The sequence below is a fragment of the Pseudomonas sp. NPDC098747 genome (genome assembly GCF_044760045.1).
GTDB lineage: Bacteria > Pseudomonadota > Gammaproteobacteria > Pseudomonadales > Pseudomonadaceae > Aquipseudomonas.
On sequence record NZ_JBIWAL010000015.1, the window covers coordinates 57,672 to 114,106 of the forward strand.

Annotated in this window: 56 protein-coding genes and 1 tRNA gene (2 of these 57 cut by a window edge); 37 read left to right on the forward strand and 20 right to left on the reverse strand. The window is 57.6% G+C overall.

The annotated features are described in order from the left end of the window. Together ACIQVE_RS12180 and ACIQVE_RS12185 are read right to left on the reverse strand one after the other, a co-directional pair. Positions 1–65, reverse strand: the 5' portion of a protein-coding gene (locus ACIQVE_RS12180) for a hypothetical protein (protein ID WP_042558444.1). Its footprint begins 256 nt before the window's first position; only the first 65 of its 321 coding nucleotides appear in the window; its start codon is at positions 63–65; its stop codon lies beyond the left edge, outside the window. A 130-nt stretch (positions 66–195) separates the two neighbouring features. Further along, positions 196–786, reverse strand: a complete 591-nt coding sequence (locus ACIQVE_RS12185) for a cysteine hydrolase family protein (RefSeq protein WP_008080919.1) — start codon at positions 784–786, stop codon at positions 196–198. A 239-nt stretch (positions 787–1,025) separates the two neighbouring features. Here ACIQVE_RS12185 and prmB point away from each other — a divergent pair, with 239 nt between their 5' ends. Further along, positions 1,026–1,934: a 50S ribosomal protein L3 N(5)-glutamine methyltransferase gene (prmB, locus tag ACIQVE_RS12190; protein WP_402808315.1), complete on the forward strand. Its 909-nt coding sequence runs from the start codon at positions 1,026–1,028 to the stop codon at positions 1,932–1,934. Positions 1,935–2,044: 110 nt separating this feature from the next. On the opposite strand, the gene ACIQVE_RS12195 is transcribed toward prmB, so the two are convergent. Together ACIQVE_RS12195 and ACIQVE_RS12200 are read right to left on the reverse strand one after the other, a co-directional pair. Continuing rightward, positions 2,045–2,836, reverse strand: a complete 792-nt coding sequence (locus ACIQVE_RS12195) for a hypothetical protein (protein WP_402808317.1) — start codon at positions 2,834–2,836, stop codon at positions 2,045–2,047. A 99-nt stretch (positions 2,837–2,935) separates the two neighbouring features. Next, positions 2,936–3,889: an alpha/beta hydrolase gene (locus ACIQVE_RS12200; protein WP_402808320.1), complete on the reverse strand. Its 954-nt coding sequence runs from the start codon at positions 3,887–3,889 to the stop codon at positions 2,936–2,938. Positions 3,890–4,019: 130 nt separating this feature from the next. On the opposite strand from ACIQVE_RS12200, the gene aroC reads away from it, so the two are divergent. The 5 genes from aroC to mtnC all read left to right on the forward strand — a co-directional run bounded on the left by aroC (position 4,020) and on the right by mtnC (position 8,242). Next, the gene (gene aroC / locus ACIQVE_RS12205; protein ID WP_402808323.1) at positions 4,020–5,111 is read left to right on the forward strand and encodes a chorismate synthase; all 1,092 of its coding nucleotides are present in this window, start codon (positions 4,020–4,022) and stop codon (positions 5,109–5,111) included. Between the two features lie 34 nt (positions 5,112–5,145). Then, positions 5,146–6,291, forward strand: coding sequence for an MFS transporter (locus ACIQVE_RS12210; RefSeq protein WP_402808326.1), 1,146 nt, complete (start codon positions 5,146–5,148; stop codon positions 6,289–6,291). Further along, positions 6,288–6,914, forward strand: coding sequence for a methylthioribulose 1-phosphate dehydratase (locus ACIQVE_RS12215; protein WP_402808328.1), 627 nt, complete (start codon positions 6,288–6,290; stop codon positions 6,912–6,914). Before ACIQVE_RS12210 ends, ACIQVE_RS12215 begins: the two co-directional genes overlap by 4 nt. Positions 6,915–7,008: 94 nt before the next feature. Further along, positions 7,009–7,554, forward strand: coding sequence for a 1,2-dihydroxy-3-keto-5-methylthiopentene dioxygenase (locus ACIQVE_RS12220; RefSeq protein ID WP_402808330.1), 546 nt, complete (start codon positions 7,009–7,011; stop codon positions 7,552–7,554). Positions 7,555–7,558: 4 nt separating this feature from the next. Next, the gene (mtnC, locus tag ACIQVE_RS12225; protein WP_402808333.1) at positions 7,559–8,242 is read left to right on the forward strand and encodes an acireductone synthase; all 684 of its coding nucleotides are present in this window, start codon (positions 7,559–7,561) and stop codon (positions 8,240–8,242) included. Between the two features lie 184 nt (positions 8,243–8,426). On the opposite strand, the gene ACIQVE_RS12230 is transcribed toward mtnC, so the two are convergent. After that, entirely contained in the window at positions 8,427–8,705 is a 279-nt protein-coding gene (locus tag ACIQVE_RS12230; RefSeq protein WP_402808336.1) for a DUF3509 domain-containing protein, read from the reverse strand. A gap of 384 nt (positions 8,706–9,089) precedes the next feature. Here ACIQVE_RS12230 and ACIQVE_RS12235 point away from each other — a divergent pair, with 384 nt between their 5' ends. From ACIQVE_RS12235 to ACIQVE_RS12280, 10 genes are all read left to right on the forward strand, one after another. Beyond that, on the forward strand, positions 9,090–10,928 hold the full coding sequence (locus ACIQVE_RS12235) for a long-chain-acyl-CoA synthetase (protein WP_402808339.1): 1,839 nt from the start codon (positions 9,090–9,092) through the stop codon (positions 10,926–10,928). Positions 10,929–11,024: 96 nt separating this feature from the next. Then, on the forward strand, positions 11,025–11,543 hold the full coding sequence (locus ACIQVE_RS12240) for an ankyrin repeat domain-containing protein (protein ID WP_402808341.1): 519 nt from the start codon (positions 11,025–11,027) through the stop codon (positions 11,541–11,543). 152 nt (positions 11,544–11,695) lie between these two features. After that, complete coding sequence (locus ACIQVE_RS12245; protein ID WP_402808344.1) at positions 11,696–12,226, forward strand: hypothetical protein; 531 nt, start codon at positions 11,696–11,698, stop codon at positions 12,224–12,226. A 71-nt stretch (positions 12,227–12,297) separates the two neighbouring features. Continuing rightward, entirely contained in the window at positions 12,298–12,489 is a 192-nt protein-coding gene (locus ACIQVE_RS12250; protein ID WP_150601305.1) for a PLDc N-terminal domain-containing protein, read from the forward strand. A gap of 246 nt (positions 12,490–12,735) precedes the next feature. After that, positions 12,736–13,611 (forward strand): polyamine aminopropyltransferase, encoded by an 876-nt coding sequence (gene speE, locus ACIQVE_RS12255; protein WP_402808347.1) that lies wholly within the window; start codon positions 12,736–12,738, stop codon positions 13,609–13,611. Positions 13,612–13,927: 316 nt separating this feature from the next. Next, a complete protein-coding gene (locus tag ACIQVE_RS12260; protein WP_402808349.1) occupies positions 13,928–14,161 on the forward strand; it encodes a hypothetical protein in 234 nt (77 codons plus the stop codon). A gap of 210 nt (positions 14,162–14,371) precedes the next feature. Then, positions 14,372–14,719, forward strand: coding sequence for a ribonuclease E inhibitor RraB (locus ACIQVE_RS12265; RefSeq protein ID WP_042558460.1), 348 nt, complete (start codon positions 14,372–14,374; stop codon positions 14,717–14,719). Between the two features lie 486 nt (positions 14,720–15,205). After that, the gene (locus tag ACIQVE_RS12270; RefSeq protein WP_150601308.1) at positions 15,206–16,615 is read left to right on the forward strand and encodes a circularly permuted type 2 ATP-grasp protein; all 1,410 of its coding nucleotides are present in this window, start codon (positions 15,206–15,208) and stop codon (positions 16,613–16,615) included. A gap of 12 nt (positions 16,616–16,627) precedes the next feature. Beyond that, entirely contained in the window at positions 16,628–17,578 is a 951-nt protein-coding gene (locus ACIQVE_RS12275; RefSeq protein ID WP_402808353.1) for an alpha-E domain-containing protein, read from the forward strand. Beyond that, positions 17,575–18,378: a transglutaminase N-terminal domain-containing protein gene (locus tag ACIQVE_RS12280; protein WP_402808355.1), complete on the forward strand. Its 804-nt coding sequence runs from the start codon at positions 17,575–17,577 to the stop codon at positions 18,376–18,378. The genes ACIQVE_RS12275 and ACIQVE_RS12280 overlap by 4 nt, the downstream gene beginning before the upstream one ends. Positions 18,379–18,499: 121 nt before the next feature. Here the strand turns inward: ACIQVE_RS12280 and ACIQVE_RS12285 are convergent, their stop codons facing one another. Continuing rightward, positions 18,500–19,321 (reverse strand): c-type cytochrome, encoded by an 822-nt coding sequence (locus ACIQVE_RS12285; protein ID WP_402808444.1) that lies wholly within the window; start codon positions 19,319–19,321, stop codon positions 18,500–18,502. Between the two features lie 587 nt (positions 19,322–19,908). On the opposite strand from ACIQVE_RS12285, the gene ACIQVE_RS12290 reads away from it, so the two are divergent. The 3 genes from ACIQVE_RS12290 to ACIQVE_RS12300 all read left to right on the forward strand — a co-directional run bounded on the left by ACIQVE_RS12290 (position 19,909) and on the right by ACIQVE_RS12300 (position 24,098). Beyond that, positions 19,909–21,114: an acetyl-CoA C-acetyltransferase gene (locus ACIQVE_RS12290; protein WP_402808358.1), complete on the forward strand. Its 1,206-nt coding sequence runs from the start codon at positions 19,909–19,911 to the stop codon at positions 21,112–21,114. Between the two features lie 24 nt (positions 21,115–21,138). Next, a complete protein-coding gene (locus ACIQVE_RS12295) occupies positions 21,139–23,283 on the forward strand; it encodes a 3-hydroxyacyl-CoA dehydrogenase NAD-binding domain-containing protein (protein ID WP_402808361.1) in 2,145 nt (714 codons plus the stop codon). Positions 23,284–23,375: 92 nt separating this feature from the next. Beyond that, on the forward strand, positions 23,376–24,098 hold the full coding sequence (locus ACIQVE_RS12300) for an amidotransferase (protein WP_402808364.1): 723 nt from the start codon (positions 23,376–23,378) through the stop codon (positions 24,096–24,098). A 108-nt stretch (positions 24,099–24,206) separates the two neighbouring features. On the opposite strand, the gene ACIQVE_RS12305 is transcribed toward ACIQVE_RS12300, so the two are convergent. The 3 genes from ACIQVE_RS12305 to ACIQVE_RS12315 all read right to left on the reverse strand — a co-directional run bounded on the left by ACIQVE_RS12305 (position 24,207) and on the right by ACIQVE_RS12315 (position 26,940). After that, positions 24,207–25,178 carry a magnesium and cobalt transport protein CorA gene (locus ACIQVE_RS12305; RefSeq protein WP_402808367.1) on the reverse strand — a complete coding sequence of 324 codons (972 nt, stop codon included), beginning with the start codon at positions 25,176–25,178 and terminating at the stop codon, positions 24,207–24,209. A 134-nt stretch (positions 25,179–25,312) separates the two neighbouring features. After that, complete coding sequence (locus ACIQVE_RS12310) at positions 25,313–26,035, reverse strand: 1-acylglycerol-3-phosphate O-acyltransferase (protein ID WP_402808369.1); 723 nt, start codon at positions 26,033–26,035, stop codon at positions 25,313–25,315. A 215-nt stretch (positions 26,036–26,250) separates the two neighbouring features. After that, positions 26,251–26,940 carry a crotonase/enoyl-CoA hydratase family protein gene (locus ACIQVE_RS12315; RefSeq protein ID WP_402808371.1) on the reverse strand — a complete coding sequence of 230 codons (690 nt, stop codon included), beginning with the start codon at positions 26,938–26,940 and terminating at the stop codon, positions 26,251–26,253. Positions 26,941–27,234: 294 nt separating this feature from the next. Between ACIQVE_RS12315 and ACIQVE_RS12320 the strand changes: the two genes are divergently transcribed. The 4 genes from ACIQVE_RS12320 to ACIQVE_RS12335 all read left to right on the forward strand — a co-directional run bounded on the left by ACIQVE_RS12320 (position 27,235) and on the right by ACIQVE_RS12335 (position 29,354). Then, positions 27,235–27,324 (forward strand) — tRNA-Ser (locus tag ACIQVE_RS12320). Positions 27,325–27,840: 516 nt separating this feature from the next. Then, positions 27,841–28,095, forward strand: a complete 255-nt coding sequence (locus tag ACIQVE_RS12325; protein WP_402808374.1) for a type II toxin-antitoxin system HicA family toxin — start codon at positions 27,841–27,843, stop codon at positions 28,093–28,095. Then, entirely contained in the window at positions 28,092–28,424 is a 333-nt protein-coding gene (locus tag ACIQVE_RS12330) for a type II toxin-antitoxin system HicB family antitoxin (RefSeq protein WP_402808376.1), read from the forward strand. The genes ACIQVE_RS12325 and ACIQVE_RS12330 overlap by 4 nt, the downstream gene beginning before the upstream one ends. A gap of 513 nt (positions 28,425–28,937) precedes the next feature. Next, a complete protein-coding gene (locus ACIQVE_RS12335) occupies positions 28,938–29,354 on the forward strand; it encodes a C40 family peptidase (protein ID WP_402808446.1) in 417 nt (138 codons plus the stop codon). Positions 29,355–29,478: 124 nt separating this feature from the next. Here the strand turns inward: ACIQVE_RS12335 and aqpZ are convergent, their stop codons facing one another. From aqpZ to ACIQVE_RS12355, 4 genes are all read right to left on the reverse strand, one after another. Next, the gene (gene aqpZ / locus ACIQVE_RS12340) at positions 29,479–30,177 is read right to left on the reverse strand and encodes an aquaporin Z (protein ID WP_402808378.1); all 699 of its coding nucleotides are present in this window, start codon (positions 30,175–30,177) and stop codon (positions 29,479–29,481) included. 353 nt (positions 30,178–30,530) lie between these two features. Then, positions 30,531–30,992 carry a histidine kinase gene (locus tag ACIQVE_RS12345; RefSeq protein WP_402808379.1) on the reverse strand — a complete coding sequence of 154 codons (462 nt, stop codon included), beginning with the start codon at positions 30,990–30,992 and terminating at the stop codon, positions 30,531–30,533. A gap of 28 nt (positions 30,993–31,020) precedes the next feature. Then, the gene (locus ACIQVE_RS12350; RefSeq protein WP_402808382.1) at positions 31,021–31,845 is read right to left on the reverse strand and encodes a mechanosensitive ion channel family protein; all 825 of its coding nucleotides are present in this window, start codon (positions 31,843–31,845) and stop codon (positions 31,021–31,023) included. A gap of 58 nt (positions 31,846–31,903) precedes the next feature. Next, positions 31,904–33,445, reverse strand: coding sequence for a catalase (locus tag ACIQVE_RS12355; protein ID WP_402808384.1), 1,542 nt, complete (start codon positions 33,443–33,445; stop codon positions 31,904–31,906). Positions 33,446–33,851: 406 nt separating this feature from the next. On the opposite strand from ACIQVE_RS12355, the gene ACIQVE_RS12360 reads away from it, so the two are divergent. After that, positions 33,852–34,511 (forward strand): LuxR C-terminal-related transcriptional regulator, encoded by a 660-nt coding sequence (locus ACIQVE_RS12360; protein ID WP_402808386.1) that lies wholly within the window; start codon positions 33,852–33,854, stop codon positions 34,509–34,511. A 68-nt stretch (positions 34,512–34,579) separates the two neighbouring features. Beyond that, positions 34,580–34,897, forward strand: a complete 318-nt coding sequence (locus ACIQVE_RS12365; protein WP_402808388.1) for a hypothetical protein — start codon at positions 34,580–34,582, stop codon at positions 34,895–34,897. Between the two features lie 88 nt (positions 34,898–34,985). Here the strand turns inward: ACIQVE_RS12365 and ACIQVE_RS12370 are convergent, their stop codons facing one another. Next, positions 34,986–35,360, reverse strand: a complete 375-nt coding sequence (locus ACIQVE_RS12370) for a cell wall hydrolase (protein ID WP_402808391.1) — start codon at positions 35,358–35,360, stop codon at positions 34,986–34,988. Between the two features lie 556 nt (positions 35,361–35,916). Between ACIQVE_RS12370 and ACIQVE_RS12375 the strand changes: the two genes are divergently transcribed. From ACIQVE_RS12375 to ACIQVE_RS12395, 5 genes are all read left to right on the forward strand, one after another. Continuing rightward, the gene (locus ACIQVE_RS12375) at positions 35,917–40,866 is read left to right on the forward strand and encodes an Ig-like domain-containing protein (protein WP_402808394.1); all 4,950 of its coding nucleotides are present in this window, start codon (positions 35,917–35,919) and stop codon (positions 40,864–40,866) included. A 125-nt stretch (positions 40,867–40,991) separates the two neighbouring features. Next, positions 40,992–41,813, forward strand: a complete 822-nt coding sequence (locus ACIQVE_RS12380) for an OmpA family protein (protein WP_402808397.1) — start codon at positions 40,992–40,994, stop codon at positions 41,811–41,813. Positions 41,814–42,047: 234 nt separating this feature from the next. After that, positions 42,048–42,977 (forward strand): OmpA family protein, encoded by a 930-nt coding sequence (locus tag ACIQVE_RS12385; RefSeq protein ID WP_402808400.1) that lies wholly within the window; start codon positions 42,048–42,050, stop codon positions 42,975–42,977. A gap of 210 nt (positions 42,978–43,187) precedes the next feature. Further along, positions 43,188–45,584, forward strand: a complete 2,397-nt coding sequence (locus ACIQVE_RS12390) for a type I secretion system permease/ATPase (RefSeq protein WP_402808402.1) — start codon at positions 43,188–43,190, stop codon at positions 45,582–45,584. Then, entirely contained in the window at positions 45,581–46,822 is a 1,242-nt protein-coding gene (locus ACIQVE_RS12395; protein ID WP_402808405.1) for an HlyD family type I secretion periplasmic adaptor subunit, read from the forward strand. The genes ACIQVE_RS12390 and ACIQVE_RS12395 overlap by 4 nt, the downstream gene beginning before the upstream one ends. A 70-nt stretch (positions 46,823–46,892) precedes the next feature. On the opposite strand, the gene ACIQVE_RS12400 is transcribed toward ACIQVE_RS12395, so the two are convergent. Both ACIQVE_RS12400 and ACIQVE_RS12405 read right to left on the reverse strand, forming a co-directional pair. Next, the gene (locus ACIQVE_RS12400) at positions 46,893–47,084 is read right to left on the reverse strand and encodes a hypothetical protein (RefSeq protein WP_402808408.1); all 192 of its coding nucleotides are present in this window, start codon (positions 47,082–47,084) and stop codon (positions 46,893–46,895) included. Between the two features lie 87 nt (positions 47,085–47,171). Beyond that, complete coding sequence (locus ACIQVE_RS12405; RefSeq protein WP_402808411.1) at positions 47,172–47,405, reverse strand: hypothetical protein; 234 nt, start codon at positions 47,403–47,405, stop codon at positions 47,172–47,174. A 7-nt stretch (positions 47,406–47,412) separates the two neighbouring features. Here ACIQVE_RS12405 and ACIQVE_RS12410 point away from each other — a divergent pair, with 7 nt between their 5' ends. Continuing rightward, on the forward strand, positions 47,413–48,675 hold the full coding sequence (locus ACIQVE_RS12410) for a TolC family protein (protein WP_402808413.1): 1,263 nt from the start codon (positions 47,413–47,415) through the stop codon (positions 48,673–48,675). Positions 48,676–48,805: 130 nt separating this feature from the next. Here the strand turns inward: ACIQVE_RS12410 and ACIQVE_RS12415 are convergent, their stop codons facing one another. Then, positions 48,806–52,357, reverse strand: coding sequence for a transporter substrate-binding domain-containing protein (locus ACIQVE_RS12415; protein WP_402808416.1), 3,552 nt, complete (start codon positions 52,355–52,357; stop codon positions 48,806–48,808). Between the two features lie 357 nt (positions 52,358–52,714). Between ACIQVE_RS12415 and ACIQVE_RS12420 the strand changes: the two genes are divergently transcribed. The 3 genes from ACIQVE_RS12420 to ACIQVE_RS12430 all read left to right on the forward strand — a co-directional run bounded on the left by ACIQVE_RS12420 (position 52,715) and on the right by ACIQVE_RS12430 (position 54,285). Then, a complete protein-coding gene (locus ACIQVE_RS12420; RefSeq protein WP_402808419.1) occupies positions 52,715–53,410 on the forward strand; it encodes a response regulator in 696 nt (231 codons plus the stop codon). 203 nt (positions 53,411–53,613) lie between these two features. Continuing rightward, the gene (locus tag ACIQVE_RS12425) at positions 53,614–53,934 is read left to right on the forward strand and encodes a YbjQ family protein (protein ID WP_402808421.1); all 321 of its coding nucleotides are present in this window, start codon (positions 53,614–53,616) and stop codon (positions 53,932–53,934) included. Positions 53,935–54,096: 162 nt separating this feature from the next. Continuing rightward, complete coding sequence (locus ACIQVE_RS12430; RefSeq protein WP_402808423.1) at positions 54,097–54,285, forward strand: hypothetical protein; 189 nt, start codon at positions 54,097–54,099, stop codon at positions 54,283–54,285. A 191-nt stretch (positions 54,286–54,476) separates the two neighbouring features. On the opposite strand, the gene ACIQVE_RS12435 is transcribed toward ACIQVE_RS12430, so the two are convergent. Continuing rightward, entirely contained in the window at positions 54,477–54,614 is a 138-nt protein-coding gene (locus ACIQVE_RS12435) for a hypothetical protein (protein ID WP_402808425.1), read from the reverse strand. On the opposite strand from ACIQVE_RS12435, the gene ACIQVE_RS12440 reads away from it, so the two are divergent. The 3 genes from ACIQVE_RS12440 (at position 54,613) to ACIQVE_RS12450 (ending at position 55,834) form a co-directional block, all read left to right on the forward strand. Continuing rightward, the gene (locus ACIQVE_RS12440; protein ID WP_402808428.1) at positions 54,613–54,984 is read left to right on the forward strand and encodes a bacteriocin; all 372 of its coding nucleotides are present in this window, start codon (positions 54,613–54,615) and stop codon (positions 54,982–54,984) included. The two genes, ACIQVE_RS12435 and ACIQVE_RS12440, sit on opposite strands and share 2 nt — an antisense overlap. Positions 54,985–55,112: 128 nt before the next feature. Beyond that, the gene (locus tag ACIQVE_RS12445; protein ID WP_402808431.1) at positions 55,113–55,544 is read left to right on the forward strand and encodes a YMGG-like glycine zipper-containing protein; all 432 of its coding nucleotides are present in this window, start codon (positions 55,113–55,115) and stop codon (positions 55,542–55,544) included. Between the two features lie 119 nt (positions 55,545–55,663). After that, complete coding sequence (locus ACIQVE_RS12450) at positions 55,664–55,834, forward strand: hypothetical protein (RefSeq protein ID WP_402808433.1); 171 nt, start codon at positions 55,664–55,666, stop codon at positions 55,832–55,834. Between the two features lie 67 nt (positions 55,835–55,901). Here ACIQVE_RS12450 and ACIQVE_RS12455 read toward each other — a convergent pair whose 3' ends face one another. Together ACIQVE_RS12455 and ACIQVE_RS12460 are read right to left on the reverse strand one after the other, a co-directional pair. Next, positions 55,902–56,288 (reverse strand): hypothetical protein, encoded by a 387-nt coding sequence (locus tag ACIQVE_RS12455; RefSeq protein ID WP_402808436.1) that lies wholly within the window; start codon positions 56,286–56,288, stop codon positions 55,902–55,904. After that, on the reverse strand, positions 56,285–56,435 hold part of the coding region annotated (locus ACIQVE_RS12460; protein WP_402808439.1) for an RHS repeat-associated core domain-containing protein (this coding region is incomplete at its 5' end). Its footprint extends 569 nt past the window's final position; 151 of 720 annotated nt are visible. The genes ACIQVE_RS12460 and ACIQVE_RS12455, both read right to left, overlap by 4 nt.

The window sequence follows — 56,435 nt, forward strand, 5'->3', positions numbered from 1 at the left end:
AAACGCCAGTTACTTTGGCCTTTGGGCCGCAAGCGGCGTGCGTCAAATCCATCGGATAACTTCATTCCGACCTTCCTCAATGGTATCGGCCCTTCGACCGGGAGTTGACCGGGTTGTTCCTGAGGCTATGGCATTTGCGGCAAATGAGAGGCTTTTGCGGATGAGCGGCGGCATGAACCGCTCATCAAGCGGCGATCAGATCAGATCTTGAGTCAGCGCGAGCGTGGCGAAGTTGTCGGCCATGATCGCCATTTCGGCTTCCTGTACCCGCTCGGCGCTGAGTACGCGGCCCTTGAACGGCAAGTCACGAGTGGCGCAGGCGTCTTCTACCAACGTGCAGCGGAAACCCAGGTTCTTCGCTGCACGCACGGTGGTGCTGACGCTGGAATGGCTCATGAAGCCGCAAACGATCAGGTCCAGCGAGCCAAGGTTTTGCAGGCGATCAAGCAACTCGGTGCCGTGAAACGCGCTCGGCAACAGTTTGCCGATGATGGTTTCGTCACCCTGTGGTTCGAGGCCGGGGATGAATTCGCCGCGTTCGCCTTGCGGGTCGAACAGGCCTCCGACGGTGCCGAGGTGACGCACGTGCACGATCGGCCGACCGGCTGCACGGGCTGCGGCAACCACTTGTTTGATGTTTGCGACGGCCGCGTCCATGCCGCTCAGGGCCAGCGGACCACTGAGATATTCTTTCTGGGCATCGATGATGACCACGGTCGCATGGCTCAGTGTGGCCGCTGCGTAACCGCGACCGCTGAGTTGAAACATCGTTTTTGGAACGGACATTCTGGGGCTCCTCGGGGTGGGGCTTTTGCGGCATTGTCCTCTGGCTGAGCGCTTCTGTGAATCGCTACCATCGTAGGCGCCGTCGTTATTGGCCTGCAGCCTTGTCAAGTTACACGTTCTGTTCAATAGCTGATAAGAAAAAAAGAACAGTCCTACGGTCGGTCCGGTGTTTTTCCTGCGTCGTCGCGAGGCGTTTTGGCTGGTAGAATCGCCAGTCGTTTTTTCTGGAGTTCTGCCCCGTGATCACTTCCCGTCTTCGTACCCTGCGCGACCACATCCGTTGGGCCGTCAGCCGCTTCCATGGGGAGGATCTGTTTTTCGGCCATGGCACCGACAACGCCTGGGACGAAGCCCGCCAACTGGTGCTGGGCGCTTTGCACTTGCCGTGGGAAATCGCCGACAGCTATCTCGATTGCGCGCTGGAAGACGACGAGCTGGTCAATCTGCAACGCCTGCTCAAACGCCGCATCGAAGAGCGTATTCCGACCGCTTACCTGTTGGGTGAAGCGTGGTTCTGCGGCATGTCGTTCATTGTCGATGAGCGTGTGCTGATTCCACGTTCGCCGATTGGCGAGCTGATCGAAAACCGTTTTGCACCGTGGATCGGCAACGAGCCTGCGCGAATTCTCGACCTGTGCACCGGTTCCGGCTGCATCGGCATCGCTTGCGCCTACGAGTTCCAGAACGCTGAAGTGGTGCTGGCAGACCTGTCGTTCGAAGCTCTGGAGGTGGCCAATCAGAACATTGAGCGTCACGGCGTCGATGAGCGCGTGTACACCGTGCAGGGCGATGGCTTTGATGGGTTGCCGGGTCAGCGTTTCGACCTGATCGTGTCGAACCCGCCTTACGTTGACGCCGAAGATTTCGCCGACATGCCGGACGAGTATCAACACGAACCGGAGTTGGGCCTGGCTTGCGGCGATGACGGTTTGAACCTGGTACGACGGATGCTCGCCGAAGCGGCGGATCATCTGACCGAGAAGGGTTTGTTGATTGTTGAAGTCGGCAATAGCCAGGTGCACGTTGACGCGTTGTACCCGGAAGTCGATTTCGCCTGGCTGGAATTCGCGCGCGGCGGGCATGGCGTGTTCATGCTGACCGCGGAGCAGTGCCGCGATCATCAGGCACTGTTCGCTTCGCGCGTCTAATCCGCTAAAAGCTTCGCGAGCAAGCTCGCTCCCACACTGATCTTTGTCGATCACACCACCCGTGTGGGAGCGAGCTTGCTCGCGAATGGCCGCACCGCGGTCTCAAGCCATCAGCGGTGCGTAGCAATCCAGATCAACAACCCCGCCTGAAACACCGCAAACGCCACCAGACAGGTAATGGTGAAACGCAACCCGGCGTCTTCGCGCTTGAACTTGCTGACCTTGTCTTCCTGCTTCTTCAGCTTCACTTCCTGCTCAGCCAGATTTTGCTCGGCCTGCTGAAGCATCTGCGCCGCTTCAAGAATTTCGACGATCTGCAGCTTTTCGCTGTTCCAGTCACCGAGCAAGTCACCGACCAGCACCTCCTTGACGCTGCCCTTCAAATGCTGGGCATCGGCATAGGCCACTTCAAACCCGTGCACCTTCAGAAAATGATCACGACGCAGACGAGTGTCCTCGTTCAGCGCGTCCTTGTTGTTCAAGTCCATACCGTCGACGGTGTAAGTGGGCCAGCGTTTTTTCGCCCAGTTGATGCCTTGCGCAGCGACGAAACGGCCGATGCCACGGTTCAACGGTTCAATTTGCAAGCCGCTGTCCGGGCCGAAATGCACGCGCTTGGTGGTGTGATCGACCCACACGTCGAGGTGATTCTGTTCTTTACGAACACGCTGGCCGGGGAGTTTGATCGCCATGCGCATCAGGCTTTGCTCTTTACCGTTGCGCTCGGCGTAGCCGAACTCGACAAAGCGCAGTGGCCGCCCGCCGGTGTTGCGATCAGTCTGTAGTGGGGCCAGGCGGAGCATCTTGTGGTGCTCGGCGTGGACGTCCGCCCACGGCAGCTCGACCGCTGGCGGTGCGTCTTTTTCAGCGGTGGTGTCGGGTGAAGTCTGCGTATCAGTCATAACGGCGAGATCCTGTCCAAGCCCTGCTTGTCACCAGCGATTGCGCTGGCGACAAAGGCTTATCGGCCGTTTTCTTCAGGACTGGAGGGCAAATGGCGCTTAACGGGGGCGAAGTCCGTCAATAAAGTTGATGATTTGCGAACCCAGTTCTGCCGCCAGTGGCAAATTCGGGTCCTTGTAGGAGGCCAATTGCCGCTTCATGTCGTTGTGCACGATGCGCAACACATGGTTCATGCCTTCGATCACCACCAGCCTGGCGTCCGGTTTGGCAGCCTTGAGCAGTTTCGCGTCTTCGGTACCGACCTGCATGTCATTGCTGCCCTGAACAATCAGCGCCGGCATCTGCAATTGGGCGAACGCTTTAGCGGGTTCCTGACGAAACAGGGAAATCAGGTAGGGCTGCACGCTTGGACGGAAAATCACCTGGAGTTGCGCCGGTACGTTGTCATCGACGTTTCCAGCGTTGAGGCTGTCGAGCAACTCGTTGCTGCGCAGCATCAGCGGCGGTGGCAGGCTGCGGGCCAGTTGTTCACGAATCACTTGATCGACCGGTCGAGCACTGCCCGACAAGGAAATCACTGCTGCAGCGTCCACCTTTGGCGCGGCGAGGGTGGCGATCAGCGCGCCTTCACTGTGGCCGAGCAGAATCAGTTCACCGAAACGCGGATCAGCCTTGAGTTTCTGCCCCCACGCCACCGCATCGGCCGCGTAGCCCTCGACTGACAAATTGCGCTCATCCGGCGTCGCCGCCAGGCTCGCGGCCACGCCACGTTTGTCGTAACGCACGCTGGCGATGTTGTGTTTGGCCAAGACCCACGCTAGCCGTTTGAGGCTGTCGTTGCGCCCGCCGTCGGGGTTATTGCCGTCACGATCCGTAGGACCTGAGCCGGAAATGATCAGGACAACCGGTACAGGCTTGTCGGATTTTGGCAGCAACAGCGAGCCGAAAAGTTCGCCGCTGCCGGTGTCCAGAGACATCGGGCGCTGTAGGACAGTCGCCTGGGCAAAGCCAGTAAAGAGGGTAAGACTCAAGATCAGAACTCGCAGCATCATCACGCCATCATTCGCCAAGGTGCCGGTTGGACTCACCAACACCGCTAAGGTTCGAGGATGAACTACTCGGTTAGCCTGCGTATACTGGCGCGCATCACGAATTCGGGTTTGATTTCACGGAGCGTCCTGCATGTCCGGCAATACCTACGGCAAGTTGTTCACTGTCACCACCGCTGGCGAAAGCCATGGTCCGGCGTTGGTCGCCATTGTCGACGGCTGCCCGCCGGGCCTGGAGATCTCCGTCGAAGACTTGCAGCGCGACCTCGATCGCCGCAAGCCCGGCACCAGCCGCCACACCACCCAGCGCCAGGAAGCCGACGAAGTCGAAATCCTTTCCGGCGTGTTCGAGGGGCGCACCACCGGTTGCTCGATTGGCCTGCTGATCCGCAACACCGACCAGAAGTCCAAGGACTACTCGGCGATCAAGGATCTGTTCCGCCCGGCCCACGCCGACTACACCTATCACCACAAATACGGCGAGCGCGACTACCGTGGCGGTGGCCGCAGCTCGGCGCGCGAGACCGCGATGCGTGTGGCAGCGGGTGCGATTGCGAAGAAATTCCTCGCCACACAGGGCATCGTCATTCGCGGCTACATGAGCCAGCTTGGCCCGATCGAAATCCCGTTCAAGACCTGGGATTCGGTTGAGGAGAACGCTTTCTTCAGCCCCGACCCGGACAAAGTCCCGGAGCTGGAAGCCTACATGGACCGGTTGCGCCGTGATCAGGACTCGGTCGGCGCGAAGATCACCGTGGTCGCCGAAGGCGTTATGCCGGGTCTGGGCGAGCCAATTTTTGATCGTCTCGACGCCGAACTGGCCCATGCGCTGATGAGCATCAACGCGGTCAAAGGCGTGGAAATCGGCGCCGGTTTCGCCTGCGTTGCCCAGCGCGGCACCGAGCATCGCGATGAACTGACCCCGGAAGGTTTCCTCAGCAATAACGCGGGCGGCATTCTCGGCGGCATCTCGTCTGGCCAGCCGATCATTGCGCATCTGGCACTCAAGCCAACATCGAGCATCACCACCCCGGGCCGTTCTATCGACGTCCACGGCAACCCGGTCGACGTGATCACCAAGGGCCGTCACGACCCTTGCGTGGGCATCCGCGCGACGCCGATTGCCGAGGCGATGATGGCCATCGTGCTGATGGATCACCTGTTGCGTCACCGTGGGCAGAACGCCGATGTACGCGTGAGCACCCCGGTGCTGGGTCAGCTTTGATGGCAGATATTAAAGCCGCCGCGGCTTGACTGGCGTGGCGGCGGTTCCTTACTGGCGACTGTCCAGTTTTTATCTATTTTATTTCGCCTTGCTCGGTTCGACGGCGCCGTTTCTGGCGCTGTACTTCGATCACCTCGGATTCAGCGCCGCGCGCATCGGCGAACTGGTGGCGATCCCGATGTTGATGCGCTGTGTGGCGCCGAACATCTGGGGCTGGCTGGGCGACTACACCGGCAAACGTCTGGCCATCGTGCGTTTCGGCGCGGTGTGCACGTTGCTGACCTTCTCGTTGATTTTCGTCAGCAAGAGCTACGCCTGGCTAGCGATGGTCATGGCGCTGCATGCGTTCTTCTGGCACGCGGTGTTACCGCAGTTCGAAGTCATCACGCTGGCGCATTTACACGGCCAGACCTCGCGTTACAGTCAGATCCGCCTGTGGGGCTCGATCGGTTTCATCATCACCGTGGTTGCTTTGGGGCGCCTGTTCGAATGGCTCAGCCTCGATATCTATCCGGCGGCGCTGGTGTTGATCATGGCCGGCATCGTCATCAGCAGTTTGTGGGTACCGAACGCGCAACCGGCGCAGGGCAACCGAACGAGTGGGGAGGGCTTTCTCAAGCAATTGCGCAGCCCCGGCGTGCTGGCGTTTTACGGTTGCGTTGCGCTGATGCAAATGAGCCATGGCCCGTATTACACGTTTTTGACGTTGCACCTGGAAAAACTCGGCTACACACGCGGCGTGATCGGCATGCTCTGGGCCGTGGGTGTGGTCGCCGAAGTGCTGATGTTCATGGCCATGAGCCGGATTCTGGCGCGGTTCTCGGTGCGCCGGGTGCTGCTGGCCAGTTTTCTGCTGGCGGCGCTGCGCTGGTTACTGCTAGGTTCGTTCGCCGAGTTTCTCTGGGTGCTGCTGTTCGCGCAGGTTCTGCACGCGGCGACCTTCGGCAGCTTTCACGCCGCTGCCATTCAGTTCGTGCAACGTAGCTTCGGTGCGCGTCAACAGGGGCAGGGCCAGGCGCTGTATGCGGCACTGGCCGGCACCGGCGGTGCGCTGGGCGCGTTGTATTCCGGCTACAGCTGGAATGCCCTCGGCGCAACATTGACCTTTAGTATTGCCAGTCTCGCGGCGCTCGCTGCTGCCGTTATCATTGCCACACGTATGCAAGAGGACAGGCCATGAGCCTTACGCGTGAACAACTCGCCCAGCAAATCGTCGACGCCGGGCGTTTTCTCTATGGTCGCGGCTGGTCGCCGGCCACTAGCAGCAACTATTCAACGCGCCTGTCGGCGAGCGAAGCGTTACTGACCGTGTCCGGCAAGCATAAGGGCCAGTTGGGTCTGGACGATGTGCTCGCCACCGACCTTGCCGGCAACAGCCTGGAGCCGGGCAAAAAACCGTCCGCCGAAACCCTGCTGCACACCCAGCTCTACAGCTGGCGCGCGGAGATCGGTGCGGTGCTGCACACCCATTCGGTGAATGCCACGGTGCTGTCGCGCCTGACGCCGCAAGATTTCATCGAGTTCGAAGATTACGAACTGCAAAAAGCCTTCAGCGGCATCTCGACCCACGAGTCCCGGGTGCGCGTGCCGATTTTCGACAACGATCAGGACATTGCACGCCTCGCCGCCAAGGTGCAGCCTTGGCTCGACGCTAATCCTGATTGCGTCGGTTATCTGATTCGCGGCCACGGACTCTACACCTGGGGCGCGCAGATGAACGACGCGCTGCGCCAGATCGAAGCCTTTGAATTCCTGTTTGAATGCGAGTTGAAAACCCGCAGCGTCATGAACCGCCAAGGCTGACTTCACCCGAAGTCGCCCATTTGCCTGATGAAATGCTGTGCCCGACCGGTCTGCAAGAACCGGACGGCAAGGCCGATACCGAGGAATTGCCCCAATGAGCAGCCTGTCCGTCTATCACGTTTCCAGCCCTGACATTCCGAACAAGGTGCTGACCCATCTCGAAGACATCGCCTCGACGCTGGCCGAGCAGGGCGTGCGTTTCGACCGCTGGCAAGCCACCGCGAAGATCCAGCCCGGCGCTACCCAGGAAGAGGTGATCAGCGCTTACCAGGAGCAGATCGACAAATTGATGACCGAGCGTGGTTACATCACCGTCGACGTCATCAGCCTCAACAGCGACCACCCGCAAAAAGCCGAGCTGCGTGCCAAGTTCCTCGAAGAACACCGCCACGGTGAAGACGAAGTCAGATTCTTCGTCGCTGGCCGTGGGCTGTTTACCCTGCACATCGACGATTACGTGTACGCCGTACTTTGCGAGAAGAATGACCTGATCTCGGTACCCGCCGGCACCAAGCACTGGTTCGACATGGGCGAACATCCGCACTTTGTCGCGATTCGCCTGTTTAACAACCCGGACGGCTGGGTTGCCAATTTTACCGGCGAAGACATCCCCGGCCGATTCCCGCGTCTGGAGGACTGAGCCCATGTCGATCAAAGTCATCCTCACCGACATCGAAGGCACCACCAGCGCGGTCAGTTTCGTCTTCGACGTGCTGTTTCCGTACGCAGCCAAACACCTGCCGGACTTCGTACGCGAGAGCGCTGAGCGTGCCGATGTCGCTGAGCAGCTCGACGCCGTACGCCGCGACAGCAGCGAACCCCGGGCCGACGTTGAACGGGTTGTGGAAATCCTTTTGAGCTGGATTGCCGAAGACCGCAAAGCCACGCCGCTTAAAGCGTTGCAAGGCATGGTCTGGGAACAGGGTTATCAGGCCGGGCAGTTGAAGGGACACGTTTACCCGGATGCTGTTGAAGCACTTCAACGCTGGCACCAGGCGGGTTATCAACTGTTCGTCTACTCGTCTGGCTCAATCCAGGCGCAGAAGCTGATTTTCAGCTGCTCGGAGGCGGGTGATCTGACGCCGCTGTTCAGCGGCTATTTCGACACCACGTCCGGACCGAAACGCGAGGCGCAGTCTTACACGAACATTCAACAGGCGATTGGCGTTGAACCTGCGCAAATATTATTTTTGTCGGACATCGTTGAAGAGCTAGACGCCGCTCTGGTAGCCGGTATGCAGACCTGCGGTCTGGCTCGCGATGGCGGAGAGTTGGCGGGCCACGTAACCGTCGACAGCTTTACCGGAATCGAACCGGAAGCGTTCTGACTGAACAAAAATCCAATGTGGGAGCGAGCTTGCTCGCGAAGGCGGAGTATCAGATAAAAAATTATTCCCTGACACACTGCCTTCGCGAGCAAGCTCGCTCCCACAAGGTTTTGTATGAAACATAAAAAACAGGCCGTGAAGCGAAAGCTTCACGGCCTGTTTTGTTTAACGAGTTCTTAAGCAGTTACAGCGAGTGATACGTCGGCAGGGCAAAGCGCTGTTGGCTTTGCAGCATGGCGATCTGCGGCAACTCGCTGGCCTGTTCGGCCAAGTCACGACGAATCGCGCTGATTGCCCACGACAGTTGGTCACCGGCATGCATTTGCTGATAAGTCAGTGCGCGTTTGAACACCTTGCCGTCGGCGCTGCGCAGGGTCAGCAGAATCCCGCCATCGGGACGCGGGGAGGTGGTGACGTCGAAGTTGGAGAACAGGGAGGTAAATTTTTCTTGGATCAGGCTCATGTTTTTCAGCTCCGTATGCACTTGAATGGCAAGCATGCAGAGGAGGTTGCAGTGATTGTGCCAGCACTGATAAAAAATAAAATGCTTTTAAATCAATGAGTTGTAATTCATAGAATTTTACAGGGTCGTGCAAACTGCATGAATGGCCATCGTGCATCCTGCATTTTGCGGGATCGTTCAGCAATTAACGGAACCAATCGAGCGTTTCTGAATCATCGGCATCGCCGCCGCCCGTGCGGATACAAAACATTGCAAAAACCGCGTGTACAGCCCGAGAAGCGCTGACGTACTTTCAGTCTCGACCCTCGCTCGAATGCGTCGGTTGCATCAGCCCGACAATAAGAAAACATCGGCCACCACGCCAAGGTCGAACGGGGAGCTTCCATGAGTCAAGCGCCAAGCGACACGATTACCTGGGGCATGATGCTCCGCAAGCTGCCGATGATTGCCAGGGCCATTCCACGCGTGGTCAAGGGTATGAAGGTAGCCAACGTCACGGATCCGACGCAAAGCTGTGGCCTTGGCTGGACGTTCGAACAAGCGACTCTGCGCAACCCCGATGGCCCGGCCTTAATGCAGGGCGAGGTATCGCTGAGCTATTCGCAAGTCAACCAGTGGGCCAACCGCATCGCCCACTATCTGAGCGAGCAGGGCATCGGCAAGGGCGATGTGGTCGCGGTGTTCATCGAAAATCGCCCTGAGTTGCTGGTGACGATTCTGGCACTGGCCAAGCTCGGTGCCGTCAGCGCGCTGCTCAATACTTCGCTGACCCGCGACACGCTGATTCACAGCGTGAATCTGGTAGCGCCGGTGGCGATTGTGGTCGGCGAAGAACTCCTCCCGGCGTTTGCAGCGGTGCGCGATCAGGTATCGATTGCGCCGCAGCGTAGCTGGTTTGTCGCCGATCAGGACACCAGCAGCCACCCGGGCATTGCGCCCGAAGGCTACGTCAACCTGATCAGCACCAGTGTCGATGCCTCCAGTGAAAATCCGCTGAGCAGCCAACAGGTGTTTTTCGACGATCCGTGTTTCTACATCTACACCTCCGGCACTACCGGCCTGCCCAAAGCCGGGGTGTTCAAGCACGGTCGCTGGATGCGCAGCTCGACCAGCTTCGGCATGATCGCGCTGAACATGCGCCCCGACGATGTCGTCTACTGCACCTTGCCGCTGTACCACGCCACCGGCCTCTGTGTGTGCTGGGGCTCAGCGATCAACGGTGCATCGGGTTTTGCGATACGCCGTAAATTCAGCGCCAGTCAGTTTTGGGGCGACGTGCGCCGCTATCGCGCGACCACCATTGGTTACGTCGGCGAGTTGTGCCGCTATCTGGTCGATCAACCGGCCAGCGCCGAGGACAGCCGTCACGAGGTGCGCAAGATGATCGGCAACGGCTTGCGCCCCGGCGCCTGGGCCGAATTCAAGACACGCTTTGCCGTCGAGCATATCTGCGAGCTGTATGCGGCGAGCGACGGCAATATCGGTTTCACCAACATTCTCAACTTCGACAACACCATCGGTTTTTCGCTGATGGCTTGGGAACTAGTCGCCTACGACCATGACAGCGGTGAGCCCATCCGCAGTGCTGACGGTTTTATGCGCAAGGTCGGCAAGGGCCAGCAGGGCTTGCTGCTGGCGCGGATCGACGAAAAGGCGCCGCTGGACGGCTACACTGATCCGCAGAAGACCGCCAAGGTTGTGCTGCACGATGTGTTTAGCAAAGGTGATCGCTTTTTCAACACCGGTGATCTGCTGCGCAACATCGGTTTCGGCCACGCACAGTTTGTTGATCGCCTCGGCGATACTTTCCGCTGGAAGGGCGAAAACGTCTCGACCACTGAAGTCGAAAACCTGCTGCTGCAACATCCGCATATTTCCGAGGCGGTGGCGTACGGCGTGGAAATTCACAACACCAATGGGCGCGCCGGCATGGCGGCGATTACCCCGGCCGAATCCCTGGCGACGCTGGATTTCGCCGAGTTGCTGGCATTCGCCCGACAACGCCTGCCTGCCTATGCGGTGCCGTTGTTCCTGCGGGTGAAGGTGAAAATGGAAACCACCGGCACCTTCAAATATCAGAAAACGCGCCTGAAAAACGAAGGCTTTGATCCCGGCCAGACGGGCGCTGACCCGATATTCGCCTGGCTGCCCGGAACGCAGACGTATGTGCTGGTGACTGATGAAGTGTTGGCTGAAATTCATCAGGGCAAATACCGTTATTGATTCTGGCTATGGGCGATTTTCAGAAAAAGGGGGTGACAGCTATCGTCGCGCTCGGGAAACTGTCGGCTTTCCGATTGACCGAAGTGGAGTTGCCCCATGTCCGACCAAAGCCGCCAGATGACCCCTGAAGAAGCTGCCGAATTCACCGAGCAGGTTTTCAACAAGGCGCGCGACGGTGATGCGCTGATGCTCGATCGACTGGTCAGCGCCGGTTTGCCGGTGAACCTGAAAAACAGCAAGGGCGATACTTTGCTGATGCTGGCCAGCTATTACGGCCATGTCGATGCAGTGCAAGTGCTGCTTAAACACAACGCTGACCCCGAGATGCGCAATGGCAACGGCCAGAGCCCGATTGCCGGTGCCGCGTTCAAAGGCGATCTGGCGGTGGTCAAGGCGCTGGTTGAAGCAGGTGCGGAAATTGAAGGCTCGGCCTTTGATGGTCGGACTGCACTGATGATGGCGGCGATGTTCAACCGTGTTGAAATCGTTGATTACCTGATCAGCAAGGGCGCCGACCCGAAAGCCAAGGATGCCAATGGCGTTACTGCGGTCGACGCGGCGCGGACCATGGGCGCCGTCGATACCACGGCGCAGCTGGAAAAACTGCTGGCCTGACGATTGTTAAAAGATCGCAGCCTTCGGCAGCGCCTACATGATTGCGTGCATCGCCGCTGATCTGTGTAGGCGCTGCTGAAGGCTGCGATCTTTTGCTTTGTGCGCTATCCTCCGCGCCCTCAAAATTCATCTTCGCCACAGGATCCGCCTTCATGAAAGCCGCACTCGTCGAACTCATCAGCAAAATCAGCTCCGGCTGCATGGGCGAGGACGAGATCCTGAAAGTGGCCGACGAAGCCGCACAGGCCTACGCCGACGCCGATGCATTTCTGGCTGCCAACCCGGACATCAACTACGACGACACTTTCCCGATCCCGTTGGGCGAGTGGATTGTGGTCGGCAGCCTGCCGGAAACCGTGTTGTTCCAGGCTGACACCTACGTCGACCTGTTCGCTCAGATCGTCGCCTCGTTCGGCCCGACCGTGGACTTCAACCTCAAGCCCAAGCAACTGGCCAAAACCGAAGCGCTGACCGCACTCAACCGCATCCAGGTGCAGATGAGCAGCCTGAACAAGGAGAACGGCGGATACACGCTGATGAACTTCAGCCAGTTGCTTGATGATGAGCTGCAAGTGGTGCTGGTCTATGGCGACGACGTGCCGCGTGTGCTGGAGTTGTGCGCGCAAATCGGCATCGCCGCCGCGCCTTCGCTGGAAGCCTTGAAGGTCGCCGTTCACGTCTGAGCACAATAAAAGGGAACCCTGCGCGCGACCGTCTATCCTAAAAGTGCATGCCACTATTCTGGAGCGACACCATGGGTTCCACGTTCAACGGTCTGATTGGCCTGATCATTCTTGCCCTCGATATCTGGGCAATCATCAATGTGCTGAAAAGCGGCGTCTCCACCGGGATGAAAATCGTCTGGGTGCTGCTGATTATCCTCCTGCCAGTGCTGGGCCTGATCATCTGGGCAATCGCCGGGCCACGGGGCAGCGTCCGGATCTAATCGCACTTCTCACGGCCACTGGCATTCCCTGTGGGAGCGAGCTTGCTCGCGAAAGCGGATTGCCAGTCGACATCCATACTGAGTGACCGGACGCCTTCGCGAGCAAGCTCGCTCCCACAGGGATTGTTTTGTGTTCAGCCGATGAAGTGAGGTTCGACCTGTCATCTTCGGCAACGTAGAATGCGCGCCTTTCCCGGGCAATCGTCCCCACGATAAACGCCCGCGCATTCATCGGAGCACTTGACCATGACCGTCACCAAAACCAGCGAGTACCTGGAAACCCTCTACGAAGGCTACGGCCAGCGTTTTCGCATGGAAAAACTGCTGCACGAAGTGCGCACCGAACACCAGCACCTGGTGATCTTCCAGAACCCGCGCATGGGCCGTGTCATGGCACTCGACGGTGTGATCCAGACCACCGAAGCCGACGAATTTATCTACCACGAGATGCTCACCCACGTACCGATCCTCGCCCATGGCGCCGCCAAGCGCGTGCTGATCATCGGTGGTGGTGACGGTGGCATGCTGCGCGAAGTGACCAAGCACGCGGGCGTCGAGCACATCACCATGGTCGAGATCGACGGCACCGTGGTCGAGATGTGCAAAGAGTTTCTGCCGGAGCATTCCAAGGGCGCTTACGACGATCCACGGCTGAACCTGGTGATCGATGACGGCATGCGTTTCGTCGCCACCACCACTGAAAAATTCGACGTGATCATTTCCGACTCCACCGACCCGATCGGCCCGGGCGAAGTGCTGTTCTCGGAAAACTTCTACCAGGCCTGCCACCGTTGCCTGAACGAAGGCGGCATCCTAGTGACCCAGAACGGCACGCCGTTCATGCAGATCGAAGAAGTCAAAACCACCGCCGGTCGCCTGCGCAGCCTGTTCCCGGACTGGCACTTCTATCAAGCGGCGGTGCCGACCTACATCGGCGGTTCGATGACCTTCGCCTGGGGCTCGACCAACCCTGCGTACCGCAAGCTGAGCCGCGAAACCCTGCAACAGCGTTTCATCGGCAGCGGCATCGTTACCCGCTACTACAACCCGGAAATCCACATCGGTGCGTTCGCACTGCCGCAGTACGTATTGCAGGCGATCAACAAGCCAAGCAACGACTGAGGAATCGATGGGATCCCCTGTGGCGAGGGGATTTAGCGAAACGTCGCACCGCCCCGATCGACTGCGAGGCAGTCGTGAAATCGGCAAACGCGGTTGACCAATCAGACCGCGTTTGTCGGGTTTGGGTGCGCTGCGCGCCCCATCGGGGCGGTGCGACGTTTCGCTAAATTCCCTCACCACAAAAGCCTGCCCCCCCCCCACGGGCTAGATGTCAGTTTTTTCATCCTCGCCCGCTGCAATCCTTTTTGAACGATCAATCTCGCCAAAAGTCGAGATAGAGGTAAGCCCATTTGCGGGTTTGATCGAGGAGGCTCCGATGCAAAAGTGGAAAGTCACTTTCGTGGATGATCATGGTGAATCAGTTGACGAAGTCTTCGAGTGCGAGGAATGCCCGAATCATGAGCACGCCGCCAAACTCATCAAGGAACGGTTCCTGCCTGTCGCCGCCGAGCTGGATCTCAACGATCTGGAAGGGCGTACCCCCGATGCTGCCGTCAAAAGTCTTAAAGCGCAGAACAGTATAGAAATCCTCAGTATCACTCCCGTCTGAAATAATCCTGTCACTTCAATCACCAGGCCTTGGCAGCTGCTCTATCTTGGGGCTACTCTGCAAGTGAGATCAGCGAATGGATCGCTAAGGTCTGGTCTTGTCAGCTACATGCTTGTTTCCCGCAGCAACCACGTTGCCGTAGTACTTTGGCCTGTCAGGCCCGGGGCGGGAATACGGAAAGTCTATCCATCTATCCGAGGGGGACGATTCATGAGCACAGCCTATCAAGAAGACATCAGCAGCAATGTTCTGCGCCGCATGAAAGAAGGCGGTTTCGATTTTTCCCGGTTCCATCCCATCGAGTTCTACGCGATTTTCCCGGACGAGGAGCGGGCGCGCAGGGCAGCAGGCAAATTTCGCGGTGAATCCATCAATGCCCAGGTCAGCGCGCGCGACGACGGCGCGTGGTCTCTGGAATTAAGCAAGGTGATGTACGCAACCTATGACGATATCGGCGATTTCGAGCAGGGCTTTTCCGCTGTGGTCGAGCCGTTGGGCGGCATCATCGAGGGCTGGGGCGTGAAGCAGGAGGTGCGTAGTCGCTACCGTCTGAACTGATCTCTTGCGTGAACGTAAGCAACGGCTGACCTTTGGGTCGGCCGTTGTTGTTTGCGGCGTCCGCAAATTGCTGTGGCAAAACCCTGAAACAAGAATCCAAAGCAAAAAAAAGCCACCGCAGAGGGTGGCTAAAAGGGAAGACCGATAAGGAGAGGAAACCGGTCAGGGTTAACGCGGGGTGGGCTGCCGGGGCAGTCCAGGTCAGTTGAGCTGGCAGCTTCGTGGTGCTGTGAGCGGCGAAGTTTTGCAGCGAATGCGCGGATTATCCGCAGCTGACACCGAGCAGTGAAATCAACTCTGACTATGCTGGTGATAGGCGACTGCACTGCGTCGCAATGAGGCGGGGGCGATCAGGTTGGGGCATTTGCCGCACAGGAATGGTGCGGCGCCTGCGACGTGAATATCCAACCAATTGAAATCAAAGCGTTTATGCCGATGGCACGGGCCTTGCGAAGGCCTGTAGGTCCGGGTGACAAGGAGTACGGCATGATCCGCACCTATTTTGATGAGATGTACGATGCCGGCGGCCAGGTTCGCCCGCATTACCGGGAATTTGCCCGTTGGCTGGCCGACACGCCTGATGAACTGCTGGCGCAACGGCGACGCGAGGCCGATCTGCTGTTCCATCGCGCCGGGATTACCTTCACGCTCTACGGGGACGAGCAGGGCACAGAGCGCCTGATTCCTTTCGACACCATTCCGCGCAGCATTCCTGCCAGCGAATGGCGGATCGTCGAGCGCGGCTGCATCCAGCGGGTCAAGGCGTTGAACATGTTCCTCGCCGACCTCTATCACGAGCAACGCATCATCAAGGCCGGGATCATTCCCGCCGAACAGGTGCTGGCCAACGAGCAGTATCAGTTGGCGATGCAGGGTCTGGATTTGCACCGCGATATCTATTCGCACATTTCTGGCGTCGATCTGGTGCGTGATGGCGACGGCACCTATTACGTGCTCGAAGATAATTTGCGCACCCCGAGCGGCGTGAGCTACATGCTCGAAGACCGCAAAATGATGATGCGCCTGTTCCCGGAGCTGTTCGCCGCCCAGCGCATTGCGCCGATCGACCATTATCCGAACCTGTTGCTCGATACCCTGAAGAGCTCCAGCCCCATCGATAATCCAAGCGTGGTGGTGCTGACGCCGGGGCGCTTCAACAGTGCGTTTTTCGAGCATGCGTTTCTGGCGCGGGAGATGGGTGTTGAACTGGTCGAAGGCGCGGATCTGTTCGTGCGTGACGACAAAGTCTTCATGCGCACCACCGACGGCCCGAAAGCCGTGGATGTGATCTACCGCCGGCTCGACGATGCGTTTCTCGATCCACTGGCCTTCAACCCGGATTCGATGCTCGGTGTGCCGGGGCTGCTGTCGTCCTATCGCTCCGGCAATGTGGTGCTGGCCAACGCGATCGGCACCGGCGTGGCGGATGACAAATCGGTCTACCCGTTTGTCACCGACATGATCCGTTTTTATCTCGATGAAGAACCGATCCTGAAAAACGTGCCGACGTGGCAGTGCCGTAACCCGTCTGAGCTTTCCCACGTGCTGGCCAATCTTCCGGATCTGGTGGTCAAGGAAACCCAGGGCTCCGGCGGTTACGGGATGTTAGTGGGGCCGGCGTCGACGAAGGCGGAAATTGACGCCTTTCGCGAGCGGATCAAGGCCAAACCCCACGCGTATATCGCGCAACCGACGCTGTCGCTGTCGACCTGCCCGACCTTTGTCGAAAACGGCATTGCGCCGCGCCATATCGACCTGCGCCCGTTCGTATTGTCCGGGCGCGAAACCCGGGTCGTACCCGGTGGTTTGACCCGTGTTGCCCTGCGCGAAGGCTCTCTGGTGGTGAATTCCTCCCAGGGTGGCGGAACGAAGGACACCTGGGTGGTCGAGGATTGAAGGAAGCTTGCCATGTTAAGTAGAACTGCCTCGGATCTGTATTGGATGTCGCGTTACCTGGAGCGGGCGGAAAACCTCGCACGGATGCTCGACATCAGTTATTCGCTGTCGCTGATGCCGCAGGACGGTCGCGGTGACGGTCTGCACGAACTGGCGATGCCGCTGTTGATTACTGGCACGCTTGACGATTATCTGGAGCGCCACGGCGAGCTGCATGCCGAACGCCTGCTGCATTTCTTCGCCCTCGATGCGGCCAACCCGGCGAGCATCTACAGTTGCCTCGGTTCCGCGCGGGCCAGTGCGCACGCGGTGCGCGGGCGCATCACTGCGGACATGTGGGAAAACATCAACGCCACATGGCTGGAGATTCGCGGGATCGCCGAGCAGGGCCTCAGCCGTTATGGCATGAGTCGTTTCTGCGAGTGGATCAAGGAGCGTTCGCACCTGTTTCGCGGTGCGTCTTACGGCACGATCATGCGTAACGATGCGTTTCGCTTTATTCGTCTAGGCACCTTTATCGAGCGCGCAGACAACACGCTGCGCCTGCTCGATGCGCGCTACGAAATGGCCGGTGATCAGGCCGAAGCTGTCAGTGACGGCACCGCCCACGCGTATTACCAGTGGAGTGCGTTGCTGCGAGCGTTGTCGTCATTCGAGGCCTACACCGAAATCTATCGCGACGCTCCCGGTGCCCGGCATGTCGCCGAGCTGCTGCTGTTGCGTGCCGACGTACCGCGTTCGCTGCGCGCCTGCACTGAGGAGATCGACCAGATTCTCGCGCAGTTGCCGGGGGCCAACGGTCGACCGGCACAGCGCTTGGCGGCAGAAATGGACGCGCGCTTGCGCTACACCGGCATCAACGAAATTCTCGAGGAAGGCCTGCACGCCTGGCTGACCGAATTCATCCCGCTGGTGCGCCAGTTGGGTAACGCCATTCACAGTTCCTACCTGGAGGCTGCATGAGACTTTCGATTAGCCACGAGACCACCTATCACTACGAAGATCAGGTGCGGGCGAGCATCCAGTACCTGCGCTTGACCCCACACGACAGCGAACGTCAACACGTGCTGAGTTGGCAGCTCGACCTGCCGCGTCCGGTGCGCGCGCAACTCGATCCGTTCGGCAACATCCTGCATGTGCTGACCATGGACGAGCCGCATGAAGCGATCATCATCGGTGCGCGTGGCCAGGTTGATATCGACGAATTGCGCGAGGCCGAACATGAGAGCCAATCGGCGCTGCCATTTTTGCGTTTTACCCGATTGACCGAGGCTGACGAAGCGCTACGTGGGTTTGCGGAAAAATCCTGCAAGCAACGCCGCGACCGCACGGCTTTTATTGATTTGATGCACGGTCTGAATCAGCACATGACGTATACGCCGGGCTCAACTGAAGTCGACACCAGCGCCATCGAGGCCTTCGCCGGACGTGCCGGTGTTTGTCAGGACCACACTCATGCGTTTCTGGCGTGCGCGCGCAGTCTGGGAATTCCGTCGCGCTATGTCTCGGGGTATCTGTACAGCGAAGATTGCGAACACCTGGCCAGCCATGCCTGGGCGGAAGCCTGGCTTGACGACGCCTGGTACAGCTTCGACGTGACCAACCAACTGGCGCGTCCGGAGCGACACCTGAAGTTGGCGGTGGGTCTGGATTATCTGGATGCCTGCCCGGTTCGCGGCATGCGCCGGGGCGGCGGGTGTGAGCAGATGCATGCGAAGGTGTTCGTGTCGCCGACTCCGGTGATTTCTGTCCAACAACAGTAATAGAGCAACAAACTAATCCTTGTGGGAGCGAGCTTGCTCGCGAAGGCGGCATTACATTCAAGATGTATGTAACTGGACGACCGCTTTCGCGAGCAAGCTCGCTCCCACAGTGGGAATTGCATCAAGGATTAACCTTGCGCCCAGCCATGTGCTGCAAATACCCGATCAACATCTGCAAATCCCCATCGGGCAGCACATCAGCAGAAAACCCCGGCATCTTCGCCTGCGGCCACTGGCGCAAGCTCTGCGGATCACGAATGTATCGCTTCAAGAAATCCGCGCCGAAATACTCGGTCGGGCTATACGGAGTATTCAGATCCGGCCCGAACTGCGCATCTCCTGCACCGTTAAAGCGATGACAGGCCAGACAGTTCTTCTGAAACAGCGCGAAACCCTGATTCACCGGGTCATCTGCTTTCAGTGCTGGGTCCGGCAGCAGGGCAGGGAAGCGCTCAGCCACCGGCGCCATGCGCTTGATGCTGGCCACCTCGAATGGCCACTGCTCCGGGCTGATATTGCCAGCCTGCGGATTGGTCCACACCAGATAGAACGGCCCGGCGCTGTGCTTGCCCGCTGACAACGGGGGCCACGGATGTGCGGGGTCTTCAATCGCCAGCCACGCCCGCGCGCCTTGGGTATTGAGCAGCGGCGCCGCTGCCAACTCGGCGGCAAAACCATCCAGCGCTACCGCTTGCAGATGGTCCTCAGGTTTGATTCCGCTCAGCAACGCCGCCACGGGCACGGCGCGATAGGTCATGTCCTTCTTGTAGGACACATCGTTTTTTACCGTGAGGGTTTGCACTTGAGGATGCTTGAGCAGCTCCTCGGTCTGCCAGATGCGGCTGTTTGCGCCCAGCTGTAAATCCAGCTGTGCGGCAGACAAAGGCATGCTTAGCAGCAAGGCGCCAAACACAATGAGCGCTTTCAAATGATCGCCGTCCATGTCGTGAAAAGTGCGCAGAGATTGGCACAGCCACGCTGGCCCGGGTAGCGGGCCAGTCACATTTTCCAGTGGCGATAACGGGTGTCTACCGCTTGAGTCAGCCGATCACCTTGGTCAAATTCGGCAAAATCAACAACAGCGTCGTGGCGAAAAGAATGAGCCCTGCTTGACGAACTTTCGGTTGTTTGAACATGGCTTGACCGCCTTTTTTGTTATTTCCTGATGCCTGCCTGCATATCCATAACGGCAAGCGATGCACTTCCTGTTGAAGAACGCCTGTCTCGGCAAAACCCGACGACCATGACGTACATGTTCTACCTTAGGGCCCGCGTCACGCATGGCTTAGATCCATTTCATATGGGCTTGCAGCTATCAGCGATTAAAAAGGCATGAGGCGCATTGCCAGTTCCGTTGCCGCCCGCTTGCTAGACAACTCGCTGACCTGAACCGGTTCACCCGATGTCTGATGACCGTCCGTCTGAGCGTGTGCGTCAACACCATTGAGCGCTGTGGTCATTGAATCCTTGAGCGCACGGGCCAAGAGTGGGAGCACAAGAATTCACTCACCGCACAGGTTCGAGGACGTCATGACCCAAGCTTTGATTTTCGATGCGTTACGCACGCCGCGCGGCAAAGGCAAGGCCGATGGTGCCCTGCACAGCGTCAAACCGGTGAACCTGATGGCCGGGTTGCTGACTGCGCTGCAACAGCGCACGTCGCTGGACACCAGCCAGGTCGATGACGTGGTGCTGGGCTGCGTCACGCCGATTGGCGATCAAGGCTCGGACATCGCCAAGACCGCGGTGCAAGTGGCCGATTGGGACGTCAGCGTGGCAGGCGTGCAGATCAACCGCTTCTGCGCCTCGGGGCTGGAAGCGGTGAACCTCGGCGCGATGAAAGTGCGTTCGGGGTTCGAAGATCTGGTGGTGGTCGGCGGCGTCGAGTCGATGTCCCGCGTGCCAATGGGCAGCGATGGCGGCGCCTGGGCGCTGGATCCGCAGACAAACCTGCACGGCCACTTCACCCCTCAAGGGGTCGGCGCCGACCTGATCGCCACCCTCGAAGGCTTCAGTCGTCAGGACGTCGATGCCTACGCGCTGCACTCGCAACAGAAAGCCGCGCGGGCGCGGGCCGATGGCTCGTTCAACAAGTCACTGGTGCCGGTGCAGGATCAGAACGGCATCGTCCTGCTTGATCACGATGAGTTCATTCGGGCCGAGTCGACCCTGGAGGGTTTGGGCAAACTCAAGCCGAGTTTCGAAATGATGGGGCAGATGGGCTTCGATGCGACGGCGCTGCGGGTTTACAGCCATGTCGAACGGATCAATCACGTACACACACCTGGCAACAGTTCCGGGATCGTCGATGGCGCGGCGCTGATGCTGATCGGTTCCGAAGCCAAGGGCCGGGCGCTGGGCTTGCAGCCACGGGCGCGGATTGTCGCCACGGCAGTGACCAGCACCGATCCGACCATCATGCTCACCGGCCCCGCGCCAGCCACCCGCAAGGCGCTGGCGAAGGCCGGCCTGCGCGTGGAAGACATCGACTTGTTCGAGGTCAACGAAGCGTTTGCTTCGGTGGTGTTGAAGTTCATCAAGGACATGGCCGTCGATCCAGACAAGGTAAACGTCAACGGCGGCTCCATCGCCATGGGTCATCCGCTCGGCGCCACCGGTTGCGCGATCCTCGGCACCTTGCTCGATGAACTGGAAGCCCGGCGCCTGCGCTATGGCCTGGCGACGCTGTGCGTCGGCGGCGGCATGGGCATTGCCACCATCATCGAACGCCTCTGAGCCCAGAATTCAAGGAACCTTGTTATGAGCGAAGCCATTCGTTACGAAAAAGTTCAGGACGGCATTGTCGTCCTCACCATCGACATGCCGGGCCAGAGCGCCAACACCATGAACGCCGTGTACCGCGAGGCGATGGCCGCCTGCGTCGCTCGTCTTGTGGCTGAAAAAGACAACATTGCCGGGGTCATCATCACGTCCGCGAAGAAGACCTTCTTTGCCGGCGGCGACCTGAATGAGTTGATAAAGGTTGGCAAGCCTGAAGCCAAAGCTTTTTACGACATGGTGCTGACCCTCAAAGCGCAATTGCGCACCCTGGAAACCCTCGGCAAACCGGTGGTCGCGGCCATCAATGGCGCGGCGCTCGGCGGCGGTTGGGAAATCTGTCTGGCCTGCCATCACCGGGTCGCACTGGACGATGCGTCGGTGCAGCTCGGTCTGCCGGAAGTGACTCTCGGCCTGTTGCCGGGCGGTGGCGGAGTGGTGCGCATGGTGCGCATGCTCGGGATTGAGAAGGCGCTGCCGTATTTGCTCGAAGGCAAAAAGGTCCGTCCGCAACAGGCGTTGCAGGCTGGTTTGATCGATGAGTTGGCGGCCGATCGCGATGAACTGCTGGCCAAGGCGCGTGCCTGGATCGTTGCCAATCCGACGGCGGTGCAACGTTGGGATGTGAAGGGTTATCAGATTCCTGGCGGCACGCCGTCGAATCCGAAAGTTGCGCAGATGTTGGCGATTGCGCCGTCGATCCTGCGCACCAAGACCCAAGGCACGTTGCCGGCGCCAGAGAAAATTCTGTGTGCGGCGGTGGAAGGCGCGCAGGTGGATTTCGACACGGCGCACCTGATTGAAACCCGCTACTTCACGGAATTGACCACCGGCCAGATCTCGAAAAATCTGATTGGCACGTTCTGGTTTCAGCTTAACGAAATCAACGCCGGTGGCTCGCGGCCGCAGGGCTTTGCGCCATTTGTTACGCGCAAGGTCGGCGTGCTCGGCGCCGGGATGATGGGCGCGGGGATTGCTTTTGTCAGCGCATCGGCGGGTATCGATGTCGTACTCAAGGACATCAACCTTGCTGCTGCCGAAAAGGGCAAAGCGCATTCGGCGGCGTTGCTGGACAAGAAAGTCTCCCGTGGCCAAATGGATGCGGCGCAGCGTGAGGCAGTGCTGGCGCGGATTCATCCCAGCGAAAACGATGCTGATTTGTCCGGTTGCGATCTGATCATCGAGGCGGTTTTTGAAGATCGCGACCTCAAGGCGAAGGTCTCTTCGGCGGCACAGAAAGTGGTCGGCGCCGACGTGGTGATTGCTTCCAATACCTCGACTTTACCTATCACCGGGCTGGCGACGGCGGTGCCTGATCAAAGCAAATTCATCGGCCTGCATTTCTTCAGCCCGGTGGAAAAAATGCCGCTGGTGGAAATCATCAAAGGCGCGAAAACCAGCGACGAAACCCTTGCTCGCGGGTTCGACTTCGTCCTGCAAATCAAGAAAACGCCGATCGTGGTCAACGACAGTCGCGGATTCTTCACCTCGCGGGTGTTCGGCACGTTCACCAATGAAGGCATCGCCATGCTCGGTGAGGGCGTAAGTGCGCCGATGATCGAAACCGAAGCGCGCAAAGCCGGGATGCCGGTCGGGCCTCTGGCAATCTCCGACGAAGTTTCCCTCAGCCTGATGAGCCATATCCGCAAGCAAACCGCCAAGGACCTACAAGCAGAAGGGAAACCGCTGATTGAGCACCCGGCATTCGCCGTGATTGACTTGCTGCTCAACGAATACAAGCGTCCGGGCAAAGCGGCAGGTGGCGGTTTCTACGAGTACCCGGCTGGCGGCCAGAAACATTTGTGGTCTGAATTGAAGACACACTTCGAGAAGGCTGACGGGCAGATTTCGCCAAAGGACGTGCGTGACAGGTTGCTGTTCGTGCAAGCCATCGAAACCGTGCGCTGTGTGGAGGAGGGCGTGCTCACCTCGACGGCGGATGCCAACGTCGGCTCGATCTTCGGTATCGGTTTTGCGGCATGGACCGGCGGTGCGTTGCAGTTCATCAACCAGTACGGGGTAAAGGATTTTGTCGCCCGCGCGCAGTATCTGGCCGAACAGTATGGCGAGCGTTTCGCGCCGCCAGCGCTGCTGTTGGATAAAGCGGCAAAAGGTGAAATGTTCTAACGGCGAAGAGCATTCCGGGGCTTGCCTTGCCAGGGTGTTTCAAGGCAGGCTCTGGGGTGTTCATTATTCCCATCATGTGTCAGGTATTTTTTATGTCGCTACGCATCTGCATTCTGGAAACCGACATCCTGCGTCCGGAACTGGTCGATCAATATCAGGGTTACGGGCAGATGTTCCAGCGCCTGTTCTCGCAGCAACCGATTGCCGCCGAGTTCACTGTGTACAACGTGATGCAGGGTGAATACCCGAGCGATGACCTGACGTTCGATGCGTATCTGGTCACTGGCAGCAAGGCCGATTCGTTCGGTACCGACCCGTGGATCCAGACCCTCAAGGAATACCTGCTGACCCGTTACGGGCGTGGCGACAAACTGCTCGGCGTGTGCTTCGGTCATCAACTGCTGGCGCTGTTGCTGGGCGGCAAGAGTGAACGCGCCACGCAAGGCTGGGGCGTCGGCACCCACAACTACAAACTGGCGGCCAAGGCACCGTGGATGAGCCCGGTGCGTGAAGAGCTGACGCTGCTGATCAGCCATCAGGATCAGGTAACCGCACTACCGGAAAACGCTACGGTGATCGCTTCCAGTGATTTCTGCCCGTTCGCGGCTTATCACATCAATGACCAAGTGCTGTGCTTTCAGGGACATCCGGAATTCATTCACGACTATTCGCGCGCATTGCTGGAGTTGCGTCAGGAAGCCTTGGGTACGCAGATTTACAGCAAAGGCGTGGCCAGCCTGGAGCTGGAACACCATGGCGCTACGGTCGCGGAATGGATGATGCGGTTTGTGGCGCACAAGCCAGAAACTGTTTAAAGCTAAAAGCATCGCCAGCAGGCTGGCTCCCACAGTGAATCTGCGTTGTTGCACAGACCTATGTGGGAGCCAGCCTGCTGGCGATTATTCCAGACAACTCGGTTCCTGCTACAACCACCCGGATTTCTTGAAACTCGCCCACAAACTCACACACCCCACCGTGATAAAACTCAAAACGCCAAAATAGCCGTAATGCCAGGTCAGCTCCGGCATGTTCTGGAAATTCATCCCGTAAATCCCCGCCACTGCCGTCGGAAACGCCAGAATCGCCGCCCATGCGGCAAACTTGCGCTGCACCACACTCTGCCGTGACGCTTCCAGCAGCACACCAATCTCGATGGTCTGGCTGGCGATGTCGGCCAGTGTGGAGAGGTCTTCCATTTGCCGCGTTACATGGATCTGCACATCGCGGAAATACGGGCGCATGTTCTTGTCGATGAACGGGAAGCTCAGCTTCTGCAATTCCTCGCTGATCTCCACCATCGGCGCCGCATACCGGCGCAGGCGCACCACATCGCGGCGCAGGCCGTGCAGTTTCTGGATGTCGTGTTCGTTCAACGCACTGCACAGCACGTTGCGTTCCAGCTCATCAATCTCGGCGTGGATCGCTTCGCCCACGGGCTGATAGTTTTCGATGACAAAGTCGAGCAGCGCATAAAGTACGAAATCTTCCCCATGCTCCAGCAACAGCGGACGCGCCTCACAGCGTTGGCGGACATGGGCGTAGGACGCCGAGTGGCCGTTGCGCGCGGTAATGATGTAGCCCTTGCCGGCGAAGATATGGGTTTCGATGAACTGCAGAATGCCGTTTTCGCGGATGGGCGAGTAGGTGACGATAAACAAAGCGTCGCCAAAGGTTTCCAGCTTCGGTCGACTGTGTTTTTCCAAGGCATCTTCGATGGCCAATTCGTGCAAGTTGAACTGGCGTTGCAAATTGGACAGCTCCTGAGCGTCCGGCTCTTCCAGGCCGATCCATACAAAATGACCGGTCTTCGCGGCCCAGGCCGCGCCTTCATCAAGGGAAATATTGGTGACTTTCTTACCCTCGCTGTACACCGCAGCAGCAACAACTCGACCCATGGTGGTGATTCACTTCTTCTTGGCTGATAACAGGGAATTCAAGGCCTAAGCTTAGCCGTGTCGCTGCTTGAGAGTCAGTGAAATCTGCACAGTTCACCCGGCAAAAGAAAACCCGCACAGGGCGGGTTTGCTTTTCAGGTGGCTTGCAGTTGCCGATCCATCGTTTCGATGCACTCGCGCATCTGCTCGCGGCATTGCTCAATGAGCATGGGCATGTCGTCCATGGTCAGCCCGGCAGTAGGAATTGCCGGCAACGAGCGTATGAGAATTTCCCCACTGCGCCAACGGTTCAGGCGCATGTGCTTGACGTAGCTGCTGACGCACACTGGAACGATCGGCACACCGGCAGCAATCGCCATCTGGAACGCGCCTTTCTTGAACGCCAGCAGCTCTTCGCCGAGGTTGCGCGTGCCTTCAGGGAATACCCAGATCGAGGTCTTTTCATTCTGCAGAGTATTGGTGGTGGTGAGCATCGACTGGCGCGCTTTCTGCGCGTTCCCACGGTCGATCAACACATTGCCCGCCAGCCAGAACAATTGCCCGAACAGTGGCACCCATTTCAGGCTCTTCTTGCCGATGCACACGGTGCGGCGCGGTACCACGTTGCCGAACACGAACAGATCATAGTTGGACTGGTGGTTGGCGATGATCACGCAACTGTCGGGCTTGTTTATCAAGCTGCTGACGTCGGATTTCACTCGCAGACGCAAAATACACATCGCCGGCAGAGCGTAGAAGCGGGCGCACAGACGGCTGTTGTCAGGATTGAATGGACGACATAACCCGAGGATCACCCCAAGCACACCCGCCAGAATAAAGTGCATGCCCATCAACAACATACGAAACACGAACAGCATTTTCAGGCCCCACCGGCACAAAAGGTGGCGCAGTGTACGGATGTGCACTGTTTTCGGCAATTGCCTCTATAGAGTCCGGAGATAGCCGATGTTTAAGCGCATGTTTCCGATTGGGTTGTCAGACGCGTCCTAGAGCAGCCACGGCTTACTCAACCGAGCGCGCAAGAAAAAGCCCGACACGATGGTCGGGCTTTTCTTTATCGCGTGAGCCGGGCTTAACCCAGATGCTCCTGATCCTGGACGATCGCGTTATCCAGGGTTTCCAGCAGCGCCCTACGCACCTTTAGCTTGGTGTTCTTATGCGCGGTCATGTTGATCTTCTTCAACTGACGCGCGACGGCGAGGGCGGCGCCTTGCAGTTCTTCGGCAGAAACCACCTTGTCGAGGAAACCGGCATCCACAGCGCTCTGCGGATCGAACATCTCGCCGTTGATCACCGAGCGGTGGAACGCTGTGCGACGCAGACGATCACGCGCCAGCTCGATACCGGCGTGGTGCATGGTCATGCCGATCTGTACTTCGTTCAGACCAATGCTGAACGGGCCATCGACACCGATGCGGTAATCGGCAGACAACAGAATGAACGCGCCTTTGGCCACGGCATGACCCGGGCAAGCAACGATCACCGGGAACGGGTGAGAGAGCAAGCGACGGGCCAACGTCGAGCCCGCGGTGACCAGCGCCACGGCTTCTTTCGGGCCGGCGGTCATCACTTTCAGATCATAGCCGCCGGACAAAATGCCTGGCTGACCGGTGATGATCACGATGGCACGATCAGTCACTGCCTGATCCAGCGCCGCGTTGAACGCTGCAATCACGTCCGGGGAAATGGCATTGACCTTGCCGTTGCTCAAGGTCAGGGTCGCGATACCGTCTTCGAGGTGGTAGGAAATCAACTCACTCATGACGCTATTCCTTGTAAGAAAGATGGGCAGACGTTACCCACCACCGCAGGCCAGGTAAAGCGCCGTGACTGACCCGCCAGTCACCGTTTCCCGGTGTAGCCAGCGTGGTGAGCCATTCTGCTTCTATATAGAAGGGAAGCAGTCACCGGAGATTGGCCGGTTTGCCATGGCCCGCCGGGCAGGAAATCCACTTTTTCTCTTAACCGCATGAAAATTCTGAAAAAAGTTTGCCATCAGAAAAGCTTTCGACTACATTAGCGCGCCTCGACAGACAGAACATGTTTGAAGAGATACGGTGAAGTGTCCGAGTGGCTTAAGGAGCACGCCTGGAAAGTGTGTATACAGGAAACTGTATCGAGAGTTCGAATCTCTCCTTCACCGCCACATTCAGTAAACACAAACCCCCGATTTTCCTAGAGAAAGTCGGGGGTTTGTGGTTTTTGGCGTCTGAAAAAGGGTGATATGGGATCGACAGGAGTATGCGATTCCGGCCAAGTCTCGGGTTTCCATGCCTTTAGGGGGCCGGGCGCGAATAATCAGCATGTCCAACCACCATTCATTCACCCAAAATCATAGAGGAAGTAGTCGCTATTTTGCGGCTTTCACAATCTTTGGTTTGGGGCTGGGTGTGACGGCTTTCACCACATCATTAATCGTCGCGCTTGCCTGCGAAAAGCACGTAAGTCGTGCTTCCTTACGCAATTCGCGGATTTTGCCTACAACCTGCATCCGAGTCACTCGATATTCTGATTGCCGAGCCAAACAGACGGTGGGGCTTTGATACAAAAAACGCCACTTCCCGGCCCGGGTGGTGGCGTTCTTTTTATCGAAGGCTTGCTTCACGTAGCTGCGGTCGGACCGCGGGTACCAAATTTTTTCGCGGTATCATGATATAATACCATGAACAATAAACAGCTCAGTACGCTCAAAGCCATATTCTCCAAGCCTGTACCCAGCTCACTGGAATGGTCTCGAATCGAGGCCTTTTTTGGTGCAGCGGGTGCCCAGACTATCGAAGGCAATGGATCCCGAGTGCGTTTTGAATTGAATGGTGTGGTCGCTACCTTCCATCGACCCCACCCAGACAAAGAAGCAAAGCCCTATCAAGTGCGTGACGCGCGGGCTTTCCTTGAGCAAGCAGGAGTCATCCCGTGAACGTAATGAACTACAACGGCTATGCCGCCCGAATTGAATACAGTGACGAAGACGGCCTTTTCGTTGGCCACATCGCGGGCATCAAAGATGTCGTCGGATTTCACGGTGAGTCAGTCGCAGAACTGCGCAAGGCCTTTCATGAGGCTGTTTCTGACTACCTCGAAACCTGCGCCAAGCTGGGTCGCGCACCACAAAAACCCTACTCGGGTAATCTCAGCCTGCGCTTGGCGCCGGCACTCCATGCAACAGTCGCGGTGAAGGCACAGCTAGCGCATAAGAGCATCAATCAATGGGTAGCAGACGTTCTTGATCGTGAGGCGCACGCCTAGAATTATTTCTAGCGAGCGAGTTGTCCGTTTCAGGAGAGACGCCACGCGTAGATCAGTTGTTTCAAGTACCCGCTTCAGCTACGGCTGGAGCGGTTTTTTTTCACCTCATAAAACTGCCCCAGGGCGTCCTCGCGTCTTTCGTCGGTTACTCTCTCGGGCGCCGGCGGGGAGGACGTCGACTGAGCAGAGGTTATGTACGCCGCTTTGGCGCACGTCTTCGAATTACTGGGCGTGAGGAAATCGATCGGTAAGCTCAGCCCGGTTGATGGGGGTGCGTTCAACTTGCCAGGCGCATCACTTCCGTACGTCGGCCCAACACCCGTACTGATCTTGATTAAGACAAATCCTATGTGATGGGCATGCCTCGATAAATACCATTGTGTTCCAGCTGTTTAAATTCTCTTTCTGGTACACATCGTGGCAAAGCTTACATTAACCCTGTTGATCACTTATTTATTTTCCGACTACCTGTTTGCGTCAACGAAGCACAAGGAAAGTATAAATACGTCATACATGGGTCACGCTTCAAGTTTAGGTCTGGATAACGCCAGGCGTGTCGACAATGTTATCGGTCGCGCCCATGAACTCATTGGCACGCCCTACCGTTGGGGAGGCGCCTCTGTCAGCAAAGGTTTTGATTGCAGTGGTTTACTGGTTTATCTTTTTCGCAGTGAAGCGGGGATTAGTATTCCGCGGACCACAACCTCGATGTTGTCGTCCAAGGCCAAAACGGTTTCTCGGCACAACCTGAAAACCGGCGACGCGGTGTTTTTCAAACACAATGGTCGCAGCCGCATGAACCATGTCGGCATCTATATTGGTAATGATCGGTTTATCCACTCTCCCCGGACAGGGAAAAGCATTCGTATTGACTCGCTGTCCAATAATTACTGGGATAAAAGTTACCATACCGCTAAACGGTTTCATTAATTACCGTTCTCTGCGTGACCCCTGTGACGGGGCGTCATCTTTCGAGTGCTCCGGTCAAGATCGTTCTGGTTCAAGCGCGAGGTTCTACCCCCTTGCCTGAACCAGGTTCACAGGAATGAGATTGTCACTGAGCGGCAGGTGTTTGTTTGTCGAATACGCGTGCTGCCAATGCCCCCAGTACACCGCCCGCAATCGGCGCGACCCAGAACAGCCAGAGTTGTTCCAGATAGACCATACCCGCAAACAGAGCAGGCCCCGTGCTTCGAGCAGGATTGACCGAGGTATTGGTCACGGGTATCGATATCAAGTGAATGAGCGTCAAGGCAAGCCCGATGGAAATAGGCGCAAATCCTGCTATTGCGCCCGGGGCGGTGACTCTCATGATAATAAACACAAAGAAAAACGTTGCGATAACTTCGGTTACAAGTGCCGCGAACAGGCTATAACCACCAGGGCTGAGTGACGCATAGCCGTTAGCTGCAAACCCACCCGTGGTGAACTCGGGCTTACCACTGGCAATGAGATAAAGCGCGGCCGCCGCAGCAATGGCACCGACGACTTGGGCGCCAATGTAGGGAAGGATATCGTGTGCGGGAAAGCGACGACCCACCCACAGACCGATGGTGACGGCAGGATTGAAGTGCCCACCGGATATGGACCCTACTGCGTAGGCCATGGTTAGCACGGTCAGACCAAAGGCCAGTGCCACCCCCGCGAATCCGATCCCCAGCATTGGAAATCCGGCGGCAAGCAGGGCGCTCCCACAGCCCCCGAAAGTCAGCCAGAAAGTCCCCAAAAACTCAGCGAAGATTTTTTTTTGCATCGTTATTTCCTCTGGTTGAACAACTACAACTTAGTGCGTGGTTTATGACCAGATCGGCCATTGCATTGGCGATGGTTTCTGAGGGCTTCTCTATGCTTCAAGGTGCTCATAGATTGGCTGTTTCGAGTCTAGTCGATAATATGAATGCAGTGTGTCGTCTGCATATTGAGTGGATAACTTGGTAGGCGTTTGAGTCAGCCTCGCTCGCAGATATTAATTGTTCGGCACGCGCGATTTTATGCTTGGCTGTCTGCCAAAACGCTTCGAGTAGCAGGTTTACCTGAATAGATGAAGAGTGGTGCCGACGTTCTGGGGTACGTTCGGCCAGCCGTGCAACGCATGCGAGTTACGCTTTAATTGTTGGCAAGTGACTGGCTATTGATCGCGTATGTGTTTTTTAGCCAAGCCACTTTTTTCAAACATTTCCACGGCGATGGTGGGTCAATGCGGGCCATGAAGTCTGCGATGAGTTCGTCATCGGGGACGGTAGTAATCTGGGTAAGGTGTATCTTGGTTGAGAGCGGTGAAGTCATTATCAGCGGCGATTGTTGACTGCTGTAGAGCAGCGTGTGGTCGATGTTTTCGAGTATCTGACAAGTAGCAGTCAAGTTGTTATCAGCTTCCCGTATCAGATCCCTGTTCGCGATCAGCACATCAAACGTGATCTGGAAAGCGTCACTTAAACTCGCTAATTCTGTGCAGCACTCAACCGGCAGTATTCTGTAGTAGCCGAGCCTGTTGAGGGACTTTTCAATCTGGATCCGCCTGGACAGGTGGGCGTCTGCAATGATGATTCGCAGTTCTTTATTGGGCATGATTATTTATCCGTGAAGAGGCGGGTGTTCAGCCCTGAATGACAGTGACAACGCGTTGTGGAAAGGGGATTCCTATGCCTTGCTGTCCCAGCGCATCGCGCGCTTTCTCATTGAACAGAAACATCAGGTCCCAATAGTCGGCGTTGTCCGCCCACACCCGCAGTGACAACGTCACAGCGCTTTCGCCCAAGGCCGTCACGACCACCAGAGGGGCGGGGTCTGGATGAATTCTTGCGTCCTGACACAATCCCAACAGAACGTGCCGTGCGGTATCCAGGTTGGTGCTGTAATCCACACCCACGTCGAACACGACTTTACGAAGTGGTTCGCTGGAAAAATTCACAATAACGCCATTGGACAAACTCCCGTTGGGGACAACGACGCGTTTGTTGTCAGGAGTAAGAATGACCGTGTGGAAAATAAGAATGGCATCAACGGTGCCATAGATCTCCTGGACTTCAATCGTGTCGCCCGCCTTGAATGGGCGAAACAGCAGGATCAGAACGCCACCGGCAAAATTGGAAAGGCTGCCTTGTAGCGCGAGACCAATCGCCAAACCGGCCGCGCCGAGGGCAGCGACAAAACTGGTGGTTTGCACACCGATCATCGACGCGACACTGATGATCAGCATGATCTTGAGTGCGATATTGACCAGACTACCGACAAAACCCTGCAAGGTTTTATCGACGCTGCGTTTGCCCAGTACGGTACCGATCCGCCGGGTCACCGTGCTGATCAGCCACCAACCCACCGCCAGTGTCGTGATGGCCAGTGCCACGTTGGCGCCGTACTCCAGGACAACCGGCAGCCACGTTTCGGTATGGGCAATCAGTTGATTGATATCCAGATCCATTTATCACCTCGTTCTACAACCGCGCCGCTGCATCCCAGGGATGCAGCGAGCAGGTTATTCAGTCGTCCAGATGGGCGGCCAGCGCTTGCACGCGGAGCAGGTCGCCTTTGGCGGCTTTGGTGACGCCGGCACCGTATTCCGGGTCGGCCTTGTAGAGAAATGACAGGATGCGGTGTTTACTCACATCGTCAGCACTGGCCAGCGAGCCGCCGAAGCTGTTGATCAGGTCCTGGCGCTCTTTACTGCTGAACGAGCGATACAGTTCTCCCGCTTGCTTGAAGTTCTGCTCTCGCTGGATTTTTACCTGTTGAGTGCTTCCGGACAGGGTGAGTGAGCTGTAGCGAGCAGTGGGGGTTTCTTTGCGCGGCAGCAATCGGCTGGGTTGGTAGTTGACGCCGGCCGTGGTGCTGGCCGAATTCATTGCGCCATCCTGATTACCGTTGTCGACTGCGTTTTTCGAGGCATTGATCGGCAGTTGCATGGCGTTGCTGCCCAGGCGATACATCTGCGTATCGGCGTAGGAAAACAGTCGTCCTTGCAACAATCGATCTTCCGACGGCTCTATGCCGGGAATCAAATTGGAAGGGGCCATGGCCACCTGCTCGGTTTCCAGAAAAACGTTGGCCGGGTTGCGGTTGAGCACCATCTGTCCAACTTTGCGCATGGCCACGTCAGGCCAAACCTTCGTGGCGTCCAGCGGGTCGAAGTCATAATTGTCCAGCGCGTCGGGCTTGAGCACTTGCACGTACAAATCCCACTTCGGGAAATTGCCCTTGCTGATATTGGCGACCAGATCCTGAGTCATGTGGCTGTAGTCGGCGCCTTGCACGCTGGCCACATCTTTAGGCGACAGGTTGCGAGTGCCTTGCAGGCTCTTCCAGTGAAACTTGACGTAATGCACGTCGTTCTTGGCGTTGACAAACTTGTAGGCATGTACGCCGTTGCCATCCATTTCCCGGTAGCTGGCGGGAATGCCGGCGTTGGAATACAGCTCGGTCAAGGTGCGGGTGGCTTCGGGGACGTGGGAGAAGAAATCAAAGCGCCGGGAATCGTCGTCCAGGTTGGTGCGTGGGTCCGGTTTGAACGCGTGAACCATGTCCGGGAATTTGATCGCGTCGCGGATGAAAAAGGTCGGGAAGTTATTGCCCACCAGATCCCAGTTGCCATCGGCGGTGTAGAACTTGGTGGCGAAGCCGCGAGGGTCGCGCAGGGTTTCCGGCGAGTGATTGCCGTGGACCACCGATGAGAAACGCACGAACACCGGGGTGACTGTGCCCGAGGTGAAAACCCCGGCCTTGGTCAGGTCGCTCAAGGTGTCAGTGGCGGTGAACACGCCGTGGGCACCTGTGCCGCGCGCATGCACTACGCGTTCCGGGATGCGTTCGCGGTCGAAGCGTTGGAGTTTCTGGATCAACTGCACATCTTGTAGCAACACCGGGCCATTGGGGCCGGCAGTTTGCGAGTTCTGATTGTCACCGACGGCCGCGCCGTTGTCTCGCGTCAGGTCGGCCGCCTGGATGGAAAAGGGCAGGGCGCTGGTGGTAACCAGGCACAGTAATCGCAATGGGGACAATAAATTCAGACGAGAGTTGGCCGACATATAAGGCTCCAGAAGTGTTTGCAGAAGAAACAGTCGTGAACCCGAGGAAGTTTCGCCGAGATCAGTGGCAGCAGCTTGTCCGCCAAATAATGACTGTGCTTCCAGCATCAACCAGAACGGTGTGCGGTTAATGTAAGAATGGTCTCAAATTGAGTGATCTAATGTAGGTCAGTTTTTTATGCGTGTATGAGACGGTTCTTAAAGCATAACGATGTTTGCATGATTACTCTCGTCTGCTCTCAACGGGCATTGATTTAAACCTGAGCGTTACAATGTTTGGATTTTGCAATTAGCAAAGGTTTGAGATTTGTCTTAAAAATTAACGGGTCGTTTCTCTCGTGAGTCTGAGCGGCCTATGCTTGCCCGATAAGGATGCAATTGAATCCACGGGATAAAGAGGTAGCGAATGTCGAGCTTGATCAGAGTCGGTGTGCTCGATGAACAGGAAGTGGTGCGTTATGGTCTGCACTGGCACTTGGCGGATCAGCCGGGTATCTCAGTGGCGGGTACTTACAGCCGGGCCAGTGATGCGTTGTCTGCCGCCGAGCATGGGAATATCGATCTTTTATTGATGGGCTATGTGCTTCAAGACAGTAATGGCCAGCACTTGATCAAAACCATGGTGGCCCACCACCCGGAAATTCGCATACTCGTTTTTCTTGCCGAGCCGTGTGTGGCGACGGCGACGTTGCTGCTCTCTATAGGGGGCCACGGTATCGTCTGTAAGCGTGAACCACTCGAGGTGTGCGTTTATGCCATTCGTTTATTAGCAACTGGCCAGCATTATCAGTGTGCCAGCATCGCGATGGCTGAAGATCCGGTTGTGCCAGATGCACCCATTGACATAGGCGAAGCCGAAGTTGCGTTGCTCTCCCATCCTGGGTTGTCTCGGCGCGAAAGGGAGGTGCTGAGCCTGTGCATCAGTGGCCTGACGGTGACACGTATTGCCGAAATATCCGAGCGAAGCTTGAAAACGGTGAGTACTCAGAAACTGGCGGCTTACCGCAAGCTTGGGGTGAAAAACGATATGGATTTGTTCAGAAGACTGTCGCGGCTGGGAGCTTGATGGGTTACGCGCTTGATCAATCGCCCGGATAATGCTGGCTTTAAAGCCTGCCTAAGGAACGGATCGCAATGCTCGAAACAAACCGGACTGCCCGCCGAGCGGTAAACATCAAGGTTTTCGCCTTGGTGCTGATGATTCCTCTGGTGCCTTCGATTCTTGCGCTGCCGTATCCGTTGGGGGCCGTCTTCGGCCTGGTTTGCGTTGTCGCCTCCCTCTACGGGGCTGCTGTGGCAGTGCGCCATGGTTCGCGCAAACTGGCGACCGTGGCGGTCAGCATCGCAGTGCTGAACACGCTTTCTTTCTTTCTGCTGTCCTCATCTTCTTTCCTGATGGGGCTTTATTCCCTCGCCTACGTGTTTGCTCCTTCACTCATTCCATTCGGGTAAGCAGATTTCTCCGCCGCCAAACCCTTGTGGGGCAAGCTTGCTTGCCCTGGCGACGGCTCAACTTGCCCCAAGCGTGAATACCTGTCGCTCAATGCGGCACATAGAAAACATGCTGGCCAATCGTGGCGGTCTTCTTCAATGAATGACGCCAGACAGGACGTACCTCGCGGGCATGAAAGTGCGTTGCACCGTCGGTCATGTCCTCGTGATGGCCGGCGATGACCCGGTTCGCGACCCGCTTGGCTTTGGCCCAGGCCGCAGGTTCCTGAGGGGTGTGGTCGTTTGCGCGATGGGTCCAGGAAAATTGCTTCCTTTCATACACCACCTGGCAAATGTTGGCGCTCTGCCAGTTGGCGTGGTTCATCGTCACCATGGCGACAGCGATCTGCCCATCAAGCGGTTCGCCGCGGGCCTCGTGGTAAATGTTGAGTGCCAGGCACATCAATGCATTTTGCAGTGGCATAAGAACTCTCTGATCGTAATGGGGAATCCACTCGGACTCAGGGCGCGCAGGGTCTACAGACAATGGCTGGCGGCGCGCGTCGCCATAGAGTCTGTAGATAGAGTCATAACGCAGCCATGGGACATGTCTCAAATACGCGGCAAGGTTTTAGTTCATGTAATAAATGCAACGGGCCGATAGTTTTTGGGACAAGTCTCAAAGACGTCGCAGGTCTTGTTGTCCATGATTGAGTTGTCCCAGGGAGGGGACGCCTACTGTCCGTTTCACGTGTGAAGAGTCTTGTTTTACCTGCCAGGGGTAAAGCTGACTTTAAGTTGCTGATGTTTTAAGCCCGCCTTGTGCGGGCTTTTTTTTTGAGTTCAAAACATCTCCGTGAGTAAAACGCACGCCACAGCACAGTTCCGGGTTTTGAGACAGTTCTTATATTGCCTAAAAGCCAATTTAAGGAGAATTCCTACATCCCAAGAATTCCTTGAACAGGAGTGGCTTGGTTGATTAACCAGCGAGCCGGATTAACCGGTGTAACGACCAACCTGACTAATTAAAGGCAGAACACGTGAACGCTAACGCAGTCAATGTTGCCGTAGTAGACGGCAAAACGATTACCCAAACGGTGGAACTTTCCACCGTCAAAAATGGCCAGCCAATCCGTATCAAAGCGGTACAAGGCGGCCACTACATCCTGGGTGAAGGTGAAAAAGGCATCGCGCCGGAAAACATCACCATCAAGCGTGTGGGCAAAGACCTGCACGTCGCCCTGGAAGGCAGTGATCCGGATCAACCACAGCTGATCATCGAAGACTTCGAAGGCAGTGGCGGCCAGTTGGTGGGTATCGCTGAAGACGGCTCTTACTACCCTTACATCTCCTCCGACGCCGAACAGGACCGCTCTGCTGCTTTCCTCATCGAAGGCGTTGACGCACCGCAAGTACTGGGCTCCCAGGAACTGGCCGGTTTTGGCAATGGCCTGGTGGCCGGCAGTGGCATCGGCTGGTTCTGGCCGGCCCTGTTGGGTCTGGGCGCGCTGGGTTTGCTGGGCGGTATCTACGCCGCCACCCGTGACGATGACAAAGATAACAACCACAACGTGGTTGCTCCCGCTCCCAACACGCCTTTCGTGGGCGGCGCCACCGATAACGTCGGCGATGAGCAAGGTCCGATCACCAAGGGTGGTTCTACCGATGACACCACTCCGACCTTCACTGGCACGGGTACCCCCGGCAACACCATCATTATCAGAGACAACGGCAAGCCGATTGGCGAAGCTATCGTGGGTGACGATGGCAAGTGGTCCTTCACCCCGACCACGCCGCTGCCTGAGGGCTCGCACTCGATTATCGTGGTCGAAAAAGACAAGGACGGTAACATCAGCAAGCCGTCCGATGAGTTCGATTTCATCGTCGACATCACCGCACCGGGCAAGTCCTCGATTGACGGGATCACCGACGACTTCGGTCCTCAGCACGGTGAGATTGCGCGAAATGGCTTGACCGACGACAACACCCCGACTCTTAGGGGTAAGGCCGAGCCGGGCTCCACACTCGAAATCTACGCCAACGGCATAAAAATCGGCGAAACCACCGTCAATCCTGATGGCAGCTGGTCGTACACCCCATCGCCGGCCCTGGCCGATGGCACTTACGAATTCACCACCGTTGCCAAGGATGCAGCCGGTAACGTGGGCCTGCCATCGGACCCGTACATCATCATCGTTGACACCGACGGCCCGGGCAAACCCGGCATCGGCACTGGCGGTATCGAAGAAGCGCTCGACAACGTTGGCACCATCATTGGCGACATCGGCAACGGCGGCGTGACTGACGACGACACCCCGACCTTCAGTGGCGGCGGTCTGAACCCAGGCGACAAGGTCACCATCATTGATGGTGGTGTTGTCATCGGCGAAGTCATCGTGGGCGAAGACGGTCGCTGGGAGTTCACTCCAGACCCGGCGCTGTCTGAAGGGCCGCACCCGATCACCGTTGTCGTCACCGACCCGCTGGATCGCGTCAGCGAACCGTCCGATCCGTACATCGTGATCGTTGACAAGACCCCGCCGGCCAAGCCCGGTGCTGGCACCGGCGGCATCGAAGAAGCCATCGACAACGTGGGCCCGATCACGGGCGACATCGGCAATGGCGGCACCACGGATGATGGCACCCCGACCATCGGCGGCGTTGGCCTGGTGCCAGGCGATAAAGTCACCATCATCGATGGCGGCGTAGTCATCGGCGAAACCATCGTCAAGGACGATGGCAGCTGGGAATTCACGCCGAACCCGGCACTGGTCGATGGCCCGCACCCGATCACCGTGATCGTGACTGATCCAGCGGGCAACGCGAGCGAGCCGTCCGACCCTTACATCATTATTGTCGACACGCTTGCTCCACCAGCGCCAACCATCGACAGCGTGATCGATGATCAGGGCGCAACCACTGGCCCGATCAATCCTGGCGATACCACGGACGATGCCCAGCCGGTCATCAGCGGTACCGCCGAGGCCGGCAGCACCGTCATCATCTACGATAACGGCGTCGAAATCGGCCGCACCACCGCCAACCCGGACCGTAGCTGGAACTTCACTCCGGTACCACCGCTGCTCAATGGTCCGCACGATCTCACCGCGAAGGCTGAGGATACCGCCGGTAATATCAGTGATCCGTCGAACAACGTCGACTTCGATCTGGTGGCTGGTGGTTCGCCACCCGCACCGGCCATTACCGGTGTTACCGATGACGTGGCTGACGATCTGGGCAACATCATGCCGGGCGAGAGCACCAACGATACCCAACCTGAGGTCACCGGCACCGCAGCGCATCCTTCGACCGTCACCCTCTACGCCAATGGTGTTGCAGTCGGTACGGCCAATACTATTGATGCATCGGGTCGCTGGAGCATTATTCCGAACCCGCCGCTCCCTGAGGGCCTGACCAACCTGACCGCCACCGCCACCAACGCGGCCGGCAATGAAAGTGCTCCGACCGGCGAATATCCGATCAATGTCGACACCACGCCCCCAGCCGCGGCCGATGCCAGCGTGCTGGAAGATAATGTCGGGCCGATCACTGATCCGATTACCAGTGGTGATACCACCGATGACAACACCCCGACATTCAGCGGCACGGCTGAGCCCAACACCACGCTGATCATTTATGACAACGGTGTCGAGATCGGTCGTGTACCGGTGGATGGCAGTGGTAACTGGAACTTCACACCGGCGCCGCCGTTGACCGATGGCGCCCACAGCTTCAGCACCGAAGTCGTCGACAACGCAGGCAACCGCAGCCCGCAAAGCACACCGATCGATTTCACCGTCGATACCAGTGCCGTGGCTATCAGCATCGAGCAAGTGCTGGACAACGTGGGGCCGAACCAGGATCCGCTGGCCAGCGGCAGTGTTACCGATGACTCCACGCCAACCCTGACCGGCCAAGCGACTCCGGGCTCGACGGTCAACATCTACCTTGATGGTGTATTGCATCAGGCCGGCGTGCCAGTCAGTGCCCTTGGGCGGTGGGAGTACACCTTTGCCCCGCCGTTGGCCGAAGGCAACTATGTCTTCAACGCCAGCGTTGTGACCCCGGCCGGTGGTGAAAGCCCGTTGACGGGCGACTTCAATCTGGAAGTCGACCTGACGCCTTCGGCCGCACCGACTATCGACGAGATCCGCGACGATGTGGGCGCTATTCAGGACCCACTGGCTGACGGTGCCACCACCGACGATACAACGCCGACCCTGGCTGGTACCGGTGTGGCGGGTGACACCATCATCATCCGCAACAATGGCGTTGAAATCGGTCGCGCAACCGTTCAACCGGATAACAGTTGGAGCTTCACGCCGAACCCGCCGCTGAACAATGGTTCGACCAACGAGTTCGACGTTATTGCTCAGGACCCGGCCGGCAACCAGAGTGCACCGTCTGCGCCTTGGACCATCATCATCGACACCGACGCCCCGACCACCTCGGCGGTTGTCGAGAGCATGGGCAAAGACAGCGGCACCGACAGCGGTGACTTTGTCACTAACGACGGCAGTGCCGGGCGTTTGATTCAGGGTTCGTTGACGGCGGCGTTGGTAGCTGGCGAGAAAGTGCAGGTGTCCACCGACGGTGGCGCGACCTGGCTCGATGTGCTGATAAATGCTGATGATACTTGGAACTTCATCGATAAGAGCAGCCATGCCGGCGACTGGACTATTCAGACCCGCGTCGTGGATGCGGCGGGGAATAATAATACCACCAGTCAGAGCGTTAGCTTGGATAGCGTTGCGCCAGCTACGCCAAATTCGGTATTCCGGAATGGCGACTTTATCGAAGTTGAATTTGATTCAACAAATCTGTCGGTTGGCGACAAAGTCAATGTGCTAATTGGTGAGTACAGGTTTGACTATGAATTGACAGAGGCTGATTTAGTTGCCGGCGAAGTAAGTCTAGCGATACCTGCAGATATAATCGCAGAAGTTGGTGCGAGTGTTACCTACGGTGCGGCCATAGTCGATCAAACAGGAAACGTTTCCAGCTACTTATCCAGGATAATACTCGAAGAGGATTTTTCAACTGCTACGCCTGTGAATTTGGCTGTAAATGAAAGCGCCAGTACAGGTATCTTGACATTGACAAACGATGGGGGCAGCGTTAGTGCCGGATGGCCTACAGGGTTTGTGGACGGAGCAAGTCATAGCTCCCGTCATGGTGTGGGGATTTTAGCTCAGAGTGATTTTACTGTCGCTCTTGATGGGGGAGCTACAGCTACCAGGGTTAGGTTCAATATGCTCGACTCTCAAGCTCCTCATACTATTATATTTTATAATGATGCTGGCGACGTGGTTCATACCCATACGACTACGCAATGGAATGCTGGCGCTCCATCTGAATTCCTTATAGAAATTGATATGCCTCCTGGGATTTCTTTTTCTAGCTTTCAGTGGGATATGTCTCTTATTTTAGGTGTTACCGACTCAATCGTTATTGATAATTTAAGTTTCGAAAATTCTGGATTTGAAGTTTCTCCGCTGGCTAATCAGGAAGTCAATAATGGTGGTGGAACATATTTTGGCGGTGGGGAAAATAATGTTTTCTCAATTTCTGATGTTTCGAATTTGAATAACTTATCTGGTATCAAGGGAAACGCTGGTGTTGATACCTTGTCCCTCACCGGCGCCGATCAAGCTCTCGATCTGGGCGCCATCGCCGGCAAACTGGAATCGATCGAAATCATCGACCTCACCGGCACCGGCAACAACACGTTGAACCTGTCCTTGGGCGACGTGCTGGAACTGGGCGAAGGCTCGCTGTTCACCACGGACGAGACCGTACAGATGGTCGTCAAAGGCAACGCCGGCGACGTGGTCAATCTGGACGATTTGCTGGGCGACGGCACCGATCCGGGTGACTGGGCAGGCATGGGTCAGGTCACGGTCGAGGGTGTGACGTACAACGTGTTCCAACACTCGAACCTCGATGCTCAGTTGCTGGTTCAGGACGGGGTCACTACCAACCTGGTGTAAACGCGAAGGCCGTGCGCAGGCTCTGCTTGTGTACGGCTCGCGCTGCCAATCGGTTGGTTCGTGCCAGCCTCAATCCAAATCAATGACTGCGGGCATCACAAGGTGTTCGCGGTGGAGTTTTGATCATGTTCAAGCGTAACAACACACTCTGTGCCGCGGTGTTTGCCGCAGCCCTTTGCGCCGCGCCTTTCGCCGCGGCGGACACCATGGCCGGCACCGTTGCCGGTCAGGTATTCGGCAACACTTACAGCGCTGTCGCCCCGGTCTCCGATGGCCAGGCTCAGGTGGTTTACTACCGCTCCAGCAGCGTTGGTCAACCCAAGGGCGCCGCCCACGTCTACGTCGACAGCGAGTTCCACACCGGCCTGTTGCCGGGCGGTTACAGCACGTTCTGCGTCGTACCGGGCAGTCGCACCCTGGGTGCCTACCTTGGTGACGCACCGGGCTACAAAGGCAAAAACGTTGACCTGTACTCGGCCAACCTGGAGGGCGGCAAAACCTACTTCCTGAAGGTTCGTGAAAACGGCAGCGGCGCGCCGCAAGCCGTGACCCGCGAAGAGGCCGAACGCGATCTGGTCGGCAGTCGCGCCCAGATGCAGGCGCTGTCTCGCGCGTCCAAGGTGCAGATGTGCAACAACCTGCCGATGCAAGCCGCGCAGTTCAAGGACTATGCACTGTCCGGCGACGTACTGTTCGCCTTCGGCAAGTCCGGTTACCAGGACATCAGCCACAAGGGCCGTGCCGCGATCAGCGAGCTGATCGCTCAGTTGCACCGCGAACACGCCAAGCTCGAGCGCATCGAAGTGGTGGGCCATACCGACGCTGTCGGTTCCTATATGTCTAACCAGGTGCTGGGCCTCAAGCGTGCGCAAACTGTGCGTCGTCTGTTGGTCGATGGCGGCTTGCCACCGACCTCGGTCACCACCCGCAGCGCCGGTAGCAGCTAGCCGGTCACCGACGAGTGCTCCGGCAGCCGGGCCGAACAAGTGGCGTGCAACGCGCCAAACCGCCGGGTTGTCGTGCGTGTGGATGTAAGCGGCCAGTAATACCTGATCTGCGTACTGCTCCAGGGGAGCTTTCGGGCTTCCCTTCCTTTGCCGCAGCTGCCGCGCAGTTGCGGTTTTTTTTGCCAATAAAATGATCAGCGCCGGTTTCTCGGTGCTCTCGGCGGAGTCACGCCCATGTTTTTACCAAGCAGAAAACCAACCGCCATGCTGTTGAGCGTGGCATTGCTCGCCAGCCCTGTACTGGCTGCACCGGCCGGCACTGTGCCGGGCAAGGTCTTTGATGCCACTTACGTCCCCGTCCCGCCAATCGGCGAAGACCAGGCGCAAGTGGTGTATTACCGTCTTCAGGCAGGGGTGCAGCGTCAAGGCTCAGCCCACGTTTATGTCGACCGTGAATTTCACACCGGCCTGTTGCCGGGCGGTTATTCCACTTTCTGCCTGGCCCCCGGTTCCCACACGTTGGGTGCGTATCTGGACGACACGCCAGACTACAAAGGCAAGCGCAGCGACTTGTATCAGGCGTCGTTGCAGGGCGGCAAAACCTATTACCTGCGGGTGCGCGAGGATGGCAACACCTTCCCGCAGCCGATCAAGCGTGAAGAGGCCGAGCGTGAATTGGTGACGTCGCGGATGCAGGCGCATGCGTTGTCCCGGGCGGCATCCATCGAAGCCTGCCGGCATTACGACTATCTGGTGGATGAATCGCGCTTCAAACATTACGAGCTGTCCAGCGATGTGTTGTTCGCCTTTGGCAAATCCGCCAGCGACGACATCTCGGCGGCTGGGCGCGAGGCTGTCCGCGAGTTGATCGATGAGCTGCACCGCGACGATGCGCAGATCCGCCATGTGCAAGTGGTGGGGCATACCGACCCGATTGGTGACGAGGCGAAGAACCAGCACTTGGGGCAACTGCGGGCCGATACCTTGCGCGAATTGTTGATTGCCGGCGGGATTCCCGATTCGGTGATCAGCGCCGCCAGCGCGGGGAATCGCGAGCCGGTGGTGTTCAGCTGTTATGGCAATCGGGTGCAGCAGATCGCCTGCTATGCACCGAACCGGCGGGTGGTGGTGAAGGTTGAGCTGGGGCGGCCAGTGGAGAAGTAATCGCATGGAGCACTGGCGTGTCGGTCCATCCAGCCCCGGCAAATACCCAGCCCCGCGCGCTTTTGGGACATGTCTCATTCAGCCTGACTCACCAATTAGTCAGAATTGTCCTACTGATTTCTCGGCCAACACCGCGTTCAACGTAACAGGCCTTGAACTATCCATTCCATCGCGGCCGCCGCTTGGCGGTCCGAATTCAGGACTCTTGTGATGACGACTGACGCGCCTGTTGGCCCAAGCGTTGCCGCCACGGCTCTGCCCGCGCCGCAAACGACAATCCAGGACACTCTGCTGCAAAGCGTGTCCTGGATGTGTGACCACTACGGTGTCGGGAAAAGCCCCGAAGCCTTGACTGCCGGCTTACCCAAGGGTGGCTTGCTGGCGCCTTCGCTGGCGTTGGCGGCGTTGTCGGCGGCCGGACTGTCGGCAGGGTTGGTAGAGCGTCGCGTGCAAGCGCTGCCCAAGCAACTGGTGCCAATGGTGCTGCTGCGCAAGGAGCAGGGCGGTTGCATTTTGCTCGGGCGTTTTATCGGCACCAATGAGGAGGGCAAGAAAGCCTGGCGTTATCAGGTGATCCTGCCGGAAATCGGCGCCGAGCCGGTGGAGCTGGACCAAGCCACCATGGACCAGATGTACGCCGGCCACGCCATTCTGGTAAAGCCCCGCGCCAAGGTCGACACCCGCGCCGGTGACGAAACCCCGCAACCGGCCGGGCATTGGTTGCTCAGCACTTTGTGGCGTTATCGCAGCTACTACCGCAGCGCGGCCATTGCTGCGGTGCTGATCAACGTGTTGGGGTTGGCGAGCATTTTCTTCACCATGAACGTGTACGACCGCGTGGTGCCGAACCAGGCGTTTGTGACCTTGTGGTCGCTGGGCATCGGCGTGGCAATTGCCATGATCTTCGAAGCGGTGTCGCGTTATGTCCGGGCGCATTTGCTGGACCTGGCCGGCAAGAAGGCCGACCTGGTGCTGGGCACGATGCTGTTTCGCCAAGCACTGTCGATTCAGATGGAACACAAACCGGCCTCGTCCGGCTCGTTCGCCAACCAGTTGCGCGAGTTCGAATCGGTGCGTGATTTCGCCACCTCGGCCACGCTCGCGACGATTTCCGACTTGCCGTTCGTGTTGATGTTCGTCGGGGTTATTTTCATGATCGGTGGCCCGCTGGGCTGGGTGCCGCTGTTGCTGATTCCGCTGATTCTGATCATCAGCATCATCATTCAGTGGCCGCTGGCACGCACCATGAAAGAGAACATGCGCGAAGCGTCGCTCAAGCAAGGCGTGCTGGTGGAGTCAGTAGAAGGCCTGGAAACCCTCAAGGCAGTCGGCGGTGAGCCCTACATGCAACGCCGTTGGGAAAACTTCAGTGCGCTGTCGGCCGCCACTTCAATGAAGTCGCGTTCGCTGTCCAGCGTGGCGACCGGTGTGGTGGCGTTTTTGCAGCAACTGCAAACGGTGGTGCTGATCATCATCGGCGTGTACCTGATCGACGCCGGCGACCTGACCATGGGGGCCTTGATCGCCACCGTAATGTTGGCCGGTCGTGCCACGGCCCCGTTGGGTCAAGTGATCGGTCTGGCGGTGCGCTTCCAGCAGGCCAAGGCCGCCCTCAGCTCGCTGAACGGTTTGATGGCGATGCCGGTGGATCGGGATTCGACCCGCGAGTACCTGCCCAAGCCGTCGTTGTCGGGGCAGATCACCGTGAAAAATCTGGGTTTTTCCTACCCCGCACCACCCATGCAACCCAACCCGGTCGTCCTGCAAGGGGTCAATCTGACCGTGGCCGCCGGCGAACGTGTGGCGATTCTGGGGCGTATCGGCAGCGGTAAATCCACGCTGCTGCGGGTCATGGCGCGGCTGTATTCGCCCACCGAAGGGCAGATGTTCACCGATGGCCTGGATGTGAACCAGATCGACCCGGCGGACTGGCGCAAAGCCGTCGGTTATGTGGGCCAGGACGTCCGGCTGTTTTACGGCTCGCTGCGCGAAAACGTGATGATCGGCCGCCCCGAATCCACTGCCGAAGAGTTTCTGCGGGTATTGCGCCTGACCGGTCTGGACCATATCGCGGCCAAGCATCCCAAGGGCATCAACCTGCCGATCGGTGAGTCCGGCGAAGGCTTGTCGGGAGGGCAGCGGCAATTGGTGTCTCTGGCTCGCAGCCTGTTGGCGCGCCCTAAATTGCTGCTGCTGGATGAACCCACCAGTGCCATGGACACGCAAACCGAAACGCAGTTTCTCGAACACCTCAAGCGCGCCACCGAAGGCCAGGCCCTGGTGGTGGTGACCCATCGACCGTCGCTGCTGGCGCTGGTGGATCGCATCGTGGTGGTGGATGACGGCAAGGTCGTCGCCGATGGGCCCAAGGACGAAATCCTTGCGAAGTTAGCCGGTAAACCCGCTGCGGTGCAGGCCCCACAACCGGCCCGTCGGCAGAGACAATCCGTCGTTGCCAATACTCAGTCCCCCGCGACGACGACTGCAACCGAAGCAACCGAAGTAAAACCCCAGCCGGCTTTCACGGTGGGCAAAAAAGCCAACGTCTCCAACCCGCAACCCGTGACGCCTGCCACAGCAGCCGCGCCGGCAGAGGTAGCATCGTGATTGGTAAATTGTGGGGGCGTAACGCCCCGGCCGCTATGGAACCCGGCGATGCCGCGTTCATGAACGACGTGCAGGAGTCCTTGCTGTCGCAATCCACGCCGGGCTCTAAACTGGTGATTTACCTCATCGCGGCGGTGTTGATCATTGGTGTGGTGTGGGCCAATTACGCCCGGGTCGAAGAAATCACCTTGGGCGAAGCCAAGATCATTTCCTTGAGCCGTGAGCAGGTGATCCAGAGCCTGGAAGGCGGGATTCTCTCCGAGATGAACGTGCGCGAAGGCGCGATAGTGGAGAAGGGCGAGGTGTTGTTGAAAATCGACGCCACGCGTGCCGAGTCCAGCTATCGCGAAGCGCTGTCGAAGGTGATCGGCTTGAAAGCAGCCATTACCCGCCTGCGCTCCGAGGCTTACCAGCAACCGCTGGAATTCGAAGAAATGGTCAAGCAAGACCCGGTCGTCGTGGCCCAGGAAATCCGGGCGTATGAGTCACGCAAGCGCGCACTCAATGACAGCGTCAGTGCCCTGGAGCGCAGTTACGCGCTCTCTTCCCGGGAGATTCGTCTGGCCGAACCCTTGGCGGCGAAGGGCTTGATGTCGGAAGTCGAAATACTGCGTATCAAGCGTTCGGCCAACGACATCAAGTCGCAGATCGTCGAGCGCATCAACAAGTTTCAGGCTGACGCGAGTTCTGAATTGGCGAAGTTTGAATTGGAGCTGTCGCAGATCAGCGAAAACCTGATCGGCCGCGCCGACATCCGTGATCGCACCACCATCACCGCCCCGGTACGCGGCACCGTGAAGAACGTGCGGGTCAGCACCATCGGCGGGGTGATTCAGCCGGGCGAGCACATCCTCGAGATCGTGCCGCTGGAAGAACAACTGCTGGTGGAGGGCAAGATTCGTCCCTCCGACGTGGCGTTTTTGCGCCCTGGTCTGCCGGCCACGGTGAAGATTACCGCCTATGACTACGCCATTTATGGCGGCTTGAAAGGCAAGGTCGAGCACATCAGCCCGGACACCTTGAAAGATGATCAGAAAGCCGCCGCCGGACGCCCCGACGACACCTATTACCGCGTGCTGGTGCTCACCGACAGCAGTGAGCTGACGGCGGGCGGCAAGTCACTGCCGATCATTCCGGGGATGGTGGCTTCGGTTGAGATCCGCACCGGCGAAAAAACCATTCTTCATTACTTGCTTAAGCCCGTGCTCAAGGCGCGCGAAGCCTTCCGGGAGCGATAATCATGACGACCAAAAATCTCCCGCAGTGTGAATTGCGGGCTCAGGACCTGTTTGCGCCGCGTAACCGCTTTTACCTTTTGCGCTCGTTGTTTTTGTGTCTGTCGGCATGCGCCTCGTCGAGTGTTGTCGGCGATGAATTGCTGACGTTCAATGCCGCTCCTGTGTCGGCGCCGGCCAAGCCCGACGCGCCGGTGGAGTTCAAATCGGTGGCAACGGCCAAGCCTGTCGCGCCGGTGGAATTCAAACCGAGGGCAACGACCAAGACTGCCGCGCCGGTAGAGTTCAGATCGGTGACGGCGTCCAGGCCTGTTGCGCCTGTAGCATTCAAACCATCGACAGCGGCTACGAGCTATTCACCACCTGCGAACACCGTGGCCAGGGCGCCACGGTCGAATGACGGCGGGCTGCAGTTTTCCAAGGTGACGGACCCGGCCACGGTGACTTTTGCGCCGGCGCGCCCGAGCGAAAGACCAGCGACAACGGCGGCGGAACCAAGAAGTGCAGTGCCGACTTTCAAGCCCGCCACGACATCGGCCTCGGCGATTCGCCCGAGCACGGTGCCCGGTGTCTCTGCGCTGGCCACGAGCGGCATGCCAGCTCAATTGGCCAGCCGTCAGGGCGCGGCAGCGGGCCCTTCGGAGCAGGAACTCAAGGAGATTTTCCACCGTGCCGTCCAGGCCGCCGCCGAGCGCAGCCCTACGGTGCAACGGGCCCACGCAGAGCTCGCCGCCGCCGATGCCGACATCGACGAAGCCAAGGGTCAGCGCTATCCCCAGGTGGACGTTGGCACGACAGCCGGTTCGAAGAAATTCGGTTCGGGGTCAGAAGAGAGTGACGGCAGCAGCAGCGGGATCAACCTCAACGTCGTCACGCCGGTGTATGACTGGGGCCGGATTCGCAACACCATCGACAGCCGTCGCCATTTGTCCACGGCGGCCACGGCGGCGATTGATGCAGAACTGGAGAACTCGGCGTTCGAGGTGACCACCACGCTGGTGGAATTGGGCAAACAGCGCATCATTGTTGAACTCAGCCAGCAGTACGTGGACCGGATGAACGAACTGGTGAAAATGCTCGCCGGCATTGTCGCCGTGGACAAGGGTCGTTCCAGCGAACTGACCCAGGCCAAGGCGCGCCAACTGCAGGCCCAGGCTGCACGAGATTCGGCCGACACGCGCGCCAAGGACGCCGAAATCACTTTGCGTAAATTGGTGGGTGATCGGCCGATCATGATCCCGCGTACCAAGGAATTGAACATTCGCCTGGCCAACCTCGATCACCTGTTGTCCAAAACCGAAGATCACCCGGTGATCAATCAAGCCAAGGCCCAGACCGAATCCGCCGAATTGCAGGCCAAGGTCGTGCGATCCGGGTCGCTGCCACAGTTGAACTGGGTGGTCAGCAAATCCACCGCCGAAGATTCCCTGGGCCGTGAACAACCCTGGGAAACCCACCTTGCCGTGACCTGGGGCGCCTTTCGCGGCGGCTCGGTACGGGCGTCGGAACGTGCTGCGTTGCAGCGCGCCGAGGCCAGTCGACAAGAAGTGGAGCAACAGCGGCTGGACCTGGAATACCGAATCCGTACCGCCAACCACGAAGCCAAAACCTTTCTGGAACGGGCCGAGTTGTACCGCGACCTGACGGTGGAAACCGATGGTATTCGTGTGGCGTTTTATGAGCAGTGGTATCACCTGGGCAAGCGTACGTTGCTGGATGTGCTGTCGGCTGAAAGCGACCACTACGGCAATCGGGTGAGTGAAATCACCAACCGCTTTGACGGTTACCAGGCGATCCTGCGCCAGTACGCTGGGGCAGGCACATTGTCGGCGTGGTTGGGCGGTTCAGAGCGCTGAGGGCAATTGGCATGTCCGGCCCACTTCCACACATCAGGTGGGCCGGCGTTGTTGAAGATTTGGCTAGAGGTCGTCGAGCAGCAACTGCTCCAGCGAGTGCATGGCGCTCAATAGCACGTTGACCTGCTTTTCACAGGAGGCGATATCGCACTTGAAGTGCCACTGACTCCAGCTGCACGCAAGCATCAATCAACACCCGAGCATCAGTCATTTGCGCGCCACCTTTGATTTTGTGCGCTAACGCCGCCATTTTTTCGAAGTCGTGATCACGCAGCAGTTTTTCAAGCTTTGCGCTGTCTTCCTGGTTGGTGCGCACCAGTTCCTCAACCAGCGGCACATACCTGTCTGGACACAGTACCCGCAACTTCTGTAACTCACCGCCGACGGTTTGATTGGCGTGGACCCGGCGCTCAATCTGGCTCGAAACCGCGTTGATCTGCTCGGTCAAAGCCTCGATACCAATGGGTTTGAACAAGCACTGGCTCATGCCGGCATCCAGGCAATCCTGGATGATCCGGGACTGGGCATTGGCGGTGAGGCCAAAAATGGGGTGGGCACCGACGGCGCGACGCTGTTCGATGGCGCGCATTTGTCGGGCCAGTTCATAGCCGTCCATGCGCGGCATATTGCAGTCGGTAATGGTCAGGTCAAACGGTGGATCGGCGTGCATCCACTGTGCCAGCGCGGTTTCACCGTCATCGCAGGGCACCGCGCGGTGGCCAAGGTATTCGAGTTGCTGACACAACAGCAGACGGTTGGGCGCGTGGTCTTCAACCACCAGGATGTTCAGGCGATGGTTGGCTCGAGTGAGCGGCTGAGTTGCGGCCTGGCTGGCATCTTCCTGCGTGCGTTCGGCTTTGAATTGCAGCTTGAAGCAAGAGCCTTTGCCCGGTTGGCTATGCACGCTCAACCGGGCGTTGAGCAACGTCGCCAGGCGTGTACAGATGCTTAGCCCCAGCCCCGTACTGCGTTGGCCACTGACGTTGGGTGAAACCTGAACGAAGGGCTCGAAGACAGCTTTTTGCTGCGATTCATTCAGCCCGATGCCCGAGTCGCGAATTTCGATCGAATAGCATCCAAAGCCGGTTTTTGGATCATCAGGCAGCTGTATCAAGGACAGTTCGACAAAACCTTCCTGCGTAAACTTGATGGCATTGCTGGTCAGGTTGGCAACGATCTGGTTCAGCATTAATGGATCGATGATCACCTGTTGGTCGCTGGCCTCAATCATCAGGTCGAACGTCAGGTTTTTGGTTTTTGCATTGACCTCGAACAGTTTGTGAATGGAGTGAAGGGCTTCGCCGAGATGGGCAGGCCGTGGCGATGGAACCATGGCGCCTGCTTCTATTTTCGACAGGTCAAGGATGTCACCGATCAGAGACAGCAATGATTGTGCTGACTGATGTGCCACGGCCAGATTTTGTTCGACTTCCTGAGCACTGCCGCCGCGCAGCCGGAGCATTTCGATCAGGCCGATCAGGGCGCTGATGGGCGTGCGGATTTCGTGGCTCATGCTGGCCAGGAAAATCGATTTGGATTCGTTGGCCTCATCAGCAACCTCTTTGGCCAGACGCAGTTGTTCTACCAACTGTTCGCGTTCGCTGATATCCAGCCAACCGCCGATAACCCCGGCAAACGCTCCGGCACTGCTCTGGAAAGGCAGAGTCCAGTGATAGATGCGGCGCGGGAGGCCTTTTACTTCTATTTCCAGGTCGGCGAAGGTCGGCTCACCGTGTTGCTCGGTGTCCCGATAAATCTGGTGATACTGACGGCTCAGCGCCGAAGAGATGATGCCGGCCTCGAGCAGGGTCTTGCCGATGACTTCTTCCTGAGTGGTTTGCAGGAATTCCAGGTAGGCCCGATTGCAGTGCGCCAGCTTACCGTCCTTGTCGCGCACATAGAGTGCAATGGGCGAACCGTCGATGAGCGTTTTGCTGAAAGCCAATTGATCGCCCAAGGCCAGTTCGGCTTTGCGACGCTTCTTGATCTGGGCTTGCAAGTAGTAGTTCCAGGTCAGGAACGCCAGAACGAAAGCGACGGCGATGCCTATGATTTGATAAACACTGTCTTTATAGGTACTCCAGGAGCTGGCCACAGCGGGCGCTGCGTGGTTGCGCCAACGGTCACTCAAGGTCTTGAGCTCCTCGGGAGGAATGTCCAGCAGTACCTTGTTGATGATGCTTTTCAGGATCATGTTATCCGTGCCGACGACCATGGCGACCCGGCCTGCGGTGGGGCCGATGACGGCGGCAATTCTCAGGTCCTGTTGGAAATGATGCTTGATGAAATAGTCGGCACCGAACTGGGTATGCACGCTGGCACCCACGTCTCCCTCGGAGAGCAGCTCAATGCCACGCGCAGCCGTGGAGACCGGAATCTGAGTAATTTCGGGATATTGCTGTAGAAGCCAGTTTGATAGTGGATTTCCGGAGGGGATGGCCAGGCGCTCGCCCTTGAGTTCCTCAAGGCTATTGATGGGTGTCCCTGAGCGTCGGGTGACCACGACAAACGGGCTGATGAGATAAGGGCGGGTGTATTGTCTGGCATTGAGCCGCAAGTCGCCGATGGTCAGCGCAGCAATGAGATCGGCTTGGTTGCTCTGAAGCATGTTAAGCATGTCTGGAACGCTGCCGCTGCGGACAAACTCAAGTTTCAGACCGGTACGTTGTTCGACGATTTTCAACAAGTCCGTGCTCAGCCCTTGCAGTTGGTCACGGTCATCAAAAAAAGTCAGCGGCGCGTAGGACCCGGCCACCAGTACCTTGATCTTGGGATGCGCTGCTATCCATGCGGTCTCGGTCGGGTTGAGATTCAACGGTGGTTCATCGACCACGAAATCATTACTCAGCCCCCAGCGCATGGTGATCCGCATCATGTCGGCGGGCGGAATCGCGTCCAGCGTGCTGTTAATCGCTGCCAGCAACTGGGGTTTGCGGTCACTGACCGCAAAGTTGATGTCCGCAGAAGTAGAGAGGGCCGTACCGGAAATATAAACGTCGTTGCTGTACAGCAGGCGGATCAGAAACTCGGCGGTGATGGCGTCAGTCCAGAAGGCATCCGCCTGGTCGTACATCAGAGAGGCCAAGCCATTTAAATGGTTGGAGTGCTGAATCAATGTCGCGTCCGGGTACTGCTTGTGCAGTTGGGCGCCGACCGCATCGTCACCGACATAGGCCAAACGCTGACCTTTCAGGTCTTCCAGCGGGGGCAGGGTTTCCCCAATACGCCGCACAATGACCTTGTGATTGAGCAGGTAGGGCCGGGACTGGGTGATCGCGCCATCCTGGCCTTCGCTGACATCATGCACCGCCAGCATGTCGACCTGACCTTGCTCGAGTGCTTCGCGGGCTTTGGCACGTGTCGGGTAACGCAAAATCTTCAGCTGTAACCCGGTCGTTTCGCGCAGGGCACCCAAGTAGTCGGCGGCAACACCTTCGAACTTGCTTTGCTCGAACCCCATGTGCAACGGCGGAAGGGCACCGCTCCAGATGGCCACAGTGACTTCGGGGCGCGTACTGAGCCAGGCGAGGGTTTGCGCATCGAAGTTGACGTGTGGTGGCGTGATCGGGGCATTGACCAACAGCTCAGTCGGTTTCGGCGGTTGAGCCTGCACACTCGTTGTCAGTAAGCCTGCCAGCAGCACAGCCAATGGCCAGGCGAATAAAAAACGAGAAATATTCAAGGCAGTTCAATTCCGTTGAGGGCGCTGGTTATCAGGAGGGATTCCAGGTGAACCCGTGGGTCTCATGGTGGATGAATCTAGCAAGCCTGTGCTGCCTTGTCCCGCGTTGCTCAACGCGGATAACGCTGGAATCGCGGTGTATCGGGACGAAATCAGACTTGTCCCAAAGGTGAGGCGCCGGGCAGTAGTGTTGATGACACCCCATGCCGCGAGCGTGGGGGAATAGTTTGTCGTAATCGGTGGCATAGGCAGAACTGCTTACGTTTTATTTCATCCCGGTCTTAGGATATGGTGCTTCGAGTCTCGCAGAGTCGTAGGAATTGTCTGATTCTTTTTGCTGGTGTTTTGGAGTCGTGAATGAAGTGGTCGGTCGTTTCACCCTTGCGAATAGTGCTGCTTGACGATCACACTTTGATCCGTGAAGGCCTGAAAATCCGCTTGTCCATGGAGTCGGATTTCAAGGTCACAGGGATCTATTCCGGTAGTCCTGAGCTACTTGAGGCACTGCGCACTCAACAGGCCGATGTGCTGGTTCTTGATTATCAACTGAGCGATGGCGAACTGGATGGTTTGCGCTTGATCCAGTTGCTGCGCAATCACTATCCAGCGTTGCGAATTCTGATTTTCTCCTCCATTGAACGACCGGCGACCGTCAATATGGCCATTCGCGCGGGGGCTAACGGTTTTTTCGGCAAGTCTCAGCCCACTGAAGAGTTGGTGCGGGCGATTCGGATGGTGGCCTTGGACCGCTTATACCTTTCGCCGGCCATGTCCGCTGAACTGGACTCGACACCTCAAACACCGTTGGCGACAACCGGTCAGGAGAGTCCCGTCGAGGGTGCCGATACGCTCGTTGACTACCCGGCCTTGTCGCCGAAAGAGCGTGAAGTGCTGCGCTGCTGCCTGGAGGGAATGTCGGTTTCTCAAATTGCCGATAAATTCCTGCGCAGTCGCAAAACCATCAGTGGGCAGAAACAGGCCGCGATGCGTAAGTTGAATGTGCGCACCGACACCGAGCTGTTCAAGCTGCACCTGGATCTCAAGGATATCTGAGCCGGGTGCCTGGAAGGCCTCGCAATACCCGGCTCTCTATATAGACGAAATGATCGCCAATGCGCCAAACCCCTGACTTCGAAGGAAGTCAGGGGTTTCTGGTTTCTGGTGTCCGGATTTTTCCGGAGTGCGTGATGTGGTCGGCTGAATCTTTGTTTGCGCATTACAATCGCGGTTTTATTGCCAGTAAAAGGACCACGTTCATGATCATCTCCACCACTCACGCCATCGAAGGCCGGCAGATCACCGCGTATCTGGACATCGTCAGTGCCGAGTCGGTGCAAGGCGTCAACGTGATCCGTGACATGTTCGCGGGTATGCGCGACTTCTTTGGTGGTCGGTCGCAAACCCTGGAGAGCGCGTTGAAAGAAGCACGCGTTCAGGCGACGGACGAGATCAAGGAACGCGCGCGTGCGTTGCAGGCAGATGCGGTGGTCGGCGTGGATTTCGAGATCAGCATGCCGGCGGGCAAGGGCGGCATGGTTGTGGTGTTTGTGACGGGTACAGCGGTGAAGTTGCGCTGAACGGTCGCCGCGGCGGTGAATTTTTGTAAGCCATTCGTCGGGCGTCAGTCGATCTGAATCACAAGTCCAGTAATGACCGGCTAGTCTCAAAATCCTGGGTGGTCGATATTTTTCAGGTGAGAGGGTTTTGCCGGTGTCGACCTGTTACGAAGGGGAGAGGGCATGACTCAACCGTATATCGAAGACGATGGCACTGAATTTTCCTTCAACAACTGCGTACGCTGCGGACAGAGCGAGTACCAGTCGGGCTTTGGTGAAGACACGATTCAGAACGCCAAGATCAAATCCGCGGCACCGAAAGGGCTGAAGGCGAAATTCCTTCCCAGGGTGATGGCGCGGGCCAGAAAATAAGCTTCCTCGACATAACCCCGTCATTGAACGGGGTTTTTTACGTCTGATCGGTGACCTCCGATACGTTCTACGGATGGTTTAAAGAACTGCGTTTTTTTTCACAAACTTTTCACGTTGTCCGGCGTAGGGTGAAGCCATCCGTTAGAAAGCAAGTCTCCAGCCCGTCTCCCCAGCGGGCTTTTTTTTGTCTGTCATAAAACCTTTTCCAGAATCGCTGTCAAATCGGCGCCAAGTGCTCGCTGCGCTTTGGTTTCGTCTGGACTTTTGTCCTCTGTCGACATTAAATCCCGGCCCTTTTTTGTCATCTCTGTTTTTGAGGTTTTCGTCATGCGTTTAACACTCCCTGCTCTGGTTCTTGGCCTTTTCGTTGCTCAAGGTGCAATGGCTGCTGGCGACGGCACCGCGGCGTTGGGCGGTGGTCTGGGTGGCGCGCTGGGTAATGTGGTCGGCCAGAAAATGGGCGGCAGCACCGGTGCCGCGATTGGCGCGGGCGTAGCAGGCGCAGCGGGCAGTGCGGTGGCGGCTCGCAAGGGCAGCCGGACCAAAGCGGCCATTGGCGGCGGTGTCGGCGCAGCCGGCGGTTCGGTGATCGGCAACAGCCTCGGTGGCAAGACCGGGTCCACCATCGGTGCTGGTCTGGGCGGTGCAGCTGGCGGCGCCGTGGGCAGCAATCTGTCCAAAGGCCACAAGCGTCACTGAGATTGATTGCGTGTCAGAAAAAGCCCGACGCGATGTCGGGCTTTTTCGTTGCTGAACGATATTCCAACAAACGGCTCCAATCTCACATAAGATCTTAATTGTCCCGCTTCGGGCACTGTGAGGTTCATATGCGTTTGTCATTATCTGCACTGTTTTTCGGATTGCTGGTTGCTCAAGGCGCGATGGCTGCCGGCGACGGCACGGCCGCTGTCGGTGGCGGCTTGGGTGGTGCGTTGGGCAATGTGGTCGGTGGGCAACTCGGTGGTAGCACGGGTGCCGCAGTGGGTGCGGGCTTGGGCGGCGCGGCAGGCAGTGCGGTCGGGGCGGAGAAACGCAACCGCACGGAAGCCGCTATTGGCGGTGGCCTCGGCGCTGCCGGCGGATCAGTGATCGGCAACAGCTTGGGCGGCTCCACCGGTTCGACCATCGGTGCAGGCTTGGGTGGCGCGGCAGGTGGTGCGGTCGGCAACAACCTGGGTGGCGATGACGGGAAGTCTCATTCCGGTGGCGGACATAAACATAAGAACAAACACAAATACAAAAACAAACATCGTGATTGATGTTTAAACAGAAACCCGGCCTTGCGCCGGGTTTTTTGTATCTACCGGTTGGCCCCGGGAACGATTGGCGGCAAGGCGTTTCGAACGTCATACACCCCCCCGAAATCACGAGGTTTGCCATGACTCCCGAAACTGAAGGCAAGGAAGAAAAAGGTTCAAGTGGGCTGCCGTTCATCAACGATCCGGGGAATGAAGATCCGGGGTCGTTGATGGATGATGCGACGGTGCCGTTGAATGATTCGGATGATGCGCTGGATGGTGAGTATGACGAGGAGGAGGATGAGCAGTGAGGGGGAGGTGCCATCCCCGCATTCATCTCGACCATCTTAGGGCCTACGTTAGGCCCTTTTCAGAATTTCAGGACGTTATCCAATTCAAATAAAATGATCTTTGCTCTTCTGGATTGTTCGTGAGATTTTCTTCCTCATAGTCAAATATATAAACAACGTCCTCCAAGGAAGGTGTTTTTCTAAATGCCAGTTCATATGCTTTTAAACCGAGAGACATCTGCGATGACATACTCGATGGATGCACATTGATTTTCGAGCCCTTGCAGAAAAAGCGTATATCAGGGTTGTTTTTTCTGAGTATTCCAAAGCACTTGTAAAAATCGCGATCAGTATAAATTTGGCTGCTTTGGTTTTCCAGATTTAGCGTTATAGATAATGTTGTATCGTCGCAGATAAGTTCGATTTCTTGTTTTTCATTGTTTATTTCGATGGTTATTTTTACTTCGAAAATCATTTCTCTATTTTCCTATTGGGGTTTGGAAGGGAGTAGCCGAATTCCCTACCGTCGTCAATAATTATAGTAGCACCAAGGATGTCTTCCCTTTTAATTTGGCTAGGGATAGCAATCTCCTGTTCCTTATCGAATTTATATGCAGCCCCT

Bases quoted from the DNA above. Each gene is read 5' to 3' on its own strand.
- ACIQVE_RS12185 (WP_008080919.1), bottom strand. From the start codon at position 786: ATGTCCGTTCCAAAAACGATGTTTCAACTCAGCGGTCGCGGTTACGCA.
- ACIQVE_RS12195 (WP_402808317.1), bottom strand. From the start codon at position 2,836: ATGACTGATACGCAGACTTCACCCGACACCACCGCTGAAAAAGACGCA.
- ACIQVE_RS12200 (WP_402808320.1), bottom strand. From the start codon at position 3,889: ATGATGCTGCGAGTTCTGATCTTGAGTCTTACCCTCTTTACTGGCTTT.
- aroC (WP_402808323.1), top strand. From the start codon at position 4,020: ATGTCCGGCAATACCTACGGCAAGTTGTTCACTGTCACCACCGCTGGC.
- ACIQVE_RS12215 (WP_402808328.1), top strand. From the start codon at position 6,288: ATGAGCCTTACGCGTGAACAACTCGCCCAGCAAATCGTCGACGCCGGG.
- ACIQVE_RS12220 (WP_402808330.1), top strand. From the start codon at position 7,009: ATGAGCAGCCTGTCCGTCTATCACGTTTCCAGCCCTGACATTCCGAAC.
- mtnC (WP_402808333.1), top strand. From the start codon at position 7,559: ATGTCGATCAAAGTCATCCTCACCGACATCGAAGGCACCACCAGCGCG.
- ACIQVE_RS12230 (WP_402808336.1), bottom strand. From the start codon at position 8,705: ATGAGCCTGATCCAAGAAAAATTTACCTCCCTGTTCTCCAACTTCGAC.
- ACIQVE_RS12235 (WP_402808339.1), top strand. From the start codon at position 9,090: ATGAGTCAAGCGCCAAGCGACACGATTACCTGGGGCATGATGCTCCGC.
- ACIQVE_RS12240 (WP_402808341.1), top strand. From the start codon at position 11,025: ATGTCCGACCAAAGCCGCCAGATGACCCCTGAAGAAGCTGCCGAATTC.
- ACIQVE_RS12245 (WP_402808344.1), top strand. From the start codon at position 11,696: ATGAAAGCCGCACTCGTCGAACTCATCAGCAAAATCAGCTCCGGCTGC.
- ACIQVE_RS12250 (WP_150601305.1), top strand. From the start codon at position 12,298: ATGGGTTCCACGTTCAACGGTCTGATTGGCCTGATCATTCTTGCCCTC.
- speE (WP_402808347.1), top strand. From the start codon at position 12,736: ATGACCGTCACCAAAACCAGCGAGTACCTGGAAACCCTCTACGAAGGC.
- ACIQVE_RS12260 (WP_402808349.1), top strand. From the start codon at position 13,928: ATGCAAAAGTGGAAAGTCACTTTCGTGGATGATCATGGTGAATCAGTT.
- ACIQVE_RS12265 (WP_042558460.1), top strand. From the start codon at position 14,372: ATGAGCACAGCCTATCAAGAAGACATCAGCAGCAATGTTCTGCGCCGC.
- ACIQVE_RS12270 (WP_150601308.1), top strand. From the start codon at position 15,206: ATGATCCGCACCTATTTTGATGAGATGTACGATGCCGGCGGCCAGGTT.
- ACIQVE_RS12275 (WP_402808353.1), top strand. From the start codon at position 16,628: ATGTTAAGTAGAACTGCCTCGGATCTGTATTGGATGTCGCGTTACCTG.
- ACIQVE_RS12280 (WP_402808355.1), top strand. From the start codon at position 17,575: ATGAGACTTTCGATTAGCCACGAGACCACCTATCACTACGAAGATCAG.
- ACIQVE_RS12285 (WP_402808444.1), bottom strand. From the start codon at position 19,321: ATGGACGGCGATCATTTGAAAGCGCTCATTGTGTTTGGCGCCTTGCTG.
- ACIQVE_RS12290 (WP_402808358.1), top strand. From the start codon at position 19,909: ATGACCCAAGCTTTGATTTTCGATGCGTTACGCACGCCGCGCGGCAAA.
- ACIQVE_RS12295 (WP_402808361.1), top strand. From the start codon at position 21,139: ATGAGCGAAGCCATTCGTTACGAAAAAGTTCAGGACGGCATTGTCGTC.
- ACIQVE_RS12300 (WP_402808364.1), top strand. From the start codon at position 23,376: ATGTCGCTACGCATCTGCATTCTGGAAACCGACATCCTGCGTCCGGAA.
- ACIQVE_RS12305 (WP_402808367.1), bottom strand. From the start codon at position 25,178: ATGGGTCGAGTTGTTGCTGCTGCGGTGTACAGCGAGGGTAAGAAAGTC.
- ACIQVE_RS12310 (WP_402808369.1), bottom strand. From the start codon at position 26,035: ATGCTGTTCGTGTTTCGTATGTTGTTGATGGGCATGCACTTTATTCTG.
- ACIQVE_RS12315 (WP_402808371.1), bottom strand. From the start codon at position 26,940: ATGAGTGAGTTGATTTCCTACCACCTCGAAGACGGTATCGCGACCCTG.
- ACIQVE_RS12325 (WP_402808374.1), top strand. From the start codon at position 27,841: ATGAACAATAAACAGCTCAGTACGCTCAAAGCCATATTCTCCAAGCCT.
- ACIQVE_RS12335 (WP_402808446.1), top strand. From the start codon at position 28,938: ATGGGTCACGCTTCAAGTTTAGGTCTGGATAACGCCAGGCGTGTCGAC.
- aqpZ (WP_402808378.1), bottom strand. From the start codon at position 30,177: ATGCAAAAAAAAATCTTCGCTGAGTTTTTGGGGACTTTCTGGCTGACT.
- ACIQVE_RS12345 (WP_402808379.1), bottom strand. From the start codon at position 30,992: ATGCCCAATAAAGAACTGCGAATCATCATTGCAGACGCCCACCTGTCC.
- ACIQVE_RS12350 (WP_402808382.1), bottom strand. From the start codon at position 31,845: ATGGATCTGGATATCAATCAACTGATTGCCCATACCGAAACGTGGCTG.
- ACIQVE_RS12355 (WP_402808384.1), bottom strand. From the start codon at position 33,445: ATGTCGGCCAACTCTCGTCTGAATTTATTGTCCCCATTGCGATTACTG.
- ACIQVE_RS12360 (WP_402808386.1), top strand. From the start codon at position 33,852: ATGTCGAGCTTGATCAGAGTCGGTGTGCTCGATGAACAGGAAGTGGTG.
- ACIQVE_RS12365 (WP_402808388.1), top strand. From the start codon at position 34,580: ATGCTCGAAACAAACCGGACTGCCCGCCGAGCGGTAAACATCAAGGTT.
- ACIQVE_RS12370 (WP_402808391.1), bottom strand. From the start codon at position 35,360: ATGCCACTGCAAAATGCATTGATGTGCCTGGCACTCAACATTTACCAC.
- ACIQVE_RS12380 (WP_402808397.1), top strand. From the start codon at position 40,992: ATGTTCAAGCGTAACAACACACTCTGTGCCGCGGTGTTTGCCGCAGCC.
- ACIQVE_RS12385 (WP_402808400.1), top strand. From the start codon at position 42,048: ATGTTTTTACCAAGCAGAAAACCAACCGCCATGCTGTTGAGCGTGGCA.
- ACIQVE_RS12390 (WP_402808402.1), top strand. From the start codon at position 43,188: ATGACGACTGACGCGCCTGTTGGCCCAAGCGTTGCCGCCACGGCTCTG.
- ACIQVE_RS12410 (WP_402808413.1), top strand. From the start codon at position 47,413: ATGCCAGCTCAATTGGCCAGCCGTCAGGGCGCGGCAGCGGGCCCTTCG.
- ACIQVE_RS12420 (WP_402808419.1), top strand. From the start codon at position 52,715: ATGAAGTGGTCGGTCGTTTCACCCTTGCGAATAGTGCTGCTTGACGAT.
- ACIQVE_RS12425 (WP_402808421.1), top strand. From the start codon at position 53,614: ATGATCATCTCCACCACTCACGCCATCGAAGGCCGGCAGATCACCGCG.
- ACIQVE_RS12430 (WP_402808423.1), top strand. From the start codon at position 54,097: ATGACTCAACCGTATATCGAAGACGATGGCACTGAATTTTCCTTCAAC.
- ACIQVE_RS12440 (WP_402808428.1), top strand. From the start codon at position 54,613: ATGCGTTTAACACTCCCTGCTCTGGTTCTTGGCCTTTTCGTTGCTCAA.
- ACIQVE_RS12435 (WP_402808425.1), bottom strand. From the start codon at position 54,614: ATGACGAAAACCTCAAAAACAGAGATGACAAAAAAGGGCCGGGATTTA.
- ACIQVE_RS12445 (WP_402808431.1), top strand. From the start codon at position 55,113: ATGCGTTTGTCATTATCTGCACTGTTTTTCGGATTGCTGGTTGCTCAA.
- ACIQVE_RS12450 (WP_402808433.1), top strand. From the start codon at position 55,664: ATGACTCCCGAAACTGAAGGCAAGGAAGAAAAAGGTTCAAGTGGGCTG.
- ACIQVE_RS12455 (WP_402808436.1), bottom strand. From the start codon at position 56,288: ATGATTTTCGAAGTAAAAATAACCATCGAAATAAACAATGAAAAACAA.